The organism is Myxococcus sp. CA039A (genome assembly GCF_013336645.1).
Lineage (GTDB): Bacteria > Myxococcota > Myxococcia > Myxococcales > Myxococcaceae > Myxococcus > Myxococcus llanfairpwllgwyngyllgogerychwyrndrobwllllantysiliogogogochensis.
Map to the genome: position 1 here is coordinate 1 of NZ_JABUMQ010000054.1, position 41,850 is coordinate 41,850.

Consider the following 41,850-nt stretch of genomic DNA (forward strand, 5'->3'; position numbering starts at 1 on the left):
GCCCCCTCGGCCCCCACCACCAGGGCCAGGGGCCCGTCCAGTCGAGCGCTCCACATGGGCTCGGTCGCGTCCACGTCCGCCGCGGCCACCCAGAGCCCTGCTTCCTTCAGCTCCTCCAGGGCGCGGGAGATGTTCACGACCCGGGCGATGAGGCAGTGCTCCACCGCACCCGCTGACGCCTTGGCCACCGTGCCCGTCACCTGTACGGCGCGGTCCTTGGCGATGACGACCCCATGGGCGCCCAGCGCGTGGGCCGACCGGATGATGGCGCCCAGGTTGTGCGGGTCCTGGATACCGTCGAGCACCACGACGAGGGGAGGCCGCTTGCTGGCCTTGGCCGCGTCGATGATGTCCTCCAGCGCCGAGTACGTGAAGCCTCGAAGCTCGAGCACCACGCCCTGGTGGACCCCGCCGTCGGCCATGGCGGCAAGGCGCTCGCGCGACACCTTCTCCACCCGGACACCCGCGTCCCGGGCGCGGCTGAGCAGCTCACCCGCGGCCTTGGCGGCCAACTGCCCCTCCACGATGAACAGCCGCTCCACTTCGTCCGGTCGGGCCCTCAGGGCCTCGAGGACCGGATTGACGCCATAGACGTGACGCGCCGGGGAGTCCCCGCCCTCACGCTCGCCTCGACCACCCTTGGGGGGACGCTCACGCATGGGAACTAGAGGACCTCGACGGGAACGGAGAGGGTCTTCTGCTGGCGCGCGCAGATCTTCTCCGTGCAGATGAAGAAGACGAGCTTCGCGTCCACCGAGCCCTTGCCCGCGGCCGTGGCGGAGAAGGGAATCTCGAAGCGGGGGTCCGCGAACTCCTGGCCCGCGGCCTTCTTCGCGACCGAGTCCTCTCGTCCCAGCTTCTCCTTCGCGACGGAGACCTGCGTGCCCTTCACCTCGAGCTTCAGCGGGGCTTCCTCGGAGACATGGGCGCCGGGCTTCGTCTTGACCGAGACCACGAAGACGCCCTTCTCCCCTGTCTTGATCTGGCTGGAGGAGCCGTCCGTGGACACGTCATAGAGGCTGGCGGGGTCCACTTCGTCGGCGGACGCCGGGGCCGTCCAGACACAGGCCACCAGCAACGCGGCAACGGAGGTGAAGCTTCGGATGTGCGACATGGCGGGTCTCCTGAAAACGGGTGCTGCCTATCATGCCTGCGACGTGGGGCGCCGGCATTCTCTTCACGTGCCCCCTGCTCCGCTCGTGGGCGTACGACTCGTGCGCTTCCTGCGCGGTGCCGGAGATGTTGGCAGCCCCGGCGTTGGAAGACTTCGAGGTGGCAGGAGGTCTGGCACGGACACGGGGTCCGCGCCCGCGACCAGTTCCTCGGCGCGGATGATGATGGGCGTCGCCAGGTCCATGCCCGTGACAGCCTCCATCTCAGGCAAGGCGGGCGAGCTGTTCACCTCGAAGACCTTCGATTGGCCCTGGACATCCAGCAGGTCCACCGCCGCCACCTCCAGCCCCACCAGCCGGGTGGCCTTCTCCGCCGTGGCACGCTGCCCAGGCGAAAGCTCCATCGCTTCCAGTCGAGCTCCCTTGATGAGCGTGTGAGCGAACCGACCCGGACGCGCGCGGCGGCGCACCGCGGCCACCGCCTTGCCACCCACGACGAGCACACGCACATCCTGGCTCGTGCTCTTCACGTACTCCTGCATCACCAGGTTGTGGCCGAGGCCAAGCACCGCCTCGAGCGCGGCCTCCAGCGACTGGAGGCTCTCGCACACCATCACCCCGTGATTCTCCTGCCCCTGGAGCAACTTCACGAGCACGGGCACCCCACCCACCAGCCCCACCATCTCCTTCAAGTGGGCTGCGTCCCGCGCCATCACCGTGGCGGGAATGTCGATGCCATGCGCGGACAGCAACTGCAGTGAGCGCATCTTGCTGCGCGACTGCGCGATGGCCTGGGCGTGATTGACGAGCGGCACTCCGCCCAGTGCGAACTGATTCACCACCGCGAGCCCGTACGTGTTGATGGATTGGGCGATGCGCGGAAGGACCACGTCCGTGGGCGAGAGCTTCTTGCGATCGTAGTAGAGCGTGGCGCTGCCCCCGTCCAGGTGCATCTGCACCCGGAGCGGGTTGAGCACGCGCATCTTGTGCCCCCGCGCGCGGCCCGCCTCGACAAGACGCCGAGTGGAGGGAATGGAAGCGGACCGCGAGAGGAGGGTGACTTTCATGGGCAGGGGAAGGCAACCGGGCCGGAGGCGAGGGGACCTATAATCCCCGCACCGTCCCGGGTAAAGCCGCCCCCGGCCGCCTGCCTAGCGCTGACGGATGGCGCGAACCTCGACTTGGATGGGCGCTTCCGGTCGGGAGTTCTTGATGCGCTCGCACGCGGCGCCGTTGAAGAGAACGCCGTCCGACGTCAGCGACCAGGTTCCGTCACCCGCCAGGGTGCGCTCACCCTCGATGTAGACGACGATGAGCTTCGGGTCCGAGGGAAGCTCCGGCCCGCTCAGTTTGATCAAGCAAGGCTCCGGGTTGGAGATCTCCTTGCTGATCTCCTCCAGCGCGGCGGCCAACTCCTCCTGATTGCCCGCCTGGTAGAAAGACCGGCCACACAGACCCGTCGCCGCGATGCACGTGTCGTTGGGACCACAGGCCGCGGGGTTCGTGTTACAGGAACGGGCGAAACCGCCCGCCGACGCCATCGCCTGGAGCACCGCCGGACCATCCCCCGACGCCGTCTCGGCGCCGAAGCCGATGACGATGGTCGTGACCTTCTTGTCCTTCAGCGCCTGCACGGCCTTCACGGAGGCGTTGGTGTCGAGGCAGCCACGCTTCTCGAAGGCGGTGGAGATCTGCGAACCGCAGAGATTGCCAGCGATGGTGCACTTGCACAGTTCCGGTTGATCTCGGCCGGAGTACTCATTCTCCGGGTTGCAGTTGGGCAGACCATCCGTCAGCAGGATGACGAAGTTCTTGCGGTCCTTGTCCTGCAATCCAGGCATGGACCCGATGAAGTTCAGGCTTCCGCTCGTCGGTGTTCCACCCACCGGCTGCCCGGTGCCGTGGTTCGGAATGCCCTGGATCAGATCGTTGATGGAGTTGGCGTGGGCCAGCAGCGACGCGTCGTCGTCGGCGACCGGCAGGTCCTTGCGGACCGACGTCGCGGTGGGACCAGTGCAGGCCTCGATGCTCGAGCCCGTCGAGGCCTCGGGATAGGTCGTGAGCGCGAAGCGCACGTAGGGACCACTGTTCGCGAGGAACCGAGGCACGGCGGCCTGCAGCTCCGTCCACCGAGTGGGGCACGTGGCCGTGGGGCACGCGTTCTCATTGCCACACAGCACCGTCAAGCCGTCCTCGTCCCGTACCTGGCAGGACGGCCGCGACGTGTCCACCGGGAGCGTCATCGAGCCGGAGATGTCCACCAGCATCATGATGTTGGGCTTGCTCGCCAGGGCGGAGATGGTCTCCTCGACCGTCGTCTGTGCGATGGCGAGCGGCTCCACCGGTTCGAAGTCGTAGGACTGACAACCCGCGACGACGACACCCGAGAGGGCGCCGAGGACGAGAGCGCTCAGGAGGGGCAACTTGGCGCGCATAGGTAATGAATTCCTTCTGCTTCTCATGGGGGGACGCGGAGCTCCGCGCGGCCGGGCTCTTCAGGGGACGGCTTGGGTGAAGAGTATCGCGTGACTCCCCTCGGAGGCTACAGCCTCAAATGGAGGGCTGCATCCGGTTCAACTGATACTGCGAGGTTACAGCAGGAACCGATGGTTTCCCCTCGACAGGCACACACCTGGTGTGGCGTGGACGACATTGGCGCCTGCCTGATCCCTCTTCTCCGCGGCTCATCTAGAGTGTCAGCGTGCGCGCCCCCTGCGTCAGCCGCCACAGGGAGGCAAGCCCCATCACCTCGTCCAGGGGGCCTTGGAGCGCCTCGGGATCGAAGCCACACAGGCGCACCGTCGTGTCGCAGGCGATCAACTTCGCGCCCAAGGCCCTCGCCTCCTCCATCATCTTGAGGGGAGTCGGGACGCCCAGGGTCTCGCCTCGGGCGTGCTCCTCTCGCTCCCTCTCACCCTCTGGCTGACCAAAGGTTCCGCCCACCCAGGACCGGAGCGCGTCGAAGGCGAAGACGAAGTAGACCTCGTCACCCATGGCCACGGCGGTGATGCCCATGGAACTCGCCTGGAACGCCGGCTCATACGTGGCGTGCTGCAGAAAGAAGAAGACGCGTCCAGCCATCAACGCAGCACCATAACGGGGTTCGAGTCCGAGCGGGCAACCGGCATATAACCCGGGACGTTCCCCTGCTCGAGGCGCCCCCATGCCAACACCGACCTCGCCGCCACCATCTCGCACCATCGCGCTCCTCCCCTCTCGCGGACGACGGTGGTGGCACATCCTGCTCGGAGCGGGGCTGATCGCGAGCTCCGGGGGCACCGCGCTCGCGTACTCACACGCCTCGGGAGAAGCCTCGCCGGCCGTGCCCACCGCACCCGCCCCAACTCCGGTCCCGTCAGCTGATTTGCGGGAGCAGGTGCTGATGTTGCTCGACCCCTCCCAGGGACCCCTTCGAGAGGAGCAGTGGCGTCAGCTTGGGCCCCAGGCCGTGCCAGTCCTTCGCTCGCTCGTGGTGGACCCGTCGGTTCCCTCGACTCGACGCGCTCGCGCCATGGCATCGCTCGCCCTCATCGACCCGCCTCAGGGCGCCCCTTCCATCCAGGAAGTGCTGGAGGATCCCCGCGCTCCCGTGGACGTGCGCGCCAGCGCCGCGGGCGCCCTGGCACGATGCCTGGGGACCGAAGCCATTCGCCCCCTCGCGGCTCGACTCATGGACCGTGAGGACCCCGTTCGGGAGGCCGTGGCCCTGGCGCTCGGGCGGCTGGGTGGACAGCAGGCCCGTCAGGCTCTCGAGGAGCGACTCCCCATCGAGGAACGCCCTCTCGTGCGTGAAGCCCTCCAGCGAGGACTCAGCCTCGCGGAGCCCTGAGCGGCCGTGACGTGACTTCCGGACTCGCGTCGGCCCTAGGCTTCCGTTAGATGGGGGCCATGCGCCCCACGGTCCTCCTGTTCGATATCGATGGCACCCTCGTCACCACCGGTGGAGCGGGACGCCGTGCCATGGACCGAGCCTTCGAGCAGCTTCATGGTCGCCGCGATGCCTGCGACTCCTTCCACATGTCCGGCATGACGGACCGAGCCATCGTCCGCACCGCTCTGCGCATCATCGGTGTCGAGGACACCGAGGCCGCCATCGATGCCGGCATCGCCGCCTACCTCGCGCACCTCGCGGATGAAATCCAGAAGGTGGAGGCTCCTCGCTACCGTGTGTTCCCCGGCATGCGAGAGGCCGTACTCGAGGCGCGAAGCCGCCCCGGATTCGCCGTGGGACTCGGCACCGGCAACGTCCGCGACGGCGCGCGCCTGAAGCTGGAGCGAGTGGCCATCCATGACCAGTTCGCCTTCGGCGGCTTCGGCTGCGACCACGAGAACCGCGTGGAGCTGATTCGTCGAGGTGCCGAGGCGGGCGCGGCGACGCTCGGTGTCCCGCGCGAGCAGTGCCGGGTGGTCGTCATCGGAGATACGCCCAAGGACGTCGATGCGGCCATCGGCATCGGCGCCGAGTGCATCGGCGTGGGCACCGGGACCTTCACCGCCGAGGCCCTTCTCCAGGCCGGCGCACACGCCGCCTTCCCTGACTTCTCGCACCGCGAGGCCCTTCCGACGCTGCTCGGCGGAAGCTGACGCCTCCCACCCGCGCTCGGAGCCGAGCCCGGCCTGTGGTATCTCCCGCCGCCCTTCCGAGGAGCCCGTCGCATGTCATCCACGCTCGAGTCCTATGAGCTCATCCGCTTCGCCGAGGCCTTCGAGGGTCGGATCGCGACCGCGGGCGAGATGCTCGCTGGCCGCCCCGGCCTGGAAGCCGAGAAGAGCTGGCTGACCACCGCCTTCGAGTTGGTGCGCACCACGCGCGCCCCCGCCGCTGGCGTGGTCGACCGCGTCAAGGACCTGCCCGAGCTAGATGAAGCTCGCGAGGAATACGCCTTCCATCAACAGGGCCTGTGGGTCGATGCCCTGGAGAAACTGCACGCGGGCATCACCTTCACCGCCAGCAGCCGCGCTCCCGTCATCGAAGCGCTCTTCCCCCACCTCAAGTTCGCCCAGCTCCGACGCGCGCCTCGCGAAGTCATCTTCGAGTACGCCACGTCGTACGAGCGGCGCACCCGCAGCTCCTACGTCTCCCGCATCTTCGCTCGCGAGGACTTTGCGCTCGTCCGTCCCGTGATGGACCAGGTCGCCGCCGCCCATGCCGCGTGGCGCGCCAGTCATGAGCCCGCGCCACTCTCGCTCGAACAGGAGGCCGTGCTCCGCGAGGAGTTGGTGAACCTGGGGCGCAAGCTCGAAGTGGCGCTGCGACAGGCGCGCCTGCTCTCCGAGGCCGCGCTCGTCCCCGTGCCCAGTGTCCATGAAGCCGCCGCGCTCGGCCTCAAGCCCAAGCGTAAAGCGGGTCGCGGACTGGCTCCCTCCGATGATGGATTGGGGGCACTGGACCTCGAGCCCTCGGACTCCATGGAGCCCACCGAGGCCGAACTCGCGGAGGTCGCTGCCCTGGATTCGTCGTCCGACGACGCGGAGCCTTCCGCCCTACGGCACAGGGCTGGGAGCAACCCGGCGGCGACCGAACCGCTCGATACGGATGAGCCCGTGGACGTCGACGTGCACTCGACTCGCGGCAAGAACGAGGCACAGTCTGCCCCCGCTCTCGAGGGTGTCGAGGACGCGTCCGTGTCCGAGCACCTGGGGACGAGCGAGCCGGCGCCTTCCGATGTCGAGAGCCCTGCGTCCGAAGGCGGACCGGTCCAAGGCGGAGCTCGTGGCCGCAAGCGCGATGCGAACGCCTCCGCGCCCGTCGTCGAGTCCGGGTCCGACGCAACGGGCGTCCCCTCTCCGTCGGGCCGGGATTCGCCTCTCGAACTCGATGGCGGCCACGCCCCCATGGATGAGCGCGCGGACACGACGGAGGAGCCGCGTGCCTCGGGCCCTCGTGGACGCAAGCGTGACGCCGAAGGTGCCCCCACTTCAGTCGCTGAGGGCGCGGACATCGCAGGGACTTCACGTCCCGCCGGGGGCCGCGGGCGAAAGCGCGGCACGGAACCGGGTTCGACCTCTGCCGACGCAGCCAGTGCGCCAGAAGGTGCGCGCGGACAGGTGACTCGTGGCCGTGCGCGTGATTCGAGTCCGCTCCCCACCGCTGGTGGTGACACTGCTGACGCATCGGCGGACTCGCGTGCCCAGAGTTCCCGCGGACGTGCTCGCGATTCGAGCGCACCCTCGGCATCCACCGATACCGCGACCCCGGAAGGCTCGCGTGCCCAGGCTCCCGCCGTGCGCAAGAAGAAGGGCGTGACGTCGACCCCTGGCGCGGCAGGCACCGAGACCCCCTGAGCGAGCCTCGGCTCGCGCGTTCAAGGAACCCGGACATGGCGGACGCCGCCCTTCCCATCGACCCGCTCCTTCCGGAAATTGTCTCCACCTTGCGCGGTGCGCGCTCGCTCGTGCTCGAGGCTCCTCCTGGCGCCGGAAAGACGACGCGCGTGCCCCGCGCACTGATGGAGGCCGGGCTCGGCGGGGGCAAGGAGATCGTCGTCCTCCAGCCGCGACGCCTCCCCACCCGACTCGCCGCCCAGCGCGTGTCCGAGGAAATCGGCGAGCGCGTGGGCGACACCGTCGGCTATCAGGTCCGCTTCGAGGACGTGCGCAGCGCCAAGACCCGCCTGTCCTTCGTCACCGAGGGCGTGCTCGGACGCCGCCTCCTGTCCGACCCGACCCTTCGCGACGTGGGCATCGTCGTGCTCGACGAGTTCCACGAGCGACACCTGTCCGCCGACATCTCGCTCGCGCTGCTGCGCCGCCTGCAAGAGACTCGTCGCCCCGACCTCAAGCTCGTCGTCATGTCCGCGACCCTGGAGGCCGAACCCGTCCGGGCGTACCTTGGAGGTTGTCCCTCCCTGCGCTCCCAGGGCCGACGCTTCGACATCAGCGTGGAGTATCTCCCCGCTCCAGATGACCGGCACCTGGACCTGCAGGTCCTCTCCGCCATCAAACGCCTGTTCACCCACGGCGTGGACGGCGACGTGCTCGTCTTCCTTCCCGGCGCCGGCGAGATTCGCCGCACCCGCGACGCCTGCGCGGAGTTCGCCGAGCGCCATGACGCCGACGTCCTCCCGCTCCACGGAGACCTGTCCCCCGCGGAACAGGACCGCGCCGTGCGCAGGAGCTCGCGCCGGAAGATCATCCTCTCCACCAACGTGGCGGAGACCTCCGTCACCATCGACGGTGTCGCCGTGGTCATCGACACCGGCCTCGCACGTGTCGCCAGCCACTCGCCGTGGTCCGGGCTGCCCACCCTCAAGCTGTCCAAGGTGAGCCGTGCCTCCGCCATCCAGCGCGCCGGACGCGCCGGACGCACCCGTGCCGGCCACTGCATCCGCCTCTACACGCAGCACGACTTCGATGGCCGTCCCGAACAGGAGGCCCCCGAAATCCGCCGCATGGACCTGGCGGAGACCGTGCTCTCGCTGCGCGCCTCCGGCGTCGTCGACCTCGGTGCCTTCCCTTTCTTCGAGCCTCCTCCCGCGGCGTCACTCGACGCGGCCGAGACGCTGCTTCGCCGACTCGGCGCCGTCGACCCGAAGGGCATCGTCACGAACGTGGGCCAGCGCCTGCTGCGCTTCCCTGTCCACCCCCGCCAGGCCCGGGTCATCGTCGAAGGTGAGCGCCGGGGCGTCGGCGCCGAAGCAGCCACGCTCGCCGCGCTCATGGGCGAGCGGGACATCCGTCGAGAGGCCCGCGCCAATCTGGGCGGAGGAGGCCGCGCCGCCGCCGTCGTCAGTGGCCCCTCGGATCTGCTCGAATTGCTGGAGCGCTTCCGCGAGGCCGAACGCGCGGGCTTCGCGTCCGGTCGACTTCACTCGCTCTCCCTGGAACAGGGCGCGGTGCAGTCCGTGGACCGCGTCCAGAAGCAGCTCCGACGCACGGTGCGCAGCCAGGGCGAGAAACCCCACCGCGCGGAGGACATCGAGCAGGCCCTCATGCTCAGCGTCCTCGCCGGCTATCCGGACCGCGTCGCGCGCAGGCGAAGGCCTCGCTCTCCCGAGCTGCTGCTCTTCGGCGGCGGCACCGCGTCCCTCTCCGAGCTGAGCGTCGTGCAGGACGCGGACTTGATGGTGGCCGTGGACGCCGAGGAGCGCCCTGGCAAAGGCGCCGTGGTGCGACTGGCCAGCGCCGTCGAACCCGAGTGGCTGCTGGACCTCTACCCCGAGACACTCGAAGAGGTGGACACCCTCCAGTGGAACGCCGAGGCACGACGCGTGGAACGCCTCACGCGCCTTTCCTACGGCAACCTCATGCTCGAGGAGACCCGCGCCCCCGCGCCCGCCTCGGAACAAACCGCGCGGGTGCTTGTCGAAGCGGCGCTCGCGGCGGGCCCCGGACGGTTCGCGGATCCCGAGGCCCTGCAACAGTGGCGCACGCGCGTGGCCCTGCTCACGCAGGCCTTCCCCGAGGCGAAGTTCCCCACCGTGGATGACGCCTTCCTGCGCGATGCGCTCGCGTCCCTGTGCTCGGACGCGCGCAGCTTCAAGGACCTGGAAGGCGTGTCCCTCATCGACGCGCTCTACGCCCGACTCACCTCCGAGCAACAACGCCTGCTCGCCACCCACGCCCCCGAGCGCGTCACGCTGCCCGGAGGCCGCGGCGTCAAGGTGAACTACGAGCCGGGCAAGCCACCCTGGGTGGAGTCACGCCTGCAGGATTTCTTCGGGATGGCCCAGGGCCCCAGCGTGTGCGCCGGCCGCGTGTCGCTCGTGCTCCACCTGCTCGCGCCCAACATGCGCGCGGTGCAGGTGACGACCGACCTGGCGGGTTTCTGGGAGCGGCACTACCCGGCGCTCCGTAAGGAGCTGGGACGCAAGTACCCGCGTCACTCGTGGCCCGAGGACCCGAGGCACGCGCAACCGCCCGCGCCCCGCCCTCCGCGCCGCTGACTAGAAACGCTTGCGCATCTCCAGGTGGTCGATGCCGCCTTCGAGGAAGACGGTGCCCATCTCGGTGTAGCCGTGCTTCTTGTAGAACTCGAGGGCGTAGAGCTGCGCGTGCAGCATGATGCCCTTGACGCCTCGTCGCCGGGCTTCCTCCTCCAGCGACGTCAACAGCAGCGAGCCCACGCGTGCCTTGCGATGCGCCTGGAGCACCGCCATACGCCCTACCTGGCCCCACAGGCCCTGCTCACCCACGGGAGGCTGAGGCAACATCACCAGCCGCCCCGTGCCAATGGCGTGGCCTCCCTGGTTGGCGATGATGTGGTAGGCGTGCGCGTCTTCTGCATCCCGCTCGATGCCCTCGGGGACGTGCTGCTCCTCGATGAACACCACCTCGCGGATGGCGAGCGCCTGCATGAGCTCCGCCTCACTCTTGATCTGAGTGATGGAGACGGGCGCGGAAGTATCCGTGGGACTGGCCATGTCGCGGGCAAGGTACACAAAAGGACGCGAGGTCAACAGGCGGAAAAGCACCCGGACATGTCAAGGTGCCAACCGTCCATGAACCCCCGCCCCGTCGCCAGCCGTCTGCCGCTGGCGGGCTTCTACTTCTTGTACTTCGCCACCGTGGGCATCGTCCTTCCGTTCCTGCCCGCCTGGTTCAAGTCCCTCTCCCTCTCCGCGACGCAGGTGGGGCTCCTGCTGTGTCTCAGCCCGTGCATCTCGCTCATCGTCCCCTCGTTGTGGGGGCACCTCGCCGACCGCACCGGCCGTACGTCCCGCGTCCTCACCGTGCTGGCGCTCGGCGCGACGCTCGCCTTCGGACTGGTGGCCAGCGCTCGCACCTTCGAGACACTCGTCCCCGCAATGGCGCTGTACGCCTGCTTCGCCTCCGCGTTCACGCCGCTCGTGGACAGCCTCGCCCTCCACCACGTCGCGCGCACCGGTGACAGCTTCGCGCACGTGCGGCTCTTCGGCTCCGTGGGCTTCATCGTGTCGTCCGTTCTCTTCGGACTGCTCGCCACGGATGTGGACCGGACCGTGGTCCTCGTTCCGCTCGCGCTGCTGGCCATGCTCGTCCCCTGGAGCCTCGCCCTGCGCGACACCGCGGCTCCGAGCCGGGGACTGAGCCCCTTCGCCGGACTGAAGCTGCTGCGTCACCGCGACGTACGCTGGCTGCTCGCCGCCACGAGTCTGCACTGGATGGCGTGCGCGCCCTTTCATGGGACCTTCTCCATCCACGTCATGGCGCTGGGCTTGTCCCCCGCGGTGGTGGGAGTCGTGGCGGGCCTCGGTGTCCTCGCGGAAGTGGGAGTGATGGCGCTCTACCCTCGCGTGGCCGGGGGGCTGGAGCCGCGCCTTGTCCTCGCGGTCGCCTTCGCCGCGAGCGCGCTGCGCTGGGGCGGCATGGCCCTGGTGTCGTCTCCCACGGGCATGGTGCTGCTCGCGCCCTTGCACGGCCTGACGTTCGGCGCCTTCTACGTGGGCAGCGTGGCCTTCCTGTCGCGACGCGTGCCCCCGGAGCTGCGGGCCTCCGGGCAAGCTCTGTTCGCCGCCTTCACGTTCGGCCTGGGCGGCCTGGTGGGCTACCTGTCCGCGGGGGCCGGCTACGACTGGCTGGGCGGACACCGACTCTTCGCCGTCGCCGGGGTGCTGGAGCTCGTCGCAGCCGGCCTGGTCCTGAGGGCCTCCGTCCTGCCCGCGGAGCCGGCGTCGGGCCCCCTCTCCGCGGGGGCCTCGGGGTGATAGGCTGGGGGCCTCATGCGTATCGCCCGACTGCTCGCACTCGCCCTGGGCCTGCTGGCCGGCCCCGCCACCGCTCAGCCGGAGTTCTTCTTCGGCACCGGTGAATCCCCCACCTTCCGCGAGGAAGCCGTGGACAAGCGCTTCCTCCGCACGCGCCTGTTCCAGGCCCTGAACCAGGGCACCGCGGATGCCGCCTGCGCACAGGTGCTGGGCGCGTACCTGACGCTGCTCGGCGAGGTGGGCACCCAGTTCCACAAGCGCGACGAGAACTTCATGCTGGACCCCGCGCTGGTGCAGGCGCTGAGCACGCAGTTGGTGACGGACCGCTTCCCGGGCAACAGCTTCTTCGTGGCCATGGTGCGCCGGGTGCTCATCGACAAGCAGCTGCGCACCGACTGGCTCCAGACGGCTGAGTCGCTCGTCCCCTTCTATCCCGCCATCGACATGGCGCGGATGCGCTTCCTCGCCGATGGCGTGAAGCCGGTGGACAGCTTCCTGCTCACCCTGCCCGTGTTGCGTGAGCGCTATGCGGAGGAAGTCAGCCGCGTCAACTCGGTGGCCGTCTCCACCGCCGAGGCCCTGTTCCGCGACAACTACCTGGACCACGACGTGGCCTTCAGCGGCATGGAGCTGGTGGACGTCAAGCTGGAGAAGCCCAAGAAGAAGAAGCTCAAGAAGGGCGAGGAGCCCGAGCCGGAGCGCATGGTGGCCCGCCTCGTCTGGGTGGAGCCCGAGCCTCCCGCGACGGCGACCTACGAGTTCCAGTTCGGCAAGCCGCGCAAGCGCGAGCGCGTGGACATCGTCGCCATCCTCCAGGACAAGCAGTACGTCGACCTCAACAAGCTGCTCAAGGGCAACCGCGTGCTCGTGCGGGGGCGCTTCTGGGAATACAAGAAGGGCCTGTCGTCCGTCGAACTGCGCGACGCCCTGCTCTTCCAGGAGCGGGACTGGGCACGCGTGGGAGCCCTCGTCGAGCCGATGGCGCTGGCCACCTGTCCCCTGGCCGTCAACGACCTGTCCGGCATCGCTCCTGTCCAGCCCGGCGCCTTCAACAGCAGACCGCGCTGAGCCCCCGTCCCTCGCGGGAGCCCCACCTCCGCGAGATGGGATGGTGACGTCGGCCTTCGACACGTCGTTCCCTGGCGTCGCATCCCTGGCATGACGGCTGCTTCGTCCCTCGCGCCAACGCCAGCGAGGGATGACATGAAGGTCGACGCCGAGGCCCCAGCCGACAGCACTCCGACGAAGCAACGCCCCGACGCGGAGCGGTTCCAACGGGCACTCCAGGAAGCACCTCAGCGAAGCGCCGCGCGGCCCGCGTCCAGGCCGCCGGCCACGCTCGCTCCCGTCCGTGCGCCGGCCCCCACGCTTCGCGCCCCGCCCCGCGCGGAGGCACTCATCGCCGCGCGCGCCACGTCGCCCGTCCTCGCGACCACTCGGGGCGCACTGGCCAGTCCAGAGCGCCTCGCGGTGACACGCCAGGCGATGCATGCCGAGTCCTCCCGATTGGGCAGCGTCCGCGGTGAAGCCCAGGCCTCAAACCAGGAGCGCACCGAGCACCGACTCACGGACCTCCTCGCCCGAGAGCTTTCGCGCGAGCCCCGCGTCCCCGCCAGTGCGCCCCTCAGGACGGAGTCGGTGCTCGCGCCACCCGAGGCCCCTCGGCTCACCGCTTCGCCCGAGAGCACGGGGACAGAGGGACGCATGGCAGCGACAGGCGCGGGCAGCGCGGCACGGAGCGAGGCGTCCCCCACCTCCCGCGTCGATTCGGCGCTGGAGCTCATCGAGCGCATCGAGGTCTTCGTGAAGTCGCAACGTCCGGCGCTGAGCATCAGCGTCCGGGGAACCCTCGACGCGACGGTGGAGGTGGAGCGGACGGGCCCTCGCGAAGTGGTGCTGCGCATCCAGGGACACCACGGGCCGGTGCCCACCCAGGATGTCGCTCGGCTGCGGGATGCCCTGGAGGCACGCGGGCTGAAGCTCCGCTCGCTGCGTGCTGGATGAGCGGGCCCGGAACGACGAAGGCCCTCTCGCCAGCGACGGGCGGGAGGGCCTCCACGAGACTCACGGGCGCGAACGGCGCCAGCTGCCTACTTGCCGGGCGCGGTCTCCAGCATCGCGCGCTTGCCGTCCTTCTCCTTGTACTCCTCGGCCTCGGCGAGCGGCGCCTTCTTCTCCGCGATGTTCGGCCACTTATTGTTGGAGAAGTCGGCGTTCAGCGCCTTGTACTCCGCCCACTTCGCGGGGAGCTCGGTCTCCGGGAAGATGGCCTTGGTGGGGCACACGGGCTCACAGGCGCCACAGTCGATGCACTCGTCCGGGTGGATGACCAGGAAGTTCGCACCCTCGTAGAAACAATTGACCGGGCAGACCTCGACACAGTCAGTGTACTTGCACTTGATGCAAGGGTCCGCGACGACGTAGGCCATGAAAGCTCTCCTCTAAATATCTTCAGCGCGTCCGTGGGCGCGCAGACTAATGGTTCGTTCCAGGGATGGCACCCTGAATTTGTGACACCTGTCCGACGCGTGTCGCTGTCAGCCGAGCAACCCCTGGGCCCGCAGCTGTTCGGCCACGAGGATGGACCCGCGCGCGGCCCCCATCTTGGTGTTGTGGGAGACGAGCACGTACTTGAAGCCGTTCTCCAGCACACCATCCTCGCGCACGCGGCCCACCGTGGTGGCCATGCCGCCATGCGTCTCCCGGTCCAGCCTCGGCTGAGGACGGAAGGGGTCGTCCATCACCTCAATCCAGCGAACAGGCGAGGAAGGCAGGTCCCGGGCCACCTCGGCGCCACGCCACTCGCGCATCGCCTGGGTGACCTCCGCCACCGTGGCCTTGGTGCCGAGCGAGACGAAGACGGACTCGGTATGCCCCTCCATCACCGCCACGCGGGTGCAGGTGCAGGACACCCGAATGTCGTGGGGAGTGAGGGCCGCGCCCCCCGCGTTCAGGGCACCGAGGATCTTCTTCGTCTCCACCTCGACCTTGTGCTCCTCCTTCGGGATGTAGGGGATGACGTTGTCGATGATGTCCATGCCGATGACGCCCGGAGAACGTCCAGCGCCGGACATGGCCTGCAGGCTGGTCATCAGCACGGCCTTCACCCCGAAGCGCTCGACGAGCGGGGCCAGCGTGACGGCGAGGCCCGTCGTCGTGCAGTTGGGGCTGGGGACGATGAAGCCCTTCCAGCCCCTCGTGCGCTGCTGCTCGCGCACGAGCGGCGCGTGCGCGGCGTTGACGGGAGGGATGAGCAGCGGGACGTCGTCGTCGTAGCGGAAGGCGCTGGCGGCGGAGAAGACGGGGATGTCCCTGGCCAGCCGCGGCTCCAGCTCACGCGCCACGTCCGCCTCCACGGCGGAGAAGACGAGGTCGTAGTCCCTGGCCTGGAGCGCATCGCCGCTGATGACCTGCATGCGGGCCGTCTCGGGCGACAGCGGCTCCGAGACGAACCACGCCGTCATGCCGTTGGCCGTGCGCAGGGCGTCCCCGTAGGATTTACCCGCCGAGCGAGGCGACGCGGCCAGGCCGGTCAGCTCGATGAACGGGTGATTCCTGAGGGCAGCGATGAACTGCTGCCCCGCGAGTCCGGTGGCGCCAACGAGGGCGGCACGAAGCTTGGCCATGGGGACGGGTCTCCAAAGGAGGAAGTCCGCCGCTCCATACACCCTTTGACGACGCACCGCATCCACCGAACCTCAGCGGGGCAGCGCCACCTGGGCACGGACATGGCGCTCGGTGGGGTAGCCCCCCCGAATCCAGCCCGAGAGGCCTCCGTCGAGACACACCGCCTCACGCCCATGCATGCGCAGCAGGCGGCAGACCCGGCGCACCTCGGACCCGTCGTGCGTGCCACCGCACAGGACGATGAGCTCGTCGTCGGGAAGCATGCGGTGGTCCCGGGCCACCTCCATGGGGGTCATCCTCAAGGCGCCGGGGATGTGCAGATCATGATGCTCCCATTCGGACGAAGCGCGACAGTCGATGACGAGGACCTCGTCATCTCCCAGGCGCAGATACAGCTCGGTACACAGGATGCTGGGCTCCACGAGGACCTCCGCGGGGGGCTCTCGGGGCTCAACCCGGGACCCCGCGGACCTCTTCCATCCCGCCTGGTCGCCTGCCCCTCCCCGGTCGCACCGGGGCCGGCGGGCCTACAGGCCGAGCTGCTTGGCGATGATCTCGTTCATCACCTCGCTGGCCCCGCCACCGATGGGACCCAGGCGGGCATCCCGCCAATGACGCTGGATGTCGTACTCCATCATGTAGCCCGCGCCCCCGTGGAGCTGGAGGCACTCGTCGGCGACGCGGCACGCGGTCTCCGTGGCGACCTTCTTCGCCATGGAGGTCTGCGCCACGGCCCACTCCCCCGCCGCGTGAAGGCGCAGGGCGTGGTAGGTCAGCTGACGGGCGCACTCGCGGGCGGTGAACAGGTCCGCGAGCTTGTGGCGCACCACCTGGAGCTGACTGAGCGACTGGCCAAAGGCGCGGCGCGACTTCACGTGCTCGACGACGCGCTCCAGCATGTCCTCCATGGCGCCCACGGCCCCCAGCGCGAGCGACAGGCGCTCCCACTGGAAGTTGCCCATGATCTGCGAGAAGCCCTGGTTCTCCACCCCCAGCAGGTTCTCCACGGGGATGCGGCAGTCCTCCAGGAACAGCTCGGCGGTGTCCGAGGCCCGCCACCCCAGCTTCTTCAGCTTGCGGCTCACCGTGAAGCCGGGCGTGTCCCTCTCCACCACCAGCATGGACAGCCCCTTGTGCCCCGCGGAGGTGTCCGTCTTCACCGCCATGACGACGAAGTCCGCGCGCACGCCGTTGGTGATGTACGTCTTGGAGCCGTTGACGACGTAGTGGGCGCCATCGCGCCGCGCCGTGGTGCGCAGGCCCGCCACGTCCGAGCCGGCATCCGGCTCGGTGATTCCCAGCGCGCCAATCTTCTCGCCCCGAATCGCCGGGGCCAGCCAGCGGCGCTTCTGCTCGTCCGTGCCGAACAGGTGGAGGGGGCCGGTGGCGATGGTGAACTGCGCCCCCAGGCCCGCGGACACTCCTCCCGAGCCACACCGCCCCAGTTCCTCCAGCAGCACCGCCTCGTAGAGGGGGCCGGCGTCCGTGCCGCCGTACTCGACGGGGTACTTCAGCCCCAGGAAGCCCAGCTCACCGAAACGCGCGAAGAGCTCCCGGGGGAACTCCTCCGCCTCCTCCCAACCCGCGACGTGGGGGAGGATCTCCTTCTCCACCACCGCCCTCACCGTGCGGCGAAAGGCGTCGTGCTCTTCCTCGTACACCCCATGACCATGCAGCATCTGGAAACCCCTCGGCCCATTCGAGCGCGCGAAGCCCAGCGACGGGCACCGCTTCTGACGCGAATCGTACCGGCCGGAGCCGCCCACGGCTTCCGTTGAATCTTGACCGGGCGGCGGAGGGCTGCGTATAAACCCGGCCCCAGCCGTTGGCGCCATAGCCAAGTGGTAAGGCAAAGGTCTGCAAAACCTTCATTCCCCGGTTCGAATCCGGGTGGCGCCTCAATGAAAAAAGGCCCGATGCGGAAGTCACTCCGCATCGGGCCTTTTCATTTTCCGCGGGCCCAGTGGCAGGCCGGTCGCACGGAGGCCCGGCACTCCCCCTGGAGACGGTTCGGTTCAGCGGATCAGCAGCCCAGTTCGACGGCGCCGATGTCGGGGGCACCGCCGCAGAAAGGCAGCCCCACGTCGGTGCCCTTGTCCACGGCCAGGGCGCCCGGGCCAAAGCCCTCGCCCAGGTCCGCGGAGCCGCTGGCGGACGACGCGTCACCCGTCGTGGACTTGAACTGGTCCACGCTCACCACCGCGCCGTTGCTCTTGAACTGACCGCTGGCGGCGAAGAGGTTGTTGCCCAGCTTCATGCCCGGCGCCTGTCCGCCCATGTCCACGGAGATGGCACCGTCCAGGATGTTGTTGCGCACCACCGGAGACTGGGTGGGGCCGCCCGTGCCGTGGCCGATGACGAGGCCGGTGGACACGTTGGTGACGGTGTTGTTCACCACCACGGTGCCCTTGGAGTTCTCCAGGCGGATGCCCGTGCCCTCCCCGCCGCCCGCCGCGGTGATGTCGTGCACGCGGTTGCGGCGCACGACGATGCCGGAGGGCACGGGTCCCTCGTGATTCCCACCCACGGAGATGCCCTTGGCGCCGTCGTAGATTTCATTGTCCTCCACCATCACGTTGTTGGCGGAGTAGTGCACCACCACCACGTCGCCCTTGGCGGTGCTCGACGGGCGGAACTGGTGCATGCGGTTGTTGCGGATGACCACGCCGTAGCAGGTCTTGATGTCCACCGCGTTCTCACGGTTGTTGTAGAAGTGGTTGTTCTCCACCAGCACCCCGTCCGCGGGCGGCAACGAGCTGAAGCCCTCGGGCCCCAGGCACTGCACGGAGTCACCCGAGTTGTCGTGGATGTCGTTGTTGCGGACGGTGATGTCCTTGGACGTGGGCTGCACGACGATGCCGTGCGAGTCCTGGTTGCCCGTCGTCTTCAGGAAGTCGTGGATGTGGTTGTTCTCGATGATGGCGCCAGTGGCCTTGTTGTAGGTCGTCACGCCCGCGCCACCACCACCGTGGTGCAGCTCCGAGTTCACCAGCGTGGAGCCGGCGACGTTGCCCTCGAAGGTGACGCCGAAGATGGGCTGACGCTGCACGTCCAGTTCGAAGCCGTCGATGACCCAGTGCGGCTGACGCACCTGCACCATCGCGCCACTGCCAGCACCGGGGATGATGCGCGGGCTGCCCTCGCCCTGGAGGGTGATCTTCCCGCCCTCGGTGCCCGGCTTCGCGTTGGCGCCGATGATGACGCGCTCGGCGTACGTCCCGGCCTGCACGCGGATGACCTCGCCAGGGCCCGCCTGGCTGATGGCCTTGTTGATGGTGCGCAAGGGCTGCGCGGCGCTGCCGTCACCGGCGTCATTTCCAGAGGGGCTCACCACCCACTCGCGGGTAAAGGACTTGGCTGACGCGGGCGACAGCGCATTCGCCTGGATGCCCGGCTGGGGCGAAGGCGTGGCGATGTTGGAGTGGTCCGGATGCGACGGCAGCGCGGCCACGGGCGTGTTGGGGACGGCCTGGACACCGATGGGAGGCAGGCTGCCGGTCGCCGTCGGGGCGCCGGGCGTCGACGGATTGGCGGGCGTCGAAGGATTGGAGGGCGTCCGAGTCACCGGAGCACCGGGGATGTTCGGAGTGGGAAGGAAGGCACCCAGGCCCGCTGCGTGAGCGGTCGAACCGAGCATGAGCAGGCTGGCGGCCAGGGTGGCCACGGGAGTCTTCAGCTTCAGGTAGTTGCCTTTGAAAATTCGCATGAGCAGGACCAACGCGAGACGCGCCGCGTTCTATTCGCCACGTGCCAAGCCCACCCGAACGAGCCTACGGGCGTCCGGTCCGTGACAGGCCCCGCCCCGGCGGGTACGGTGTCGCCCCCCGTGCGCACCGCCGTCCTGCTCCTGCTCTCCGTCGTGCTGTTCGCCTCCTGCGCGAGCCCCAAGCCACCACCGAACCTGGCCGGCGCCTCGATGGACAGCCCGGTCAGCGAGCGCCAGGACGCCGGGACGGATGGGGGCTCCGTGGAGCCGCTACCCGTCGAGGACGCCGGGACGACCGACGCGGGCGTGGAGCCCTCCACGGCCGTGAGCACGCCCGGAGAAGACCCGCTGGCCCAGGGCATTCCGGGGCCCGGCGAGCTCAAGCGCCTGGACTTCCGGGGCGGAGAGCCCCGGCTCCCCATCAAGCTCATGGAAGGACGGCGCGAGGCGACGTTCTCCCCCCGAGGCCGGATGCGGATGCGTTTCGGCGGGGCGGTGGACAAGGTGCTGGACGCCGCGGCGGGAACGCGGTGGACGGTGCGCGTGACACAGGGCGAGCCGGCGGTGCTCGCAGCGCGCGTGCAGTTGGGCGAGCACCGGTTCGCGGACCGGGAGGGACTCGCCGCCGCGCAGGAAGAGTGGAAGGCGCGGGGCCTCGCGGTGCGCGCGCAGGTGCTGGGCGCGGTGTACGGCATCGCCGGCAAGGTCATCGACAACCGGCGCTCGCTGCTCCTCGTCGATGAAGTGCTCACCCCCGAGGACGCGGCGACACGACAGGCGGAGCTGCTGCACCAGTTCGGCGCCAGGACGACGCTCTTCGAGGAGGTCCGCACCCCGGCGCGCGCCATCCTCGAGGTGCGCGACGAGTCCGGCGCGGTGGTGGGCCTGGCGCAGGACCGACTGGACGCGGACTCACCGGACGGCGCGGGCTTCGACGTGCGTCAGGTGGAGTTCGGCGTCGGCTACGACTTCCACGGCTTCGAGGACCGGACCTTCCGAGGCGCGCTCCAGTTCTCCGTGGACCGCGCGGGCCTGCTGGCCGTGGTGAACGTGGTGCCGCTCGAGGACCTGCTCAAGGGCCTGGTGCCGGCGGAGATCTTCGCGCGGGCCCACTCGGAGGCGCTCAAGGCCCAGGCCGTCACCGCGCGCGGCGAGGTGCTCGCGAAGGTGGGCATCAAGCACCTGGCGGACCCGTATCTGCTGTGCTCGGAGCAGCACTGCGCGGTGTACCGCGGCCGCACGGGCGAGGCGGCCAGCACCTCCGCGGCGGTGGAGGCGACCCGGGGCGAGGCGCTGTTCAGCGCGGACGGTCGGCTGGTGGACTCCGTCTACAGCGCGGTGTGCGGCGGCCACACCGAGGACAACGACATCGTCTGGGGCGGCCCACCGGACCCGAGCTTGCGCGGACGCCCGGACATCCTGGAGCCCTCGGAGGCCTGCCCTTCCCCCTCGCGGCTGGAGGCCTGGCTGGCCACGCCCGACGTGGGGGCCGCCTGCCGGCTGTCCAGCTTCGCCCAGCCCAGCAAGTTCCGCTGGGAGAAGCGCTTCACGGCGGCGCAGGTGGACGCGCTCGTCGCCCGGCTGGGCGTGGGCCGAGTCCAGGCCATGAGCTTCCAGGAGCGGGGCGTGTCCGGGCGGGCCCGGGTGCTCGCGTTATCCGGGGACCTGGGGGCCACCCAGGTGCGTGGCGAACTGAACATCCGGAGGCTCTTTGGGATGTTGAACAGCAGCATGGCGGTGGTGGAAGCCGAGCGGAACGCCGAGGGCCGGCCCACCCACTGGCTTTTCCGTGGCGGAGGCTGGGGCCACGGAGTAGGGATGTGTCAGACGGGCGCCATCGGCCGAGCGGAGGCCGGGCAGCGCTACCAGGATATCCTCCGTCACTACTTCAATGGTGCTGAAGTCGCCCCCATTTACTGACGTGAAGAGGGGGCGCGCCTGCGGAACAGTGCACGTCTCGTGAATGTCCTCCCCTGCCCACCTGTTCTGCCGCGAACGGGACGGGACTAGGCAGCGGGCCCGGAGGTTTATCATCGCGCCGTGAGCACGGGTTCCTCTCCGAAGACAGACTGGCGCCGCAAGAGGCGGCGGCAATCCCCGTGGCGAGTGGTCGCCGCGGTGCTGCTTGCCCTGGCGGTCCATGTCGCCTACCTGTCGGTCGTGCTCTTCACGGGAACGCTTCCCCCCACGGGGCGTGAGCGCAAGCCCGTCACGCGTCCTCCCACGTCCGTGGCCGTGCGGCCCCTGACGGAGGACCAGTGGTCCCGGAATCGGGGCAAGACGGACTCGAAGACGCAGACGACCCAGAAGCCCCGCGTCCAGGACAAGAAGCCCGAAGAGAAGAAGCCGGAGACCCGCCCCAATGGGCAGGTGGTGGACCTGGCGCCGGGCAACGAGCAGGAAGCCCCCGACGCGAAGTACCTCGCGGAGCACAACAACCGCGTGGACAAGGAGACGCGAGCCCGGGAGCAGACGCCCTTCTATCGGAACGCCATGCCGCAGCGCACCGCGCCCCAGGAGCAGAAGGGCGCGGACGTGGAGCCGCAGGCGCCGCGCATCGCCGGCAACAACGGCATGGGCAACGATGACCGGCCGCTCGCCGAGGGTGGCCAGAAGTTCGCCTTCGAGATCCCCGACATCCACCGCAAGAACGAAGTGAAGGTGAAGACGGACCCGAACACGCCCGGGGGCGTGGCGGTGAACAACCAGAACGAGAGCGACGAGCTGTCGGGCAACGCGAAGCGGCTCCGAATCCAGCCGGGCGACACCGGAGGCGAGGAAGAAGGCTCCGCCGGACGCGTGGGCTCGCCGGGCATCGCCGCGTTGATGCCGTCGCGCGCGGTGATGGACAAGGTGGTGGGCGCGGCGCCCAATGACCACCTGCGCGACGTGGACGAAGGCGACGGCACGCTGCTCAACTCTCGCGAGTGGAAGTACGCCAGCTTCTTCAACCGCGTGAAGCAGAGCGTGGGCATGCACTGGAAGCCCAACGAGACGCTGCGCCGCAGAGACCCCACCGGCAACATGTTCACCGGGAAGGACCGGCACACGATGCTGGAGATCACGCTGGACGAGAAGGGCCGCGTGACGAACATCGAGGTGGAGAAGAGCAGCGGCCTGGACTTCCTGGACATGGAGGCCGTGTCCTCGTTCCAGCGCGCGCAGCCCTTCCCCAACCCACCGCCAGGGTTGTTGAACGACGACTCGAAGGTGCGCTTCTCGTTCGGCTTCTTCCTGGAGATGGGTGGCGGCCCGCGCATGCGGCTGTTCCGTCAGCCCAACTGACGTTCGCTTCACCACGCGTGGCGTGCGAGGTCCTCGCGGCCGGACGCGGTTCCCACTACGGTGCCGCGCCGTGGACACCTCCCCCGCCGAGAGAAGCGTCGCGCTCCAGCAGCGCAGCAAACGCATCCGCTTCGTGTTGCTCGCCATCCTCCTGGCCAACTGGGTGGTGGCCGGCGCGAAGCTCATCTTCGGACTCATCAGCCAGTCCGCCGCCGTGACGGCGGATGGACTCCACTCGTTCATCGACGGTGGCTCCAACGTGCTGGGCCTGGTGGCCATGGGCGTGGCCTCGCGGCCCGCGGACGAGGACCACCCCTACGGGCACGGCAAGTTCGAGGCGCTCGCGTCGCTGGGCATCGGCGCGATGATTGGCATCGGCATGTTGGAGCTGGGGCGCATGGCGCTCGACTCGCTGATGCATGACCGTCACGCGCAGGTGACGCCGGCCATGGCGGTGGTGATGGTGCTCACCCTCTGCGTCAACTTGGTGGTGACGCGCGTGGAGGGGCACTACGGGCGCAAGTACAAGAGCAGCCTGCTGCTGGCGGACGCGAGCCACACGATGTCGGACGTCTTCGTCACGCTGGCGGTGCTCGCGTCGTTGGGCCTGGTGGCGATGGGCTACCCCAAGGCGGACGGCATCATCGCGCTGGGCGTCATGGTCTTCGTGGCCTGGGTGGCCTACGGCATCGTCCGGCAGGCGGTGGGCATCCTCTCCGACACGGCGAGGTTGGACCCCGCGCAGGTGGCGCAGCACACCGTGGGCGTGGCCGGCGTGCGCAGCTGCCGCGACGTGCGCAGCCGGGGCATGGAGGAGAGCGTCTACGTGGACCTGAAAATAGAGGTGGACCCGAACCTCACCACCGCGCAGGCCCACGAGGTGGCGGACCGGGTGGAGCGCACACTCCACGCCGCCTATCCGCAGGTGGTGGACGTCGTCGTCCACGTGGAGCCGGAGCACGACGGCGCGGACCGCGCGCAAGGTGCCACGCCGCACGTGAGCTGAGTCGGCGTCCCTCATGACGCGCGGGAGCGCGAAGGCCCCGCGAGAGACAAGAGCCGCATGCTCTCGTGGGCCGAGGCAAAGGCCCCGCGAAACGACAAGGGCCGCCTCCCTACGTACGGGAGACGGCCCCAGGAAGTACCCGGCCTATATGGCCCGTCAGGCGACGGCGGGCTTCGGCTCCGGCGTCATGTAGTCCTCGATGGGCGGGCACGAGCACACGAGCTTGCGGTCCCCGAGCACGTTGTTCAGGCGGCCCACGGACGGCCAGAACTTGTTGTCGCGCACCCACGGCGCCGGGAACACCGCCAGCTCTCGCGAGTACGGACGGTTCCACTCCGGATTCGTAATCGTGCGGACCGTGTGGGGCGCGTTCTTCAGGACGTTGTTGTCCTTCGGCATGCGGCCCTCCTCGACCTCACGAATCTCCTGACGAATGGCGATCATCGCGTCGCAGAAACGGTCCAGCTCCGCGCGGGACTCGCTCTCCGTCGGCTCGATCATCAGCGTGCCCGCGACGGGGAACGACACCGTCGGCGCATGGAACCCGTAGTCCATCAGCCGCTTGGCCACGTCCTCGACCTCGACACCCGACGTCTTCTTCAGCGGGCGCAGGTCGACGATGCACTCGTGCGCCACCCTGCCCCGCTTGCCCCGGTACAACACCGGGTAGTGGGGCTGGAGCCGCTCGGCGATGTAGTTCGCGTTGAGGATGGCCAGCTTCGTCGCCTTCGTCAGGCCCTCCCCGCCCATCATCGCGATGTACATCCAGGAGATGAGCAGGATGCTCGCGCTGCCCCACGGGGCCGCGGAGATGGCGCCGATGGCGTCCGCCCCGCCCGTCTGGATGACCGGGTGTCCCGGCAGGTACTTCACCAGGTGGCTCGCCACGCAGATGGGACCCATGCCCGGGCCACCACCGCCGTGCGGGATGCAGAACGTCTTGTGCAGGTTGATGTGGCAGACATCCGCGCCGACCAGCCCGGGCGCCGTGAGGCCCACCTGCGCGTTCAGGTTCGCGCCATCCATGTACACCTGCCCACCGCGCTCGTGGATGATGGAGCAGATCTCCTTGATCTCCTCCTCGAACACGCCGTGCGTGGACGGGTACGTCACCATCAGCGCGGCGAGCTTGTCCTTGTGCTCCTCCGCGCGGGCGCGCAAGTCGGTCAGGTCGATGTTGCCGTTCTCATCGCACTTGGTGACGACGACCTTGTAGCCCGCCATGACGGCGGAGGCCGGGTTGGTGCCGTGCGCGGAGGACGGGATGAGGCACACGTCGCGGTGCCCCTGCCCTCGCCCCTGGTGGTACGCGCGGATGACGAGCAGGCCCGCGTACTCGCCCTGGCTGCCCGCGTTCGGCTGCAGCGAGCAGCCCGCGAAGCCCGTGATTTGCGAGAGCATCTGCTCGAGCTGCTCGAAGATGACCTTGTAGCCGGCCGCCTGCGAGGTGGGCGCGAAGGGATGCAGCCGGCCGAACTGCGGCCACGTCACCGGAATCATCTCCGCGGTGGCGTTGAGCTTCATCGTGCAGCTGCCCAGCGGAATCATCGAGTGCGTCAAGGACAGGTCCTTCGCCTCGAGCCGCCGGATGTACCGCAGCATCTCCGTCTCGGAGTGGTAGCTGTTGAAGACGGCGTGCGTGAGGAACGCGCTCGTGCGGCGCAGCTCCGGCACCACCGGCGTCTCCACGTTGGCGCCCACGTCCTCCAGCGACGGCGCCGCCGCCTTGCCCGCGCCCGTGGCGAACGCGGTGAGGATGGCCTCCACGTCGGACACGCGGGACGTCTCGTCCAGCGACACACCCAGCGTCTTCTCGTCGATGCGGCGGAAGTTCATCCGCGCCGACTCCGCCGCCCCGAGCACCGCGCGCACCTGCGGCGTCGTCAGCTCCACGCGCAGCGTGTCGAAGTACTGCTCGTGCCGGACCTTCAGGCCCAGCTTCGCCAGCCCCCGCGCCAGCAACACGGTGAGCCCGTGCACGCGCTCGGCGATGGCCTTCAGGCCCTGGGGCCCATGGTAGACGGCGTACATGCTGGCGATGACGGCCAGCAGCACCTGCGCGGTGCAGATGTTGCTCGTCGCCTTCTCGCGGCGGATGTGCTGCTCGCGCGTCTGCAGCGCCATGCGCAGCGCGCGCCGGCCCTGCGCGTCCTCGGAGACGCCGATGAGGCGGCCCGGCATCACGCGCGTGTACGCGTTCTTCGTCGCGAAGTAGCCCGCGTGCGGACCGCCGTACCCCATGGGCACGCCGAAGCGCTGCGCGCTGCCCACCGCCACGTCCGCGCCGAACTCGCCCGGAGGCGTCAGCAGCGTAAGGCTCAAGAGGTCCGCGGCGACGATGAACAGGCCCCCCGCCGCATGAACCTTCTCGCCGAACGCGCGGTAGTCCAGCACCGCCCCATCCGTGGCCGGGTACTGCACCAGCGCGCCCACGTACTTCTTCGCGCCCAGGTCCACCGTGCGGTGGTCACCCACGACGACCTCCACGCCCAGCGGCTCGGCGCGCGTGCGCACCACATCCACCGTCTGCGGGTGGCAGCCCTCGGAGACGAAGAAGGCGGCATTGGCGTCGTCGCCCTTCACGTGCAGCGCCAGCGCCATCGCCTCGGCGGCGGCCGTGCCCTCGTCGAGCAGGGACGCGTTGGCGACCTCCAGGCCCGTCAGGTCCATCACCAGCGTCTGGAAGTTGAGCAGCGCCTCCAGCCGGCCCTGGGCAATCTCCGCCTGATAGGGCGTGTACTGCGTGTACCAGCCCGGGTTCTGGAAGATGTTGCGGAGGATGACGTTGGGCGTGTGCGTGTCGTGGTAGCCCATGCCGATGAAGGACCGGAACACCTGGTTCTTCGCGGCGATGGCCTCCAGCTGAGCGAGCAGGTCATGCTCCCCGCGCGCCGGCCCCAGCCGCAGCGGCTCCTTGGAGCGGATGGCCGGAGGCACGGTCTGGTCGATGAAAGCATCGAGCGAGTCCACGCCCAGCGCGGACAACATCTGCTTCAGCTCCTGCTCATCCGGACCGATGTGCCGGCCGGCGAACGACTCCTGGTACTTCCAGTTCAGGGACATGGCGGTGGTGGCTCGCGTGCGACTCACGACGGCGGAGTCGGAAAATTCGAGGACCGTCACTAACAACGGCCCTGCGGCGCTTCACTCTCAGGCTTCTTTGAGCAGCTTGGCGTAGGCGGCGGCGTCCAGGAGCTCGCTCAGCTGGCTGGTGTCCGAGAGCTCGATTTCGACAATCCACCCGTCGCCGTAGGGGTCGGTGTTCAGCGTCTCGGGGGCGTCGGAGAGTGCAGCGTTCACCTTCGTGATCTTCCCGGAAACGGGCGAGAAGAGCTCGGAGACGGCCTTCACGGACTCGACGGTGCCGAACGGCTCGTCCTTTTCGATCGTCGTGCCCACCTTGGGCAGCTCCACATAGACGACGTCGCCGAGCGTGGACTGGGCATGGAAGGTGATTCCCACCGTCACCTTGTTGCCCTCGACGCGGGCCCACTCGTGCTCGTTGGTGTACTTGAGGTTTTCGGGGATGTTCGGATCGGACATGGGGTGCTCCTCGACAGGGCTAGAAGGAACTCAGGGCTTCTTGTGGAACGGCGTCTTCACCACCACGGCGGGAACGGCGCGACCGCGAATCTCGACGTCGAACGTGGAGCCCTCCGCGGCCAGCTCCGCGGGCACGTAGCCGATGCCGATGGGCTTCTTCACCGTCGGGCCCATGGTGCCGCTCGTCACCTCGCCCACCGGCTTGCCGTCCTTGTGGATGGGATAGCCGTGACGAGGGATGCCCGCGCCGGTCAGCTCGAAGCCCACCAGCTTGCGCTTCACGCCCGCGGCCTTCTGCGCCACCAGCGCGTCCTTGCCGATGAAGCCCGCCTTGTCCAGCTTGACGATCCACCCCAGCCCCGCCTCCAGCGCGGTGTGCGAGTCGTCGATGTCATTGCCGTAGAGCGCGTACTTCATCTCCGTGCGCAGGCTGTCGCGCGACGCCAGGCCGCACGGCTTCACGCCGTCCTGCTGGCCCTCGGTGAGCAGTGCGTTCCAGAGCGCCACCGCGTCTCCCGGGGCGCAGTACAGCTCGAAGCCATCCTCACCCGTGTAGCCGGTGCGCGAGATGATGGCGCGCACGCCCGCCACCTCGCCCTCCGCGAAGCGGTAGGTGCCCACCTTGGACGTGTCCGTCTTCGTCAGCCGCTGCACCAGGCCGGCGGCCTTGGGGCCCTGCACGGCGATCTGCGCGTAGTCCTCACCCCGGTCCACGGGCGTGACACCGCGCGCATGCTCCTTCATCCACGCGAAGTCCTTGTCGCGGTTGCTCGCGTTGACGCAGATGAGGATGCGCTCGGGGCTGAAGCGGTAGGCGACGACGTCGTCGACGAAGCCTCCCTGCTCGTTGAGCAAGCCCGCATAGACGGCCTGCCCGTCCGCGATGCGAGCGAGGTCATTGGAGATGAGGGCGTTGACGGTCTCCAGCGCGCCGGGCCCCGCGAACTCCACCTCACCCATGTGCGACACGTCGAAGAGTCCAACGTGGTTGCGCACCGCCTCGTGCTCGGCGATGACGGAGGTGTACTGAACGGGCATGTCCCAACCCGCGAAGTCGACCATCCGAGCGCCCAGCGCGCGGTGGGCGTCGTTGAGCGGCGTACGCCGGGCCATCGGCTTCTCCTGATGAAGGGGGAGTGAAAACGGCGCGGACTATAGCCGCGCACCTTCGCCGATCAAGGCCGACGGGGACCGTCTACACTGGGACCAACATGAAGATTCGTAATCGATTGAATCCGTCCAACCCCTGCTTCTCCTTCGAGTTCTTCCCCCCGAAGACCGACGAAGGGGTGGCCAACCTGCTCAAGACGCTGGAGGACCTGGCGCCGCTGGAGCCCGGGTTCGTCTCCGTGACATACGGGGCCGGCGGCAGCACGCGGGACAGGACGCTGGAGCTCGTCACGCGCATCAAGGCGGAGACGGGAATCGAGGCCATGGCCCACCTGACGTGTGTGGGCCACACGCGAGAGGAGCTGCGGGAGCTGCTCCAGCGGCTGGCGGACGCGAAGATGGACAACGTCCTCATCCTCCGTGGAGATCCGCCGCAGGGACAAAAGTCCTTCGTCACCGCCGAGGGTGGCTTCACCTACGCCACGGAGCTGGTGCGATTCATCCGAGAAGAGGATTTCAACTTCTGCCTGGGAGGCGCGTGCTATCCGGAGGGCCACGTGGAGACGGCCTCCCGTGACGACGACCTGCGTCATCTCAAGGCCAAGGTCGATGCGGGGCTGGACTTCGTGGTGACGCAGCTCTTCTTCGACAACGCGTTCTACTTCGACTTCGTGGAGCGGGCCCGTCGCGCGGGCATCAACGTCCCCATCGTCCCCGGCATCATGCCCATCACCAACTTCGAGCAGGTGCAGCGCTTCACGCGGATGTGCGGAGCGACGGTGCCCATGCGGCTGGGCCTGCAGTTGGAGCGGGTGAAGGACCAGCCGGACGCGGTGGTGCAACTGGGCGTGGCGCACGCCACGGTGCAGTGCATGGAGCTGCTGTCACGCGGCGTGCCCGGCATCCACTTCTACACGCTCAACAAGTCCCCGGCGACGCGGATGATCGTGAGCGCACTGAGAGCCCGTACATGAGCGGTCCTGGTATCCAACTTCCTCCGGAGGACCCGCGCGCGAAGGTCATCGAGATCGTCCGCGCCCCGGCCTTCTTCCTGCTGTGCACGGGCGTGCTGAACGTCATCTTCAACATCCTGGGCTTCGTGCTCGCCGCGTTGAATGTGACGTCGCCGTTCGCGGGCCCGGGCGGGGCTCCGCTGGAGCTGTCGGGCTCGCTGGCGCTGATGCTGCTGGTGGGCATCCTCTGCGGCGTGCTGTCCGCGTGGGGCGCGCTGAGCGCGCTCAACCTCAAGGGCTACGGCCTGGCCACGGTCGGCGGCATCACCGCGCTGTACATCCTGTCCCCCGGCTGCGTCGTGGGAGTGCCGGTGGCCGTCTGGATGCTCTTCACCTTGCGCCGCGACGGCGTGCGCGAGGCCTTCCGAAGCTGACGGGCCCGCGGTCGGAGGCGATGTTTCAGACAGACGTGTTGGACGAGAAGCCAACGGGTGTCTCGTCCCGTCGGGAGGCATTCATTCCAGCCTTCCGCACAAAGACTGTCGAGTCCGTGTGCGAGTGGCTGCCCTGGAGTCCCAAGGCGTCTGGGAGTCTTCGTCCACGGAGTTCTCATGTCGCTGGAGGGCACGAGCCCCCTCGTCATCACCCGGCTGCGCTGAAGCACCTCCCAGCGGACGTGGGCCGCTGGTTCCCGACAGGGCCGTGCGACTGACGGTCGGACTGGTGAGGTCGCTTCACGGGCCTCACTCATCCGGCCCCGCGCAACTGGCTTTCATGGGTGCGGGGTGGACGGCTCGGGCGCTCCGAGCCATCCAGCGACTCACATCCCAGCCGCCCACGGAGCCCTTCATGTCGTCGAGAGTCCTCCTGTCCGCCCTGCCCGCGCTGCTCGGCGCACTCCTCCTCCAAGCCACGCCCGCGTCGGCGCAGGTGGGCACGACGGACCTGACGTGCTCCGGCGGCGCCTATCAGACCTGGGAGCCCGGACTCCGGCTGTCCAACCGACGCGTCACCGCCACGAACTACACGAGCTACGACACGTGCACCTCGAACGACACGCTCGTCACCTCGGGCGTGCTCGTGGCCACGACGGAGCTGTCCACCAGTTGCGGCGGCAACCTGGGCCCCAGCGAGACGACCGTCACCTGGGATGACGGCTCCGTCTCGACCTTCGCCCTCAAGGGCGCCGGAGTGGATGTCATCAACGGCGCCCGCGTCTTCGTCTCCGTCGGGCTGGTGACGGGAGGCCGCTTCCAGGGAGACGCCGTGATGATGACCCAGGCCATGAGTCCCCTGGACCTCACGCCGTGCCTGTATCCCTCCGGCCTGACGGCGCTGTCGGGCCCGAGCACCCTCCGCCTCACGCGCCTGTTCTGAGGCGCGGGCCTTCGCGCCTCACGACGAGCAGGCGACCCCGGTCACAGAACGCGCGCGGGGCAGGCAGATGGTGAAGACACTGCCCTCCCCCTCGCGGCTCTCCACCCGCAACGTCCCACCGTGCTGCCGCACCGTGCTGGACACCACCGTCAGCCCCAGGCCCGTGCCGTGCTCCTTGGTGGTGAAGAGCGGGTCGAAGATGTGGTCCAGCACACCCGCCGGAATCCCTCCACCGTTGTCGGAGACCCGGATGTGGAAGGCCCGCCCGACGCCCAGCTCCGCGGAGACCTCCACGACTCCCTGGCGGCCCAGGGGCATCGCCTCCACCGCGTTCTGCACCAGGTTGATGAGGACCTTGCGCAGCATCTCCCGGTCCACCCAGGGGGGCTCGAGCGCCGTGGGCACGCGGTTCATCACCGCCACGCCCTCGCGGGAGGGCACCACGTCGATGACCTCTTCCATCAGCCCGTGCAACGAGCACGGCTGGAGCACCAGCGGACGCTCCCGCACGAACTCCAGCATCTCCGACGTGAGGCTGGCGCAGACGCCCAGCTCCCGGTCGACGATGGCGAGGAAGCGCTGCAGCCGGGGGTCCTCCAGCGCCCCCTCCACGTTGCGCAGCCTCCGCGCCACCGCCGCGTTCGCCGTGCGGGCGGCCGCCAGCGGATTGCGCAGCTCGTGGCTCACCGTCGCCGTCAACTGCCCCACCGCCGCGAGCTTCTCCAGGCGAGCCATCCGCTCACGCGAGTCCTCCAGCTCCCGGCCACTGCGCTCCGTCACCCGCTCGCGCTCCTGCTTCTCGCGCTCATACGCGCGCTCCAGCAACACCTGCCGCTCCGCGACGCGCCGCATCTCCCGCGCCACGCCCCGACACGCGAGCACCAGCACCCCGTCCACCAGCCCCACCCAGAACGCCAACTCCAGCACGCTCCACCCCGGCGCGCCGGAGAACGTCGCCCCCGGCTCCGGCCAGCCAATCCCTCGCAGCACGTGGGCCACCACCGCCGTCACGCCCGCGGTCAGCAGCACCCTCGGGTCCCGATAGAAGCTCAGGAGCGCCAGCGAGCCGAAGACGTGGAAGTGTGTCTCCAGCCGCGCGCCCGACAGATGCACGAGCAGCACGGACCACAACACCTGCGTCACCGCCATCACCTGCCGCGTCACCACCGCGCCCGGCCGCACCAGTGCCAGCGTCACCGGGATGATGCACAGCGGCCCGCCCAGGAGCAGCGCCACCCACAGCGGCTCCGGACTGGGGCGCAGCCTCCAGTCCCACGGGTGCGCGGACGTCACCACGGCCAGGGCGAGCGCGAAGAGCCACTGCCCCCCCATCAGCCAGATGCACAGCCCATCCGCCCGCCTTCGCACCGCGCTCAAGTACTCCGACAACAGCCACCGCACGCGCGACTCCAGCGCCGCGTCCAGCGGCTTGGAATCCTGTCGCCCGGGCTCCGCCGCCAGCGGCGTGGGACGCAGGACCTCCAGCGTGCCCAGATGACTCGCCAACGCCCGTCCCGCGAGCGCATCCGCTTCTTGGTTCTTCGACATCCTCAGGCTCACCCCGGCCGTGCTGGCCCCTCAGGATCCGCCCCATACTAACGCGCCGCGCATATCCAGCAATGCAGTTCTTTCGGCTTTAACAGGTTGTGGCGTCGCCAACACCTGTCCCGGCCTCGTGGGCGGTGGGGCGCTGCGGGCTCCAATGGCAGGCGTTGTACCTGGGTACAATTCCAAAGCCAGACGCGATGACATCCGGTCAATCCGGCTTTAAATCGAGTTGCAGGAAGCCGCCCTGGACATATCATCGCGGCGTGGTGATGGCGGAGGACGCGGCCCACGCAGGCCGGAGCCTGCTCTAGCCCGGGCCGGTGGACTCCCCGACGGCTGGCGTTGGATTGAAGGCCTCGCTCCGCCCCCGGGGGGGTGGGCGGAGCGAGGCCCGCGGTATCCCTTCAGCTCAGCGTGCGGCGTGCACCAGCAGCTTGCGCAAGAGCGGCTCCAGCAGCTCGCGCCCCCGCAGCGCCGAACGCCACCGCTCCGGAATGGCCCGCGCGCCCAGCATCACTCCCGCGACGCCGCCCGCCACCGCCGCCGTGGTGTCGGTGTCATTGCCCAGTCGCACCGCGGCGCGGACCACCTGCTCGTAGCCGCCGCCGGCCGCCACGCAGTCGCGCGCTGAACGCAGACAGTCCACCACATACCCCGAGCCGCGCCCGGGCGTGTCCTCGGCACCGCGCGGAAGGACGGCATCGTCCAGCTCCGTGCGGGCCTCGGTGCCCTCGGGATGCAGCGCCCGGAAGGCCTCCAACGCGGCGTCCCAGGGACGGTCCGAGCCCTCCAGCGCGCGGCGGGCCCAGAGGCAGTACAGCGCGCAGCACACCCGCGAGCGAAGGTGGCCATGCGTCACCAGGGACTGGAGCATGGCGTCGGAGGCGAGTTCCGCGTCAGTCCCGCGATGCCACAGCGCGAGCGGCAGCGCGCGCATGAGCGAGCCATTGCCGTTGTCCTGCTGACCCGAAGGTCCGGAGCTCGTCCCAGGCACTCCGGCGCGGAACATGGACAGGGCCCGGTCCGTCTGGATGCCCACGTCGAAGACCTGACCATCCACCGCGAGGTAACCCCATTCCCGCCAGTTCACCAGGCGCCGGCCCAGGTCCTCCAGGTCCAGCCGCCCCTGATAGAGCAACGAGTCCAACAGGCACAGCGCGTGGGCGCCATCGTCGGACCATGTCCCAGGGGGAACGTCGGGGTGGGAGCGACCAAAGCCCGCGGGGGGCTCGAACTCAATCGCGTCGGCCGAGGGAATCCTCTCCGACGGGTGGAATTCGTAAGGCACGCCCAGGGCGTCTCCCACCAACAGCCCCAGCAGCCCTCCCTCGATTCGCTCCTCGCGCGTCACCACGAACCCCCTCCAGTCCTTCGCCCAGCGTCCGGGACTGGACGCTGGCGCCCACGCCCGCCCGCCGTCAAGCCGGCACGGCGCGGAGGCGGCAAGGGGTCTTCCGGGAGCAGGCGTGCAACGGCCCCCCTGCCCGAGCACGCCGCCAGGGTGATGTTCCCCAGCAAGGCGGTCCGCACTTTCGTCCCCTGAAGAGTCGTTCGCTCCGGAGCCCCCGGCGCCATGCAGGCGATGAGCGACTCCCCGCACCGGGCCAACTGGTGCCGAACCACGGAGGAGGCATTCGCATGGCTTTCAACCTCATCGACATGGTGCGTGAGCGTTTCACGGGCAACGTGATGCAGCAGATGGGTTCCGCGATGGGCGAGGACCCCAGCACCCTGGGCAAGGCCTTGCCCGGTGCCATCGCCGCGGTGGGCGGGAGCGTGGCGGAGCGAGGCTCCACGGAAGCAGGCGCCCAGCGGCTGATGTCCCAGCTCAACGAAGGCGGCTTCACGGGGCCCAGCGCGGGCAAGGAAGACATCCTCTCCGCGGACACCGAGGAGAAGGGACAGGGCATGCTCAGTGGCCTGTTTGGAGACAAGCTGGGCAGCATCACCAGTGCGCTCGGTCGCTCCAGCGGGTTCAGCAACAGCAAGTCCGCGGGCGGGATGATGGCGCTGGTGGCTCCCGTCATCATGGGCGTCATCGGCAAGCACGTGCGTGACAACCGCATGGGCGCCGCGGGGCTGGGACAGCTCCTGGGCAGCCAGAAGTCGCTGCTGTCGTCCGCGCTGCCCGCGGGGCTGGGCAGCATCCTGGGCATCGGTGGCGCCGCCGCGGCGGTGGGGCCTCGCGTCGTCGAGGAGGTCCACGAGACGCGCGCCATCCCCACCGTGGAGACGGTGCGGCGGCAGCAGCCCATCGAACGGGCGCCGGTGCACCACGCGGAGCCCAAGAAGAGAAACCTCTCCTGGGTCATCCCCGTGGCGCTGCTCGCGCTGCTGGCGGGCTGGTTCCTCACGCGCGGACGCCGCAGTGAACCCCGGCGCGAGCAGGCGGCCGTCACGGAGCCCGCGCGGCCCCAGGCGCAGCCGCAGCCGCAGCAGCGCCCGACGGACACCGGCGTGGGTGGCGGCGGCACGGCGGGCACCACGCCGCCGGTGGCCCGGGATGCGCAGGGCATGCGGCAGGCCATCGACAGCGGCGCGCGCAGCTTCATCCTTGCGGGCGTGGCCTTCGAGGAAGGCTCCGCGACGCTGACGCCGCAGAGCGACGCGAGCGTGGGGCAGCTGGCCTCGGTGCTGCGTGAGAAGCCCAACTCGCGCGTGCGCATCACCGGCCACACGGATGCCACGGGTGATGCGACCGTCAACAGCCAGCTGGCGAAGCGTCGGGCGGAGGCGGTGCGCTCCGCGCTCGTCGATGATGGCATCTCCGCCAATCGCGTGGACGTCGCCGCCGTGGGTGCCGCGCAGCCCCTGGCGCCCAACACCACCACGGAGGGTCGCGACATGAACCGCCGCATCGAGGTCCAGGTGCTGAGCCGCTGAGTCCTCGGACGTCCCCGGTCCGCCGGGCGCGTCGTCAGACACGAGCACGGGTCGGGCCTCCGCGTGGAAGAACACGTGGGGGCCCGACGCGTCATGTCGTCGACGACAGACAGCGCCCGCGCCCTCCCGCGTCATCCCACGGCACATCGCGCCGTGGCCCGCAGGGGGCTCGGCCTGCGACGTGTGAACACACCGTGCGTTCATTCCATGAGTGGGACGCAACGACCAGAAGCCGCCACATCCCGCATGCCTGGCGGTCCGCGCTGTGAATTGGCCATCACCTCCCGGCGCGGTGGGGATGAGCCTCTTGTCCCGGCCCCTCGTCTGGAAGGTGCCTGCAACTGTCCCCACTGAGACAGCACACACCGACCCGCGTCGCACCCGGCCGGGCTTTTCAGAGTACTCGGATTGCCTCACTTTCAGGAGCGAGTCCGGGGGCCGCGCGCCTCCTGACTCAACTTCCATGTCGGGGGGGAGCCCATGACAGTGATTGCGTTCCGGAGCAGGGAAAGAGAAGTCATCGACCCTGGGTGCGAGCTGGAACGGCGACTGGGACTGACGGCGAGCGAAGACAGGGCCCGGGGCATGTTCTTCCTGGGCGTGCTGGACGTGGTGCGCCGCGAATCAGGAGAGACGGCGGCGGCCCGCTGTCTGGCGGCCTCTGGGGAGCGGCGCTTCGTCCCCTTCTTCCTCTACCCGGTCAGCGCCTTCCTCCGGATGTCTTTCGCGGCGGCGGAAGTCCTCGCGCCCAGACTCGGCGGCTTCGAGACGGCGATGCGCATCATCGGCGCCCAGGCGACCCATGACTTCCTCGACTCGGTGGTGGGCCGCAGCTTCCTGATGCTCGCCGCGGGAGATCCGCGTCGACTCATCAACAATCTTCCGTCTGGCTATCGCACCGCCGTCACCTATGGCGAACGGCATGTCACCTGGACGGGCGCGCACGAGGGCTGCTTCAACGTGTTCAGGGACTTCATGCCGCACACCTACCATGAGGGGGTGTTGCTGGCGGTGTTGCAAGCCGTGGGGACGCGCGTCGCCAGGGTCCGCGGACGGCCCTTGAGCCTGCTGGACTGCGAATACGTCATGTCCTGGGCGTAGGAAACGCCGCCGTGCCGTCATCAGGGGCGGCGGATGTGAAGTGTCGCTCAACTCCTCCCGAGGAGGGCGTGGGTTTCCCAGACAAGCGGCGTACGACCATGACATGGACGCGAGCACGCACAGGGACGAGGGTCTGGAGATGGGCGAGGAGCGCGGCGGGGTCGACCCCCTCACGGAGCTCGCGAGAAGACTGGCGTTGACCACGTCGCGCGACAAGGCGCGAGGCATGTTCTTCCTGGGCGTGCTGGACGTGGTGCGCCGCGTGGCCGGAGAGGCGGCCCGGGCCCGGTGCCTCACCACCTCCAAGGAGCGCCGCTTCGTCCCCTTCTTCCTCTACCCCATCAATGACTTCCTCCGGTTGTCGTACTGCGCCGCCGGGCTGCTCGCGCCCAGGCTCGGCGGCTTCGACAGGGCCCTGGAGACGATGGGAGCGCAGGCCACGCGGGACTTCCTCGCGTCGGCGCTGGGAAGGACGCTGCTGACCGCGGCCAATGGCTCACCCCGCCGGCTCGTCGAACACCTGCCGTGGGGATACTCCGCGTCCGTCAGCTACGGTGAGCGGCACGTGTCGTGGGAGAGCGAGCGCAAGGGCTGTCTCCACATGCGGCGCGACTTCATGCCTCCTCCGTATCACCAGGGGGTATTGCTCGCCGTATTGCAGACCCTCGGCGCCAGGGACGTGCGCGTCGAGGGTCATGAGCCACGGCTGCTGGACTGCGACTACGCCCTGGCCTGGGAATGAGTCACGCCGTCCGCGTCACTCGTGCTGGCTGATGTAGTGGATGATGGCGGCGTAGAACCCCAGCTCGTCGAACAGGTCCGGGCCGAAGCCGACGACGTCCAGGTGGTCCTGGTCCAGGACGCTGGAAAGCGACGTCATCTGCGCGCTGCCGGGCGCGTTGAGGTCCGTGACGGGCCCCAGCGAGCCGTCCACGGTGATGGAGTCCAGCCCGAGCGGCGCGTCCGTGTAGCGCAGCCGAGGCCCCATCTGCTGGGAGTTGATGCCAACCACGCCGTCGTCATCGCGCTCGTTGCGCACGCCGTCGCCCTGCCCCGCCGCGCCGTCGTTGTCACAGTCGTCGACGCAGAACCCGTCCCCGTCGATGTCATAGAACGCCAGGCGCACCAGGAAGAACGCGGGATTGACCTCCAGCCCGGCCTGCGCGGTGAGCAGCGACGCATAGTGGGAGGCATAACGCGAGTCCATGGGGTTGGCCGCGTTGAAGGCCTTCATGCCCGTGACGATGCCGTCCGTGGCGTCCGCGTCGTTGTAGATGAGCTGCTTGACGGCGGCGATGCCGTCGTTGCCCGGCTTGTAGATGATGTCGCCGAAGATGTTCGCCAGCGCGGCGACCACGGACGTCACCCCGGGCCCCAGGTCCAACACATACTTCGCCACCGGCGAGCCCCGGTGCGGCGAGGACACACTCACGATGACGTCCACCACGGCGCGGCCCTGCCGCTCGAAGAGCACCTTGGAGGCCTTGCGCGCGTCGATGCCGCCCTGCGAGTGGCCGACGATGTTCACCCGCGTCGCGCCCGTGGTCGCCAGCACGCCCTCGATATCGGACGCCAGGTCCAGCCCACGCACCTCCGAGGACTGGAAGGCCTGCACCTGCGCGCCGAACGCCCGCTGTCCCGAGTTGAGATAGGGGTTGCAGCTCAATTCCAGCAATTCGTCACACGCATCCCCCACGAAGTTGCCCAGCTCGTCCCCGAAGTAATCAAAGCCCAGCAGGTCGTCATAGCCGGACAGGCCATGCGCGAAGACCACCGGATGAAGCGTGCGCCGCGCTTGCTGTGCCCAGGCGACGCCCTCCCCTCCCATCCACCAGGCGCAGACGAGCGCCAACCCTGTCTGAATCCCTCTCATGTCGCTCACTCCTCACCCACGCCTGCTCGCGTGGGCCCTCAGCGCCTCTGCGGGCAGACCCGCCACCCGCACGGCTCGTGTCCGGCCCGTTCCCCCTGGCCAGCACCCACCGACGAACAACGTGCGACGCGAGACAACCGGGCAGTCAGGCCCGGCGGAGGACTCGCCGGAGAGCGTCTGCCTTTACTAGCGAAGACCCGGGCTCCCCAGGGCGGCCAATTCCAGGAGCGTCGTGAAACACACACGCCATCTCCCCAAAGACTGTCAATGGGAGGAAGGGACAAGATTCCGGATGGCCGCCTCGAGCGTGTTGCGGATGAGCATGGCGATGGTCATGGGCCCGACGCCGCCGGGCACGGGGGTGATGAAGGACGCGCGCTCGGAGGCGGCGGCGAACTCCACGTCACCCACCAGCTTGTTGTCCTCCTCCTTGCGGTTCATCCCCACGTCGATGACCACCGCGCCAGGCTTTATCCACGCGCCCTTCACCAGCTCCCGCACGCCCACCGCCACGACGAGGATATCCGCCCGCGACACCTCGCTCGGCAGGTCGCTCTTGCTGTGGCAGAGTGTGACGGTGGCGTTGCGCTGCAGGAGCATCAGCGCCATCGGCTTGCCCACGATGTTGCTGCGGCCCACGACGACGGCCCGCTTGCCGGACGGCTCGCAGCCAATCTCCTCCAACAGCCGCATGACGCCCAGGGGCGTGCAGGGCCGGGTCGCCGCGCGGCCCAGCAGCAGGCTGCCCGCGTTCATCGGGTGGAAGCCGTCCGCGTCCTTCTCCGGCCGCACCGCGGAGATGATGACGTCCGCGTCGATGTGCCGGGGCAGGGGCAGCTGCACCAGGATGCCGTGCACCGCGGGGTCCTCGTTGAGCCGGTGCACCAGCGCCAGGAGCTCGTCCTGCGACACCGTGGAATCCCGGTGGTGCTCCCAGGAGTGGAAGCCCACTTCCTCGGCGGCCTTCTTCTTTCCGGTGACATACGTCTTGGACGCGGGGTCTTCCCCCACCCGCACCACGGCGAGTCCGGGGACGAGGCCCCGCTCCACCTTGAGCCGATCCACCTCCGCCTTCACCTCGGCTCGCACCCGCGCCGCCACTGCCTTGCCGTCGATCAACTGGGCCATAGCGCGGCCCACTCTATGAGAGACTCCCTTCCCGGTAGGGAGGGAAACCGCGGCCATGGGCTCAGGAAAAGTGCTCGGGGTGATGATAGGTCTCTGTGTCGGGCTGCTCATCGGCAGTCCGTGGGCCATTGTCCTGCTTGGGGCAGTGGGTGGCTTCGTCGGACACCGGTTCGACGAGATGAACGCCCTGCCCGCCGAGTCCCCCGACGCCCTCGCCGACTTTCCCCCCGTCGTGCCCTCCGCGTTCGCGGGACGGGGCGGGCCCCGCGACGCCGCGTCCGTGCAGGAGGAGGCCGACGCGCACCTCACGCGCAGCCTCTGTGCCCTCTTCGTGGAGGTCGCTCGCGCCGACGGTGAAGTCCGCCGCGAGGAGGTCCGGGAGATTCGCCGCTACTTCGAGGAGGTCCTCAAGTACGGCCCGGACTCGCTCGAGTTCGTCCGAGGGCGCCTCAAGGACTTCATCTCCGTCCCGCCCGACCTCGATGACGCCGTGGCGGCCTGCCAGGAGGCGCTCCCTTCCAGCGAGCGGCGCCGGCTCCTGGACGCGCTCTTCGAGCTGTCGCTCGTGGACGGCTCCCTGCAGCGCTCCGAGCGCGAGGTGCTCAGCCGGGTGGGCGACGGCCTGAAGCTCTCCGCCGAGGAGCAGCACGCCATCGCCGCGCTGCACCTGGGTGACAGCTCGGCCCACTACGAGGTGCTCGGGCTGACGCCCGACGCCACGGACTCCGAGGTAAAGAGCGCCTTCCGGCGGCTCGCCGCGGAGCTCCACCCGGACAAACATGCCCACCTGAAGGGCGAGGACGCCGAAGAGGTCGCCCGCCACTTCCAGGAAGTCCGCGACGCCTACGAGGAAATCCGGCGCCTGCGCGGGATGTAGCCCCCGGTTACATCCCGCCATCGCCCACGACGAGGTCTTCTCCCGCCATGAGCTCGCAGAAAAAATCCCCTCCGAAGAAGAAGGACGAGGCGTTCCACAACAACCCCTTCAAGGGCGCCATCAAGTCCATCCAGGACCAGGAGAAGAAGGAGGCCCAGGCCCGCGCCGCCTCCGAGGCGGAGAAGCGCAAGCCCGCGGCCGCCCCCGTGCGCGCCAAGGCGAAGCCGACCCGAGAGAGCGCCGAGGACGACGCCGCCCTCTTCTATTCCGCCATGGACGGCGTGGCGCAAATCACGAATCGGGGCGAGGCGCCCAAGTCCAACCCGCGCCTGCCGGAGCTCATCGACGAAAACGCGGAGGCGCTCGCGCAACTCTCCGAGCTGGTCGCCGGCCAGGGTGACTTCGACATCTCCTCCGGCGCGGACGAGTTCCTGGAGGGCACCAGCCCCGGCGTGGACCGCAACCTGCTGCGCGCCCTGCGCCGCGGAGACTTCTCCATCCAGGGTCAGTTGGACCTGCACGGCAAGACGCAGCCCGAGGCGAAGGCGGCGCTGGAGCGTTTCCTCTCCGACAGCCGCCGCGCCCGCCACCGGTGCGTGCTCATCGTCCACGGACGCGGTTTGCACTCCAAGGACCAGATGCCCGTCTTGAAGGAGCTGATGAAGTCGTGGCTGTCACAGAAACGTATTGGCGGACTGGTGCTGGCGTTCGCCACCGCACGTCCGCAAGACGGAGGAACGGGGGCTGTCTACGTCCTGCTGAGACGGTGACAGCCGTATCCTTTACGCGCGCCCGGCACTGTGCATACATACCGCCATGGCACGTGAACTGATCGACCTGCACATCCACGTGGGCGGCTCGGTGGCCCCCCACATCCTCTGGTCCATCGCCCATCAGCAAGGCTTCAAGCTCCCAGTCAAGACGTACTTCGACTTCGTGGAGCTCATCACCTCCCGTCCGGGCAAGGTGGGGAGCCTGGACGACTACCTGAAGATCCTCCACACCTGGACGGAGAAGATTCAGTCGTCGCCCAGCGCGATTGAGCGCTCCGTCTACGAAATCATCGGCAAGGAGTACCGGGGCAGCCGGGTGACGCAGATTGAGCTGCGCTTCAATCCCATGAAGCGCAACCTCCAATCCGAGTTGGACCTGGACCACATCATCCACGCGGCGCTGCGCGGCATGGACCGGGCGGTGCTCGAGTACGGCGTGAAGGTGGGCTTCATCTTCTGTCTGGCCCGCGAGTTCGACCACCGGCTCAACAGCATCCTGGTGGACAAGGCCATCAAGTACCGCACGCGCGGCGTGTACGGCATCGACCTGGCCGGCACGGAGACCAACGCCATGGAGCTCAAGCCGGAGGTCGTCGCGCAGTACGAGGACCTCTTCGCCCGGGCGCGGCGCGCGGGGCTCAAGTGCACGGTGCACACCGGCGAGACGCGGGGCACGGGCGCCGAGGGCGTCATGTCCGTGGTGGAGAAGCTCAAGCCGCACCGCATCGGCCACGGCATCCGCGCGGCCTATGACGAGAACGCGATGAAGGTGCTGCGCGAGAACGACATCGTGCTGGAGCTGTGCCCGACGTCGAACCTGCACACCAAGGCGGTGGAGGGCGTGGAGGAGCTGCGCCACATCATCCGCACCTTCTGGGACCGCAAGGTGAAGTTCACCATCAACACCGACGGCCCCTACCTGCTCGAGACGGACATGCGCCGGGAAATCGAGCTGGTGGAGAACAACGGCATCCTCACGCCGGAGCAGGTGGACCAGACGCTCGCCTGGGCCCGCCAGGCGTCGTTCATCCCCGCCTGAGCCCGCGCGCATGTACGGACTGACTCGCTCGCTGCTCTTCCGACTCCCGGCGGAGCCCGCGCACCGGCTGGGCCTCTTCGGGTTGAGGGAGCTGGGGCACTCCCAGGAGCTGTGCCAGTCCCTGCGGGGACGGGCCCTGCGGGGCGGCACCGACGCGCTGGCCGTGGAGGTGGCGGGCCTGCGCTTCGCCCACCCCGTGGCCCTGGCCGCGGGCCTGGACAAAGACGCGGAGGCGGTGGACGGCCTGTTCGCCTGCGGCTTCTCCGCCGTGGAGATTGGCACCC

At 69.0% G+C, this 41,850-nt stretch carries 37 protein-coding genes, 1 tRNA gene and 1 pseudogene; 21 read left to right on the forward strand and 18 right to left on the reverse strand.

What is annotated here, in order from left to right; all coding sequences use genetic code 11:
* From rlmB to HR086_RS11720, 5 genes are all read right to left on the reverse strand, one after another.
* A partial coding sequence (rlmB, locus tag HR086_RS11700; protein WP_174465639.1) for a 23S rRNA (guanosine(2251)-2'-O)-methyltransferase RlmB occupies positions 1-659 on the reverse strand: 659 nt, incomplete at its 3' end.
* Positions 660-664: 5 nt separating this feature from the next.
* Positions 665-1,114: a hypothetical protein gene (locus HR086_RS11705; RefSeq protein WP_174465640.1), complete on the reverse strand. Its 450-nt coding sequence runs from the start codon at positions 1,112-1,114 to the stop codon at positions 665-667.
* A gap of 63 nt (positions 1,115-1,177) precedes the next feature.
* Positions 1,178-2,179, reverse strand: a complete 1,002-nt coding sequence (locus HR086_RS11710; RefSeq protein ID WP_174465641.1) for a RimK family alpha-L-glutamate ligase — start codon at positions 2,177-2,179, stop codon at positions 1,178-1,180.
* An 84-nt stretch (positions 2,180-2,263) separates the two neighbouring features.
* Positions 2,264-3,547, reverse strand: coding sequence for an adventurous gliding motility lipoprotein CglB (gene cglB, locus HR086_RS11715; protein WP_174465642.1), 1,284 nt, complete (start codon positions 3,545-3,547; stop codon positions 2,264-2,266).
* Positions 3,548-3,800: 253 nt separating this feature from the next.
* Positions 3,801-4,193, reverse strand: coding sequence for a hypothetical protein (locus HR086_RS11720; RefSeq protein WP_174465643.1), 393 nt, complete (start codon positions 4,191-4,193; stop codon positions 3,801-3,803).
* A 301-nt stretch (positions 4,194-4,494) separates the two neighbouring features.
* On the opposite strand from HR086_RS11720, the gene HR086_RS11725 reads away from it, so the two are divergent.
* The 4 genes from HR086_RS11725 (at position 4,495) to hrpB (ending at position 9,997) form a co-directional block, all read left to right on the forward strand.
* Entirely contained in the window at positions 4,495-4,941 is a 447-nt protein-coding gene (locus HR086_RS11725; protein WP_254626289.1) for a HEAT repeat domain-containing protein, read from the forward strand.
* Between the two features lie 50 nt (positions 4,942-4,991).
* Positions 4,992-5,696: an HAD family hydrolase gene (locus HR086_RS11730; RefSeq protein ID WP_174462375.1), complete on the forward strand. Its 705-nt coding sequence runs from the start codon at positions 4,992-4,994 to the stop codon at positions 5,694-5,696.
* Between the two features lie 72 nt (positions 5,697-5,768).
* Positions 5,769-7,397: a hypothetical protein gene (locus HR086_RS11735; RefSeq protein ID WP_174465645.1), complete on the forward strand. Its 1,629-nt coding sequence runs from the start codon at positions 5,769-5,771 to the stop codon at positions 7,395-7,397.
* A 35-nt stretch (positions 7,398-7,432) separates the two neighbouring features.
* Positions 7,433-9,997: an ATP-dependent helicase HrpB gene (gene hrpB / locus HR086_RS11740; RefSeq protein ID WP_174465646.1), complete on the forward strand. Its 2,565-nt coding sequence runs from the start codon at positions 7,433-7,435 to the stop codon at positions 9,995-9,997.
* Here the strand turns inward: hrpB and HR086_RS11745 are convergent, their stop codons facing one another.
* A complete protein-coding gene (locus tag HR086_RS11745) occupies positions 9,998-10,474 on the reverse strand; it encodes a GNAT family N-acetyltransferase (protein ID WP_141642664.1) in 477 nt (158 codons plus the stop codon). It abuts the gene before it with no gap.
* Between the two features lie 78 nt (positions 10,475-10,552).
* On the opposite strand from HR086_RS11745, the gene HR086_RS11750 reads away from it, so the two are divergent.
* The 3 genes from HR086_RS11750 to HR086_RS11760 all read left to right on the forward strand — a co-directional run bounded on the left by HR086_RS11750 (position 10,553) and on the right by HR086_RS11760 (position 13,741).
* Positions 10,553-11,737, forward strand: a complete 1,185-nt coding sequence (locus HR086_RS11750) for an MFS transporter (RefSeq protein ID WP_174465647.1) — start codon at positions 10,553-10,555, stop codon at positions 11,735-11,737.
* 15 nt (positions 11,738-11,752) lie between these two features.
* Complete coding sequence (locus HR086_RS11755) at positions 11,753-12,805, forward strand: hypothetical protein (protein WP_174465648.1); 1,053 nt, start codon at positions 11,753-11,755, stop codon at positions 12,803-12,805.
* A gap of 135 nt (positions 12,806-12,940) precedes the next feature.
* Entirely contained in the window at positions 12,941-13,741 is an 801-nt protein-coding gene (locus tag HR086_RS11760) for a hypothetical protein (RefSeq protein ID WP_174465649.1), read from the forward strand.
* An 86-nt stretch (positions 13,742-13,827) separates the two neighbouring features.
* On the opposite strand, the gene fdxA is transcribed toward HR086_RS11760, so the two are convergent.
* The 4 genes from fdxA to HR086_RS11780 all read right to left on the reverse strand — a co-directional run bounded on the left by fdxA (position 13,828) and on the right by HR086_RS11780 (position 17,043).
* Positions 13,828-14,166: a ferredoxin FdxA gene (fdxA, locus tag HR086_RS11765; protein ID WP_141642668.1), complete on the reverse strand. Its 339-nt coding sequence runs from the start codon at positions 14,164-14,166 to the stop codon at positions 13,828-13,830.
* A gap of 108 nt (positions 14,167-14,274) precedes the next feature.
* The gene (gene asd, locus HR086_RS11770; protein WP_174465650.1) at positions 14,275-15,363 is read right to left on the reverse strand and encodes an aspartate-semialdehyde dehydrogenase; all 1,089 of its coding nucleotides are present in this window, start codon (positions 15,361-15,363) and stop codon (positions 14,275-14,277) included.
* A 72-nt stretch (positions 15,364-15,435) separates the two neighbouring features.
* Positions 15,436-15,786 carry a rhodanese-like domain-containing protein gene (locus HR086_RS11775; protein WP_141642670.1) on the reverse strand — a complete coding sequence of 117 codons (351 nt, stop codon included), beginning with the start codon at positions 15,784-15,786 and terminating at the stop codon, positions 15,436-15,438.
* 105 nt (positions 15,787-15,891) lie between these two features.
* On the reverse strand, positions 15,892-17,043 hold the full coding sequence (locus HR086_RS11780) for an acyl-CoA dehydrogenase family protein (RefSeq protein ID WP_174465651.1): 1,152 nt from the start codon (positions 17,041-17,043) through the stop codon (positions 15,892-15,894).
* Between the two features lie 148 nt (positions 17,044-17,191).
* Here HR086_RS11780 and HR086_RS11785 point away from each other — a divergent pair.
* Positions 17,192-17,263, forward strand: a tRNA-Cys gene (locus tag HR086_RS11785).
* A 124-nt stretch (positions 17,264-17,387) separates the two neighbouring features.
* On the opposite strand, the gene HR086_RS11790 is transcribed toward HR086_RS11785, so the two are convergent.
* Positions 17,388-19,070 (reverse strand): nitrous oxide reductase family maturation protein NosD, encoded by a 1,683-nt coding sequence (locus HR086_RS11790; RefSeq protein ID WP_254626290.1) that lies wholly within the window; start codon positions 19,068-19,070, stop codon positions 17,388-17,390.
* Positions 19,071-19,190: 120 nt separating this feature from the next.
* Between HR086_RS11790 and HR086_RS11795 the strand changes: the two genes are divergently transcribed.
* The 3 genes from HR086_RS11795 (at position 19,191) to HR086_RS11805 (ending at position 23,361) form a co-directional block, all read left to right on the forward strand.
* Positions 19,191-20,990, forward strand: coding sequence for a SpoIID/LytB domain-containing protein (locus HR086_RS11795; protein ID WP_373564287.1), 1,800 nt, complete (start codon positions 19,191-19,193; stop codon positions 20,988-20,990).
* 120 nt (positions 20,991-21,110) lie between these two features.
* Entirely contained in the window at positions 21,111-22,355 is a 1,245-nt protein-coding gene (locus HR086_RS11800) for an energy transducer TonB (RefSeq protein WP_141642674.1), read from the forward strand.
* Between the two features lie 70 nt (positions 22,356-22,425).
* The gene (locus tag HR086_RS11805) at positions 22,426-23,361 is read left to right on the forward strand and encodes a cation diffusion facilitator family transporter (RefSeq protein WP_141642675.1); all 936 of its coding nucleotides are present in this window, start codon (positions 22,426-22,428) and stop codon (positions 23,359-23,361) included.
* Positions 23,362-23,517: 156 nt separating this feature from the next.
* Here the strand turns inward: HR086_RS11805 and gcvP are convergent, their stop codons facing one another.
* The 3 genes from gcvP to gcvT form a co-directional block, all read right to left on the reverse strand.
* Positions 23,518-26,424 carry an aminomethyl-transferring glycine dehydrogenase gene (gene gcvP, locus HR086_RS11810; protein WP_141642681.1) on the reverse strand — a complete coding sequence of 969 codons (2,907 nt, stop codon included), beginning with the start codon at positions 26,422-26,424 and terminating at the stop codon, positions 23,518-23,520.
* Positions 26,425-26,511: 87 nt separating this feature from the next.
* Complete coding sequence (gcvH, locus tag HR086_RS11815; RefSeq protein ID WP_174465653.1) at positions 26,512-26,904, reverse strand: glycine cleavage system protein GcvH; 393 nt, start codon at positions 26,902-26,904, stop codon at positions 26,512-26,514.
* A gap of 30 nt (positions 26,905-26,934) precedes the next feature.
* Positions 26,935-28,017 (reverse strand): glycine cleavage system aminomethyltransferase GcvT, encoded by a 1,083-nt coding sequence (gcvT, locus tag HR086_RS11820; protein ID WP_141642677.1) that lies wholly within the window; start codon positions 28,015-28,017, stop codon positions 26,935-26,937.
* 98 nt (positions 28,018-28,115) lie between these two features.
* Here gcvT and metF point away from each other — a divergent pair, with 98 nt between their 5' ends.
* The 3 genes from metF to HR086_RS11835 all read left to right on the forward strand — a co-directional run bounded on the left by metF (position 28,116) and on the right by HR086_RS11835 (position 30,344).
* A complete protein-coding gene (gene metF / locus HR086_RS11825; RefSeq protein WP_174465654.1) occupies positions 28,116-28,988 on the forward strand; it encodes a methylenetetrahydrofolate reductase [NAD(P)H] in 873 nt (290 codons plus the stop codon).
* Positions 28,985-29,401 carry a hypothetical protein gene (locus HR086_RS11830; protein ID WP_141642679.1) on the forward strand — a complete coding sequence of 139 codons (417 nt, stop codon included), beginning with the start codon at positions 28,985-28,987 and terminating at the stop codon, positions 29,399-29,401. The genes metF and HR086_RS11830 overlap by 4 nt, the downstream gene beginning before the upstream one ends.
* Positions 29,402-29,816: 415 nt before the next feature.
* A complete protein-coding gene (locus HR086_RS11835) occupies positions 29,817-30,344 on the forward strand; it encodes a hypothetical protein (RefSeq protein WP_141642680.1) in 528 nt (175 codons plus the stop codon).
* Positions 30,345-30,362: 18 nt separating this feature from the next.
* On the opposite strand, the gene HR086_RS11840 is transcribed toward HR086_RS11835, so the two are convergent.
* A complete protein-coding gene (locus HR086_RS11840) occupies positions 30,363-31,892 on the reverse strand; it encodes a sensor histidine kinase (RefSeq protein ID WP_174465655.1) in 1,530 nt (509 codons plus the stop codon).
* Positions 31,893-32,301: 409 nt separating this feature from the next.
* Positions 32,302-33,246, reverse strand: a complete 945-nt coding sequence (locus tag HR086_RS11845) for an ADP-ribosylglycohydrolase family protein (protein ID WP_174465656.1) — start codon at positions 33,244-33,246, stop codon at positions 32,302-32,304.
* 284 nt (positions 33,247-33,530) lie between these two features.
* Between HR086_RS11845 and HR086_RS11850 the strand changes: the two genes are divergently transcribed.
* The 3 genes from HR086_RS11850 to HR086_RS11860 all read left to right on the forward strand — a co-directional run bounded on the left by HR086_RS11850 (position 33,531) and on the right by HR086_RS11860 (position 36,618).
* Positions 33,531-34,775: an OmpA family protein gene (locus HR086_RS11850; protein WP_174465657.1), complete on the forward strand. Its 1,245-nt coding sequence runs from the start codon at positions 33,531-33,533 to the stop codon at positions 34,773-34,775.
* A gap of 480 nt (positions 34,776-35,255) precedes the next feature.
* Positions 35,256-35,876 carry a TIGR02265 family protein gene (locus HR086_RS11855; RefSeq protein ID WP_141648747.1) on the forward strand — a complete coding sequence of 207 codons (621 nt, stop codon included), beginning with the start codon at positions 35,256-35,258 and terminating at the stop codon, positions 35,874-35,876.
* Positions 35,877-35,979: 103 nt separating this feature from the next.
* Positions 35,980-36,618, forward strand: coding sequence for a TIGR02265 family protein (locus HR086_RS11860; RefSeq protein WP_141648748.1), 639 nt, complete (start codon positions 35,980-35,982; stop codon positions 36,616-36,618).
* A gap of 15 nt (positions 36,619-36,633) precedes the next feature.
* Here HR086_RS11860 and HR086_RS11865 read toward each other — a convergent pair whose 3' ends face one another.
* Positions 36,634-37,749, reverse strand: a complete 1,116-nt coding sequence (locus HR086_RS11865) for a triacylglycerol lipase (RefSeq protein ID WP_174465658.1) — start codon at positions 37,747-37,749, stop codon at positions 36,634-36,636.
* 264 nt (positions 37,750-38,013) lie between these two features.
* Positions 38,014-38,877 carry a bifunctional methylenetetrahydrofolate dehydrogenase/methenyltetrahydrofolate cyclohydrolase FolD gene (folD, locus tag HR086_RS11870; protein WP_174465659.1) on the reverse strand — a complete coding sequence of 288 codons (864 nt, stop codon included), beginning with the start codon at positions 38,875-38,877 and terminating at the stop codon, positions 38,014-38,016.
* A 55-nt stretch (positions 38,878-38,932) separates the two neighbouring features.
* Here folD and HR086_RS11875 point away from each other — a divergent pair, with 55 nt between their 5' ends.
* The 4 genes and pseudogenes from HR086_RS11875 to HR086_RS11890 all read left to right on the forward strand — a co-directional run.
* Complete coding sequence (locus tag HR086_RS11875) at positions 38,933-39,754, forward strand: TerB family tellurite resistance protein (protein ID WP_141648751.1); 822 nt, start codon at positions 38,933-38,935, stop codon at positions 39,752-39,754.
* 47 nt (positions 39,755-39,801) lie between these two features.
* Positions 39,802-40,524, forward strand: a complete 723-nt coding sequence (locus tag HR086_RS11880; RefSeq protein WP_141648752.1) for a Smr/MutS family protein — start codon at positions 39,802-39,804, stop codon at positions 40,522-40,524.
* A gap of 46 nt (positions 40,525-40,570) precedes the next feature.
* Complete coding sequence (locus tag HR086_RS11885) at positions 40,571-41,566, forward strand: adenosine deaminase (RefSeq protein ID WP_174455231.1); 996 nt, start codon at positions 40,571-40,573, stop codon at positions 41,564-41,566.
* A 10-nt stretch (positions 41,567-41,576) separates the two neighbouring features.
* Positions 41,577-41,850 (forward strand): annotated as a pseudogene (locus HR086_RS11890) (dihydroorotate dehydrogenase (quinone)); the annotation flags it as partial.

Bases quoted from the DNA above. Each gene is read 5' to 3' on its own strand.
- HR086_RS11745 (WP_141642664.1), bottom strand. From the start codon at position 10,474: ATGGCCAGTCCCACGGATACTTCCGCGCCCGTCTCCATCACTCAGATC.
- HR086_RS11725 (WP_254626289.1), top strand. From the start codon at position 4,495: ATGTTGCTCGACCCCTCCCAGGGACCCCTTCGAGAGGAGCAGTGGCGT.
- fdxA (WP_141642668.1), bottom strand. From the start codon at position 14,166: ATGGCCTACGTCGTCGCGGACCCTTGCATCAAGTGCAAGTACACTGAC.
- metF (WP_174465654.1), top strand. From the start codon at position 28,116: ATGAAGATTCGTAATCGATTGAATCCGTCCAACCCCTGCTTCTCCTTC.
- HR086_RS11875 (WP_141648751.1), top strand. From the start codon at position 38,933: ATGGGCTCAGGAAAAGTGCTCGGGGTGATGATAGGTCTCTGTGTCGGG.
- HR086_RS11850 (WP_174465657.1), top strand. From the start codon at position 33,531: ATGGCTTTCAACCTCATCGACATGGTGCGTGAGCGTTTCACGGGCAAC.
- HR086_RS11860 (WP_141648748.1), top strand. From the start codon at position 35,980: ATGGACGCGAGCACGCACAGGGACGAGGGTCTGGAGATGGGCGAGGAG.
- HR086_RS11705 (WP_174465640.1), bottom strand. From the start codon at position 1,114: ATGTCGCACATCCGAAGCTTCACCTCCGTTGCCGCGTTGCTGGTGGCC.
- HR086_RS11830 (WP_141642679.1), top strand. From the start codon at position 28,985: ATGAGCGGTCCTGGTATCCAACTTCCTCCGGAGGACCCGCGCGCGAAG.
- HR086_RS11880 (WP_141648752.1), top strand. From the start codon at position 39,802: ATGAGCTCGCAGAAAAAATCCCCTCCGAAGAAGAAGGACGAGGCGTTC.
- HR086_RS11730 (WP_174462375.1), top strand. From the start codon at position 4,992: ATGGGGGCCATGCGCCCCACGGTCCTCCTGTTCGATATCGATGGCACC.
- HR086_RS11760 (WP_174465649.1), top strand. From the start codon at position 12,941: ATGAAGGTCGACGCCGAGGCCCCAGCCGACAGCACTCCGACGAAGCAA.
- HR086_RS11710 (WP_174465641.1), bottom strand. From the start codon at position 2,179: ATGAAAGTCACCCTCCTCTCGCGGTCCGCTTCCATTCCCTCCACTCGG.
- cglB (WP_174465642.1), bottom strand. From the start codon at position 3,547: ATGCGCGCCAAGTTGCCCCTCCTGAGCGCTCTCGTCCTCGGCGCCCTC.
- HR086_RS11865 (WP_174465658.1), bottom strand. From the start codon at position 37,749: ATGAGAGGGATTCAGACAGGGTTGGCGCTCGTCTGCGCCTGGTGGATG.
- HR086_RS11755 (WP_174465648.1), top strand. From the start codon at position 11,753: ATGCGTATCGCCCGACTGCTCGCACTCGCCCTGGGCCTGCTGGCCGGC.
- HR086_RS11855 (WP_141648747.1), top strand. From the start codon at position 35,256: ATGACAGTGATTGCGTTCCGGAGCAGGGAAAGAGAAGTCATCGACCCT.
- asd (WP_174465650.1), bottom strand. From the start codon at position 15,363: ATGGCCAAGCTTCGTGCCGCCCTCGTTGGCGCCACCGGACTCGCGGGG.
- folD (WP_174465659.1), bottom strand. From the start codon at position 38,877: ATGGCCCAGTTGATCGACGGCAAGGCAGTGGCGGCGCGGGTGCGAGCC.
- gcvH (WP_174465653.1), bottom strand. From the start codon at position 26,904: ATGTCCGATCCGAACATCCCCGAAAACCTCAAGTACACCAACGAGCAC.
- HR086_RS11735 (WP_174465645.1), top strand. From the start codon at position 5,769: ATGTCATCCACGCTCGAGTCCTATGAGCTCATCCGCTTCGCCGAGGCC.
- gcvT (WP_141642677.1), bottom strand. From the start codon at position 28,017: ATGGCCCGGCGTACGCCGCTCAACGACGCCCACCGCGCGCTGGGCGCT.
- HR086_RS11885 (WP_174455231.1), top strand. From the start codon at position 40,571: ATGGCACGTGAACTGATCGACCTGCACATCCACGTGGGCGGCTCGGTG.
- gcvP (WP_141642681.1), bottom strand. From the start codon at position 26,424: ATGTCCCTGAACTGGAAGTACCAGGAGTCGTTCGCCGGCCGGCACATC.
- HR086_RS11840 (WP_174465655.1), bottom strand. From the start codon at position 31,892: ATGTCGAAGAACCAAGAAGCGGATGCGCTCGCGGGACGGGCGTTGGCG.
- HR086_RS11835 (WP_141642680.1), top strand. From the start codon at position 29,817: ATGTCGTCGAGAGTCCTCCTGTCCGCCCTGCCCGCGCTGCTCGGCGCA.
- HR086_RS11750 (WP_174465647.1), top strand. From the start codon at position 10,553: ATGAACCCCCGCCCCGTCGCCAGCCGTCTGCCGCTGGCGGGCTTCTAC.
- HR086_RS11790 (WP_254626290.1), bottom strand. From the start codon at position 19,070: ATGCGAATTTTCAAAGGCAACTACCTGAAGCTGAAGACTCCCGTGGCC.
- HR086_RS11780 (WP_174465651.1), bottom strand. From the start codon at position 17,043: ATGCTGCATGGTCATGGGGTGTACGAGGAAGAGCACGACGCCTTTCGC.
- HR086_RS11720 (WP_174465643.1), bottom strand. From the start codon at position 4,193: ATGGCTGGACGCGTCTTCTTCTTTCTGCAGCACGCCACGTATGAGCCG.
- hrpB (WP_174465646.1), top strand. From the start codon at position 7,433: ATGGCGGACGCCGCCCTTCCCATCGACCCGCTCCTTCCGGAAATTGTC.